The following is a 57,671-nucleotide window of genomic DNA, read 5'->3' on the forward strand; positions in this document are numbered from 1 at the left end:
AATCCCGAAGCGCTCCGGCGGATCCGCGGTCAGGTGGCGGTGGCGACGACACCGGGACAGGTGCACCGGATCAGTCTGCACCCGACCGGTCAGGCCGACCGGCCGCCGCGGGGGTGCCCCGAGGCGATCGAAGCCGTGCTCGACGCGGACGTCGTGTTCCTCGGTCCGGGGTCGTGGTTCACCAGCGTGCTGCCGCATCTGCTGGTGCCGGATCTGCACGACGCGCTGCTCCGGACGGACGCCACGAAGGTCGTCATCCTCAATCTGATCCCCCAACCGGGGGAGACGGCGGGATTCTCTCCGGAGAAGCATTTGGACGTACTCTTCGAACACGCCCCGGAACTGCGGGTGGACGCGGTCATCGCGGACCGGGACTCAGTGCCCTCACCAGCCCGGTTGCGGGAGGCGGCCGGGAGACTCGGCGCGCAGGCGTTGCTGGGGGCGGTGGCTGACCCGGTCGTGACGGGGCGGCATGATCCTGATGCGCTCGCGGGCTGTATGCGGGACGCTCTCGGTCTCACCGGGGGAGGAGCTGAAGGTATGGAGGGGCAGCGATGGCGATGACCGCCGCCGTGAAGGACGAGCTGAGCCGGCTGGAGATCACCAAGATCGGCCCGCGCCGCGCGGAGGTCGCGTCGATGCTGCGATTCGCGGGAGGGCTGCACATCGTGGCCGGCCGCGTCGTGGTGGAGGCCGAACTCGACACCGGTTCGGTGGCGAGGCGGCTGCGTAAGGAGATCCACGAGCTGTACGGACACCAGTCCGACGTCCACGTCATCTCGTCGAGCGGGCTGCGCAAGGGGACGCGGTACGTCGTACGGGTGGTCAAGGACGGCGAGGGCCTCGCCCGGCAGACCGGCCTGATCGACCAGCGTGGCCGTCCGGTGCGCGGGCTGCCCGCCGCCGTCGTGTCCGGTGGTGTCGCCGACGCGGAAGCCGCCTGGCGTGGCGCGTTCCTGGCACACGGTTCGCTCACCGAACCCGGCCGTTCGTCGTCGCTCGAAGTCACCTGCCCCGGACCCGAAGCCGCGCTGGCGCTCGTCGGTGCCGCCCGGCGGATGGGCATCCAGGCGAAGTCGCGTGAGGTCCGCGGCGCGGACCGCGTCGTGGTGCGTGACGGTGACGCCATCGGTGCCCTGCTGACCCGCCTTGGCGCGCACACGAGTGTGCTCGCGTGGGAAGAGCGGCGGATGCGTCGCGAGGTGCGGGCCACCGCGAACCGGCTCGCGAACTTCGACGACGCCAACCTGCGGCGTTCGGCCCGCGCGGCCGTCGCGGCGGCGGCCAGGGTCGAGCGGGCGCTGGACATCCTCGGCGAGTCCGCCCCGGATCACCTGCTCGCCGCGGGCAAACTGCGGCTGTCGAACCGGCAGGCCTCGCTCGAGGAACTGGGCCAGCTCTCCGACCCGCAGATGACCAAGGACGCCGTCGCCGGCCGGATTCGCCGTCTCCTGGCGATGGCCGACAAGAAGGCGAAGGAACAAGGCATCCCGGACACCGAATCCGCCGTGACGCCGGACATGCTGGAAGAAGACGACGAAGCCTGACCCCTCCGCAATTAGTCCCCTGGTTGCGCACGCGACTAGGGGACTAATTGCGTGGCTCGCCGAAGACCGCGCACGTGGCCGCGTCGCCTTGCACCGCGGCGGTGGCCAGAAGGACGGCACCCGCGGTCCAGGTGGTGCGTTCGTCCGGCCAGAACTCCTCGTCCGTGAACTGGTAGCCGGTCCAGTACGAGCCGTCGTCGTGCCGGAGCCGTGCGATGCCGCCCAGGAGTTCGGCTGCCCGGGCGCGCTCGCCTCGGCTGGCGAGGGTGAGTGCCAGTTCGGCCGTCTCGCCGCCGGTCGCCCACGGCTCGTGATGGACGCAGCGCACTCCGAAGCCCGGTTCGACGAACCGGCTCCACCCGGCGTCGATCCGCGCCAGCGCGTCGGATCCGGTCATCACAGAGCCCAGAACCGGGTAGTACCAATCCATCGCGTGCGGTTTCTCCGTGAAGAGCCGCGGCTGCTCGACGAGGGCCGCGCGCAACCGTCGTGCCGCGTCCTCCCAGTGCGGACGCCGCAGGCCCATCGCCGACGCGAGCGCGATCGCCTGTGTCAGCGCGTGGTGGATGCTGCTGCACCCGGCGACCAGGCGAACTTCGGGATCGGCCCGCCAGGCGATGGCACCCGACGGTTGCTGCCGGCTCACGACCGCGTCGAGCGCGCGTTCGACGGCGGGCCACAGACGTTCCCCGAACGAGTGGTTTTCGCGCCGGAGAAAATGATGCCGGACGCCAACGGCCACGTATGCGGTGAAATTCGTGTCCATAGTGGACAGAGTGGGTTCGCCGTCGCGATACTCGGCTGCCCAGGAGCCGTCGGGGCGCTGGTTCCGCAGGAGCCAGTCGTAGGCGGCTTCGGCCTCCGTGTACAGCCCCGCCACGTCCAAGCCCATCGCGGCTTCGATGTGGTTCCAGGGATCGAGATGGCCGCCCGCCTGCCAGGGGATCGCGCCGTCCGGGCGCTGTACGGCGGCGATCGTGGCCGCGGTGGCCTTCACGATTTACGGGCGTAGACGACGAGACTTTTGCCGAGCACAGGGTTCAGCGCACGTTCGGCGAACCTGACCGGACGTGGGCTGCGCATGATGTCCCACACCAGAAAACGGTGGTACAGGGCGCAAAGCCGGTGATCGGTATCGGGACCGACCGCGCATTTCAGCCACCAGTAGGGCGAATGCAAGGCATGCGCGTGGTGGGTGCCGATCGGTCGCAGGCCCGCTTCCCGCAGCCGTCCGAGCAGCTCGCCGCGCCGGTAGACGCGGATGTGCCCACCTTCGACCTCGTGGTACTCGTCGGAAAGCAGCCAGCAGATCCGCTCCGGCCACCAGCGCGGCACGGTCGCCACCACCAGGCCGCCGGGTGCCAGAACCCGGCTCACTTCCGCGAGCACGGCACGGTCGGCATGGATGTGCTCCAGCGTCTCCGCCACGATCACCCGGGTGAAGGCACCGTCCGGGAACGGGAGCCGGTGGCCGTCCGCGCGGACCGCCACCGCCGAAGCGGTGGCGGGAGCCTCACCCGCCTCCGCGAGATTGGCGAACATGTCCCGCACCTGTTTCAGCGCGGCGTCGTCGAGATCGGCGGCGACCACGTCCGCGCCGTGTTTGTACGCTTCATAGGCGTGCCTGCCGTCCCCGCAGCCGAGGTCGAGCACCCGGTCCCCGTTGCCGACGGGGAACCGGCCGAAATCGACGGTCAGCACCCCGCACGCTCCCGGCCGAGGACACGCAGGTAGTGCGCGGCGGTCTCCTCGGCGGTGCGTCGCCAGCTCAGCGCCCCCGCCGTTTCCAGGCCGCGGTCCGCGAGGTCGGCGCGCAGGTGGTCGTCGCCGAGGACTTTGATGATCGCCTCCGCGAGCGCCGGTACATCGCCCGGCGGGACCAGGATTCCCGCGTCACCCACGACCTCGGGAAGCGCCCCACCGGTCGTCGCGACGACCGGTGTTCCGCAGGCCATCGCCTCGGCGGCCGGCAGGGAGAACCCTTCGAACAGTGAGGGCACACAAGCGATTTCGGCCGAACAGAGCAACCGTGCGAGTTCGTCATCGGTCAGCCCGGTGACGAAACGGACCTTGGCACCGGGGTCGAGCCGGGTGAGTGCCCGCGCCGCCGGGCCGTCCGGTTTCGGCTTGCCGACGATCACCAGTTCACCGTCGATCCGTTCCCACGCCGCCAGAAGGTGTTCGAGGCCCTTCAACGGTTCGTCCGCGCTGGCGACGGCCACGACCCGGCCAGGGACCCGCCGGATTTCGGGCCGCGGCCGGAAGATCCGGGTGTCCGCGGCGAGCGGGACGACGTGGATCCGGTCGTCCGGTACGCCCATTTCCCGGCTGATGGCCGCACGGGATGCCCACGACACCGTCAGCGTGGGCAGCCGCCGTGCGACGCGGTGTTGCATGTCGACGAACCCGTACCACCGCTTGACCCGCGCCGCTTCTCGCCCGGTGACGGTGGCGAGCTTCAAGGCACGGTCCACGGCGATGGGATGGTGGATCGTGGCGACCGTCGGCAGTCCACAGTGGAGCATGCCGTAGCCGAGTCCCTGGTTGTCGTGGACGATGTCGAATTCGTCCCGGCGTTTCGCGAGATGGCGGGCGGCACGCAGGGAGAACGCGAGAGGTTCGGGGAAGCCGCCACGGCGCATGCCGAGGAACTCCACCCACGACGGCAGATCGCGCAGCTCCCGAGGCCGCGGTGTCCGGAAGGGATTCGGCTCCGCGAACAGGTCGAGCCCGGGGAGCTTCGTCAATCGCACGCCGTCATCGACCTCCGGATAGGGCGGCCCGGACAGCACCTCGACGCGATGCCCCAGCGCGGCGAGTTCGCGGCCCAGATGCCGGACGTACACGCCCTGACCGCCGCTGCGCGGGTTTCCGCGGTAGGTCAGGAGCGCGATCCGCAGTGCGCTCACCGCTCACTCCCGCGGGCCCCAGTACTCGAGCTGCTCGCGGATCTTCCGGATTCCCTGGTGCCGTTCGCCGCGGACCTCGATCGTGTGGTCGAGCAGCAAGGTCCAGGTCGAGAGGGCTTCGGTGACCTGGCCTGCCTTGGCGAGCGCGAGGGCGAGGTCGAACCGGAGATCGAGGACGTCGGGATGCCGGTCATTCAGCCGTCCCGTCGCTTCGGCGAGGAGCTGTCGATACTCCGAAACGACGGGGGGGGGTGCTCGATTTCGGCGCTCCAGAACGCGATGTTGTGCCGGACGTGACTGACGATCTCGTCGTCGCCCAACGCCTGTTTCGCCTGCGGCAGCAGTTCTCGGGCGAGACGGAGGGCCTCCTGCCCGTTCCCGGTCTTGCCCGTCGCCACCGCGAGGAAATGCCGTGCGTGCAGTGTTTCACGATGGTCGGGCCCGAGCGCGGTGTCGGCGTCCCGGACGAGGGCTTCGAACTCGGACCGGGATTCCTCGAAACGGCCGAGTTCGGCGAGCAGGTGCCCGATGTTGTTGCGGATGCTCAAGACGTCTTCGTCGCCACCGGACAGGGCGGCGGTGGCGATCGGCAACAGTTCTTCGAACCGGGCGAGCGCTCCGGCCGCGTCGCCCGCTTTGCCGGTCCAGGTCGCGTGCCGTGCCTTGCAGCGCAACGTGATCCGGTCGGTCTCGCCGAGTTCCCGTGCCGCGCGGTTCACCAAGGCCGCCCAGCGTTCCCGATTCTCGACGGGGATGTGGGACGCCCGGCGCTCCAGCGCGGTGAGGGCGTCCTCGCGGAGTCCGGCGAGCCAGAAGTGCTCGGCTTCGTTGGCCGCGGCGTAGCTCTGTTCGAGCGTCGGCTCGTCGTCTCCGGTCACGAGTGCCACCTCCGAGGTCGCCGCCGCCAGCCGGGCGTGCAGACGGGTCGCCACATCGGGGAAGAGCGCGGGCGTGTCGGCGGTCAGCAGGACGGTTTCGTCGGCAAGGCCCGCCTGGGTCCGGCTGACCGAGTCACCGAGCCCGGCCAGGAAATCGCGGACGTGCACCCGCCGGTCCGGGCCGCCGCCCGCCGCGCTCGCCGCGGTGAGGATCGAGATCGGGATGGGCCCGCGGGTGGCGGCCAGCCCCAGCAACTCCAGCAGGACCGCGTGACCCGGCCGCGGCGAGGCCAGCGCGCCGGTGTCGAGCTGCTCTTCCTCTTCGGCGTCCTCTTGCGTGACACTGATGAAGGAGACTCTCGAATCGCCGAGCCGGAGCACGTCGCGATGCGCCAACTCGGCGTTCAGCACCCGCTTCCCGTTGACGAAGGTGCCATTGGCGGAGTCCAGGTCGGTCAGCCACGCCGCCGTGCCGTTCCAGTGGATCTCGCAGTGGAGCCGGGAAACCCGCGAGTCCCTGAGCTGGAGCGCGGCGTTTCTGCTGCGGCCGAGCGTGGTGAGCCCGAACGACAGTTCGTGGTTCGCGGAAGGCAGGCCGGGGACGTCGATGATCAGCGTGGCGGGGGTGATCTTCGGCGAAGTGGGCGAACCGGTGTCATAGCCGGGCAACTGGGGCTGCCAGCCGCCGGTGTCCTCCGGTTCCCGCACTAGGGGAGGCGACGGCAGAGGAACCGCCACTGCCGGAGGAAGACGCGCCGGGTCCCGCGCCGTCACGACCGTCTTCACCAGCGCCAGGTCCGGTTCGGTCGACAGACTCCGGAGAAGGCCGCACAGGCGTTCCTGGACGGCGGGGTCGAGGTCGTCCAGCCCGTCGATCGCGATCCGCACGTGCGCCTCGGTCCACTGTGGAGCGAGAACCCGAAGAGGACCGAGAAGTGCCAGATCGAAAGCGCTTGCGCCGCTGCGGCCGGTGTCGTCGAGCCCGGCATGGTGAACCTGCTCGGCGTCGGCGAAACCGGGCACGGTGCGCCGCAACTGGCCGGCGAGTTCCCTGGCGAGCTGCTCCGCCGTGTCGCCTCGGCTCGCGAACAGCACGGCGTGCAGGAAGTCCGGCGGCACATAGGATCCGGCCGCGGACGGCCGCGCCAGCGCGGCGAGCGTTGTCGACTTCCCCGCGCCGGGCTCGCCGGTGATCGCGACCAGCCGGGCGCCGGTGAGCAGGTGGCCGACGGTCTCGCCGAGTTTCGGGCCCGGCCGGTAGTCCGCGGTCAGCCGTTCGATCCGCGGCGCGGCCGGGTTGCCCGCCAGGGGCGAACGCCGCCAGACGGCGGAGGAGTTCAGTGCGAGCCACAGCCCCTGATCGGCCTCGGCCACCTCGCGGGTGCCGTCGAACCCCAGGTGCACCGCGGTCTGCGTGGGGCACAGGCCGGTGATGACCCGTTTGAGGTCCGCGCAGCGGACGCGCTCGCCGAGCTCCGAATGGCCCGACCGCAGCACCGAGACCAGCGACCGGCTGAAACACCCGTTCGCCGCGACACGGTCGTCCGAGGCGGTGAGCAGGTCGAACCGTTTGCCCGCCTCACCGACGATCCGCAGCCAGCGTTGGCCCGCCTGCCTCGCCCCGATGCCGGCGTGGCAGGTGTCGAGAAGGATCACCAGCCCGTCCAGCATCGAGTAGCGGCCGAGGAGTTCCTTGATCCGCTGGGCGAACAGGAACGATTTCCGGCTGTCCACCGGCAGGCCGGTGTCCTTGGTGAGGAAGTAGAAGTCGTCGTCGGCGTATTCGCCGTGCCCGACGAGCGAGAGGAAAAGCGTCGCCTCGTCTTCCGACGCGCGCTCGAAGGCCTCCACCAGCGCGTCGTCCAGCTCGACCATCGTCGGGTCGACGAGCAGACCGCGGCCGTCCTCGAGCGCGGGGACGCAGCCGCCGATCCCGGGATCGAGCAGGGCCGTCGAAACCTGGCGGCCCGCGTCGGGAAGGAACGAGAGAAGGTTCAGCGAATCGCATTGCGACGCGACTACCAACGACCTCCGCTCTCCCACGGAGATCACTTTGTCTCATCGGACGGTCACCGGCAAGGGCGGCCGCGATACTGTGCGCCATGGCTCGGATCGTTCTGGTGCACGGCATCGCCCAGGAACAGAAGTCAGCGGACGCCCTGGAGGCGGAATGGCTGCCGAGTCTCGCGGGCGGGGTCCGGCTCGCCGGCGACTCCGCGCTGGCCGACGTCCTGTGGCGCGACGCCCGGCCCGGTGACGCGCGGATGGCCTTCTACGGTGACCTTTTCCTCAAGGACGATCAGCAAGGCAGCGCCGACGAACTCACCACCGGCGAGTGGGAACTCGCCGAGGCGCTGGCGGGGGAGTGGCTCCGGAACGCGGCCGTTTCGGCGTCTCGCGAGACGGATCGCGAGCGGGCGAGTGCCGAACTGGCCCGGCTCGGCGGTCCGGCCGGGGAAACCCAGGGCGTGCGCGCCGCCGCGCGTCCGGTGCTGAACGCGCTGGTCCGGCTGCGGCCGTTCGCGAGGCTCGGGGTGGCGTTCGCCGAACGGGTGGTGGTCAAGGCGCTCAGGCAGGTGACGCTGTACCTCACCGACGACACGATCCGGAAACACGTGCAGGACCGCGTCGCCGAGCACATCGGCCCGGAGACCGAGGCGATCATCGGCCATTCGCTCGGTTCCGTCGTCGCCTACGAGGCCGCCCATCTGCACGGCCGCCCCCTGCCACTGCTGCTCACCCTTGGCTCCCCGCTCGGCCTGCGCACGGTCGTCTACGAACGGACCCGTCCCCAGCCGCCGTCCGTCCCGCCCGGCGTCGCACGCTGGGTGAACCTGGCCGACCGGGACGACCTCGTCGCCGCGCGTCCGGATCTCACGCCGCTGTTCCCCGGCGCCGACGGCGTCCTCGACAGTGGTTACACCGTCGACAACGGCGCCAAACCGCATGAGGCGGCGTTCTACCTGGCCAAGCGCCGGACCGGCGAAGTCCTGTCCGCGGCACTGGGCTGCCAGCCCGGCGGGCCGAACACATAGCCGAGCTTGTCCCGCCACGACCCGGCCGCGCGGACGTCACGCAGGATCGAGCCGTACTCGTGGAAACCGACCTTGAGCAGGTTGTAGGACTCGACGTTCTTGGTCAGCCCGTAGGTCGGCCGCTTGCCCTCGGGGACGAAGCTGCCGAACATCCGGTCCCAGATGATCAGGATGCCGCCGTAGTTCGCGTCCAGGTACTCCTGGTCGCTGCCGTGGTGCACACGATGGTGTGAAGGTGTGTTGAACACGTACTCGAACCAGCGCGGCAGCTTCCGGATCTTCTCGGTGTGCACGAAGAACTGGTAGACGAGGTCGATCGACAGGCCGGTGAGGATCATCCACGGCGGGATGCCGGCGAAGGCCAGGATCGACCAGAACGGCAGCTGGAAGTACGGGGTCCACTTCTGGCGCAGCGCGGTCGAGAAGTTGTAGTGCTCACTCGAATGGTGCACCTGGTGGCCCGCCCACATGATCCGGACGCGGTGGCTCGCCCGGTGGTAGGCGTAGAAGATGATTTCCTGGCCCAGCAGCATCAGAACCCAGGTCCACCAGTCGTGCGGGCTGAACTTCACCGGCGCCAGTTCGTAGAGCGCGGCGAACACGAACAGCATGGCGACGCGGAAGACGCCGTTGATCACGACCGCCACCGCGCCCATGGACATGCTGGTCCGGGTGTCCTTGACGCTGTAGCCGATGACGTTGTCGTCGTGACCCAGCACGTGCAGCGCGAGGATCTCGATCGCGACGAACAGCAGGAACACCGGTGTCGCCATCAGTACCGGGTCACTCAGATGGGCAAGGAAATCCGCCACCGCACCGCTCCTGTCTCCGCCTCCGTGATCTGACCTTGAGGTAACTTACCTCAGGGTCATTTACCTGAGGGTAAGATAACCGCCGTGACAGAAGCAAGGGCCGTCGGCACGAAGGGCATGCCCCGCGAAGAGCGGGAGACCCAGATCGTGCGCGCCGGTACGGAGGAGTTCGGCAAGAACGGGTACGCCGGGGCGTCGATGGTGGAGATCGCCCGCCGGGTCGGTGTCACCAAACCCTTGCTGTACCAGTACTTCGGCTCGAAGGACGGGTTGTACCTCGCCTGCCTGCACCGGGCGGGGGACAGGCTGACCGAAGGCGTCGCCGAGACGATGGCGGAGGACGGCGAGCCGCCGGAGCGGATGCCGCTGGCGGTGCTCGCGGCCATTTTCGAGACGTTCGACAACGACCGGTACGCGTGGAAGCTGCTCCGCGACCCGACGGTGCCTTCGACCGGCGAGATCGCCGGCGTCGCGGTCGACTACCGCTACCGGCTCGACGGGTTCGCGCTGATCGGCGCCGCCCAGTTGATGCGTTCGCGCGGTCTGGACGACGAGCGCGACATCGAGGCGATCGCCCAGGTGTGGACCGGGGTGGTCGATTCGCTGATCAGCTGGTGGATCGACCAGCCGGATCAGGACGCCGCGGCGATGACCGAGCGGTGCGGGCGGATCATGCGGAACCTGTTCGGCTGGTGAGCGCGGCTGCCGCGGCCTCGCAGTCGGCGAAGGCGAGTGGCGGGCGGTCGTCCAGCGGGAACCAGGCGTAGTCGGAATTCTCTTCCGACAGCACGATTTCGGCGCCCGGCGGGAGTTCGCAGGTGAAGGCGAACCCGATCGTCATCAGGCCGGTGTCGCCGTAGACCGACGAATACGAGCCGGCGAACCGGAGGTTCACGAGTTCGCAGCCGATCTCTTCGAGGCCTTCGCGAACGAGGTTGCGCTCGGCGCTCTCGGCGCCGGAGAGGAAGCCGCCGACAGTGTCCCAGCTGCCTTTGCGTGGCTCGTGCGCCCGGCGCAGCAACAGGATCCTGTCGCCGTCGAGGATGAGACCGACCGTGGTCGGCAGCGGGTTGTCGTATTTGGTGAAGCCGCAAGCGGGACACTCGACGTGGGTGTCCTCGCCGTCACCGGCGAGCCGGGTCCCGGTGGCGCATCGGGGACAGAACTTCCAGTCCTTCACCGGCCGAAGCCTAGCGGCCGGTGAAGGACCGATGTCAGAACCACCACTGGTTCTTGGCGCCCGCTCGGAAGTCCCACAGCACCACGACACCGCCGTCGCGGCCCGCCGTGTTGAGGTCGGCGTCGAGGTAGCGGCCGCTCCGCACGTTCTGCAGGCGCAGGTAGCCCTCGGGGTTCTCGGTGACCGCGAACCACTGGTTCGAGGCGCCCGGCATGAAGTCCCAGAGCTGGATCTTGGTGCCGTTGCGGTTGATCGAGCTGAGATCGGCGTCCAGGTACCGTCCGCTTTGGACACTCTGGAGCCGGAAGTGTCCCTCGGGGATCTGGGTGACGTACCAGGCCTGGTTGGCCGGAATGGTGCCGTCCGGGCGGGTGAGGCAGGTCCACAGCTGGACCTTGGTGCCGTTCCCGTTGATGGTGCTCAGATCCGCGTCCAGGCAGCGGCTCTCGTCGGAGGCCGGACCGAGCAGGTACGCCTGCTGCTGCGCACTGAAGCCGGCACCGCTCACCTTCGCCGGGCGCAGCGACAGCTGGCCGATGTCGACGCGCTCGTCCGCCTGCGCGGCGGGCGCGCTGAACAAGGCCGAAAGTCCGGCGAGGACGGTCACGGACACGAGGAATCGCTTGAAATCGCGCATTTCTTCTCCCCAGTTCGACGCAGGTGTCTCCACTGGGCCCCCGACCAGGACAGCCTGCCGACCCGATCCTGCTCCTCGGCCGACGCCGCGTCAACGAGGGTTGTTTCCCACGAAAACGCCACCTCGCCGGGGAATCCCGGACGAGGTGGCGTTCCTCCAGTGACACTGGATACGGCTGGGGTGCCCGGCGCCGCTCCGGACACCCCAACCGTGCCTAGGACGCGGCGTTGGAATTGCCGCGCAGTTTGACGTTGGCCGTCGAGGCGTTCTTGATCGCCGTCTCGATCTGCGCCATCGTCGAGGACGAGGACAAGCCAGGCACCGTCGCCGATTTCAGCGCGTAGAGCGTGAACGTGTAGGGATGGCTGGAGCCGCCGGGGCAGGGGCCGAAGTACTTCTGCGTGTTCGCCCCGCTTCCCATGGCCTTCTGCTTGGCGCCGTTCTGGTTCGGGACGGTGTAGCCCGCTCCCAGGCCTTCGGGCAGCGACGCCGCGGACGCCGGGATGTCCCAGATCGCCCAGTGCAGTTTGTTGCCGTTGTTGGCCACGTCGGCGAAGACGACGGCGTACCCCTTGGCGCCGGTGGTCCCGGGGCCCCACGCCAGCGGCGGGGAGGTGTCCTGGCCCGCGGTGCCGTCACCGGCGCAGGTGTACTTGTCCGGGATGGAGGCGTTGTCGGCGAACGCGGAACTGGCCAGCTTGAACGCTCCCGGCTGCGAGCCGCCAGGGAACTTCAACCGCACCACCACGTTGTCGATCCCGCTCGGCGTGCCGCCGTTCTTGTCCGCGTTGGTCGAGGTGACCCACAGGCCGCCGTCCGGGGTCTTGGTGACGGAGCGGAGCCTGCCCCAGCGGCCGGAGAACACCGACTGCACCGAACCGACACCGTTGCCCGCCGCGTTGATCTGCGTGGCGAACAGTTGCTGGCTGGTGACGCCCGCGACGTAGACCCAGTCGTTGACGATCTCGATCCCGCTGGGTCCACCGGAACTGGTCGGCCAGGTCTTCTTCGGCGCGACCGTGCCGCCGCAGCTGCCGTCGGTGCCTTCGCACTGCGGCCAGCCGAAGTTGCCGCCCTTCTGGATCAGGTTGAGCTCGTCCAGCTTGCCGTCGCCGAACTCGGACGCCCACAGCTGGCCGCGGGAATCCCACGCCAGGCCCTGCGGGTTGCGGTGCCCGAAGCTCCAGACGTACCGGGCGTTGCCGCCGCTGGAGAAGAAGGGGTTGTCGCCCGGTGCCGAACCGTCGGGGTTGACCCGCAGGATCTTCCCGTTGAGCGAACCCTTGTTCTGCGCGGTGTCCTTGTTCTGCCCGTCGCCGACCGTGACGTAGAGCTTGCCGTCCGGGCCGAAGCGGATCCTTCCGCCGTTGTGGTAACGGTTCTTCGCGATCCCGGTGAGCACCGGGGTCGACGTCGAGGACAGCTTTCCGTTGTCGTAGGTCATCTTCACGATCCGGTTGTCACCGGAAGCCGTGTGGTACAGGTAGATCGCGTGATCGGTGGCGTAGTTCGGCGAGATCGCGATGCCGAGCAGGCCGCCCTCGCCGTTGGTGCCGACAGCGCCGGGAACCTTGCCAACGGTGGTCTTCTGGCCCGAGGGCGTGATCCGCAGGATCTCGAACCGGTCGCGTTCGGTCGCGAGCGCCGTCCCGTCCGGCAGGAAGTCGACGGACCAGGCGAGGTCGACCTTGGTGATGTCCTTGTCGTACTCCGGGATTCCGCCACCCGCGTTGCCGCTGGTCTTGGCGGTCACCGCGGTGCTGGCGCCGGAGGTGTTGCCGTCGAGGTCCCGCGCCTTGACCGTGAAGGTGTACGAGGTGTTCGCCGTCAGCCCGGTGATCGTGGCTTCGAGCGAAGGTGTCGTCGCGACCTTCGTGGTGCCCTGATAGACGTCGTAACCCGCGATGGTGCCGCTGTCATCGGTGGAAGCGTTCCACGCCAAGGAGACACTGTTCGCGGTCACCGACGTCGAGCGTGGGTTCCCGGGGACGGTCGGCGGTGTGGTGTCCCCGCTGGCCGGCGTCGTGAACTGCACGACATTGCTTTGCTGCGAAGGGTTCCCGGCCGCGTCGAAGGCGCCGACGGAGATGTCGTAGGCCGTGTTCGGCGTCAGGGTGTCGACGGTCGCGGTGAGCGTGTTGCCGTCGACGGTCTTCAGGATGTTGCCGCCGCGCATGACCTCGTACCGGACCACGCCGACGTTGTCGGTCGCGGCTTCCCAGGTGAAGGTGGCCGAACGGGCCTTGACGTCCTTGGCGGCCAGGTTCTTCGGCGGGGTCGGCGCTTCGGCGTCGACCACTCCGCTCGCGGTGAGCTTGTCCGCGTTGGGACCGCCGTTCGCGGTCGTCGAGGTGGTGCGGATCTTGTTGGCCCCGGCGGCCAGCGCGACGTCCTTGGTGACGGTCTTCCAGGTGGTCCACGCGCCGGTGCCGGGGAAGGAGAGCGTCCCGGCGGCGGTGCCGTTGATGCTCAGCGAGACCGGCCTGTCGACCGTGGTTCCGTTGGCGTAGCGGAAAGTGAGTGTCTGGGTTCCGGCCTGCGCGGCGTTCACCGTGTACTCGACATAGCTGCCGACGACGTTGTCGAAGTTCACGAACCCGGTGCCGGAGTAGCCCGCGTGGTTCTTTTCGACGGCGCCTTGGGAGATCGTCGCGGCTTCGGATTCGTGGTCGGTCGGTGCCGCGCCGGCGGGCAGAGCCGGCAGGACGGCGAAGGTGATCGCCGTCGCGGCGGCACACGTGAGCAACGCGCGCCACGGTGGTCGGGGTGCCACTGGAGCCTCCATGCGTGAAGTGGGGTAGGGAGGTGCAACGGCGGACCGGGGCGGGCCCGGCGGGGAGTGGGAGTTTTAGTTAGGAAACTTTCCTATCTATGGTTCAGATCACACACCAGCGGGTGCTTCGTGTCAATACTTGACCAACATCAACACGGAGGGTCACGCCCCGAAAACGCGTTTAGTCCTCTAGTTGCGGTACTTGCACGCGCAAGGACCGCACCTGGTGTCGCGTGATCCCGCGGGTCTTACCCGTGACTGGACGGCGATCTCGCGTGATTGGGCGGAGGTCTCCGTGATCTCCGTCTGATCACGCGTAACCGCCGTCTGATCACGCGAGATCTCCGTCTGAGGAACGAAACCCCACGTCAAGCAAGCAGGATCACGCGACAACTAGAGGACGAAACGCGGCGAAAGTCAGCCGGCGATGTCGGCGCGTGCGATCACCTTCGTGATCCGCGCCCGCACCAAGGACTCCTCGGGCACGGCGTTGCGTTTGCCGTAGGCCTCGGCCTGGTCCTCGCCCATGTACCGGCCACCGAGCCTGGTCGCCCATTCGAGCATCTCGTCGTAGTCGTCGTGCAGCACCGCCTCGGCGGTGAACTGCACGTACGAGTACGGCGGCTTCTGGTCGTCGACGGCGAGCGAGAGCCGTCCGTCGCGGCGGATCGCCTTTCCTTTGAGCGTGTCCGTGCCGGTGGTGAAGATCAGCTCGTCGCCGTCCGCGCCCTCGTTCAGCAGGAACCACACCGGCGTCACGATCGGCGCCCCGTTGGCGCGGACCAGGCCGAGCATGCCCGTGCGGGTGCCCTCACTCGCGAACTGCCACCACTCGTCCCGGCTCATCTCACGCATGAACGAGACGCTACCTCCGCCCGGAGGCCCCGCCACCCCGGTCACCCGTGCGGGGTGCCGGGGGCGGCGACTAGCCTGGCCTGCTGTGCGAGACGACGAGCTGACCGGGATGGGGCTGGCCGACGAGGGGCTGACCCGCCGCCTCAAGGCGCTGGCCTGCACCGCGCCCTTGCACGACCTCGACGCGCGCAAGGCGAAGCTGGACTGGGCGGACGCCACGATCTACCAGATGGCCGAGATCGCGCTGCACACGATCGACCAGGTCACCGTGTCGATGGACTTCGACACCGGCGCCGACCACGAACAGGTGATTGTGCGACTGTTGCCGTTCGTCGCGCTCCAGGCCCCCGGCCGGACCCCGGACGAGCACGCCAAGGTCGCCCGCTGGGTGCTCGACAACCTGATCAACGTCGGCACCACCGACCGCGGGTTTCGCCGCGTCTACGGCTCCATCGGCCCCGGCGGCGGCTACCAGCGGCGCCAGTTCGACTTCAAGCTGCTCGTGGAGCTGGCCGCTCCCGATGGCGAGGTCTATCTGCGTGCCACCGACGAGGCGATCAACGTGCTCGTCGGCGCGCTGGACACCGACGTCGAATCGGCCCAGATCGCGGCCGAGGTCAAACTGGAGAACCTGATCAACCGCGGCCGTCTCGCCGACGCGAAGCTCGCCGCCGAACAGGCCCGCTACCGCACCGTCCAGTACGGCGAGACGCTGCGCGCCAAACTCGACGCGACCCGGCGCGACGTTCGCGCGGTCGACTGGGAGCGTGAGGTCCCGGACCTGCTGGACCAGGCGCTCTCCCATATCGAGTCCCGGTTCCGCGCCGAGAACGCGATCCTCAAGAACATCACCGCGTCCCGCGACGAGACCGAGGATCTCGACCGCAAACGCCGCGCCGCCGAACTGGTCGACATCGTCGGCGACTGCATCCGCCGTCACACGCGGTTGCAGTCGCGGCTGGCCGACGCCGGGGCGGTGTTCCGCGCCGAACAGGACCGCCAGCAGTTCTCCGGGCCGCCGCAACGCGCCACGATCGACCTGTTCGGCCAGCTCCTGATGCCGACGCTGGGCCTGCCGATCGCCGACGCCGTCGCACCCGCCGAGTCCTTCTTCCACGCCGGGGCCGGGATCTCGCCGCCGACCGTGCCGTCGTTGTCCTCGCTGGTGTCGCTACTGCTGCGGCCGGCCCCGGAACGCGACCAGCTTGTCGGTGAGATCCCCGAACCCGAACTGATGCCCGCCGACGTCACCGACAGGTTCGGCGACGAGCAGTGGCGCCTCGCCGACGACCTGCTCGATCTGCCCGAGGTGCCGCGACGGCTGTCCGGGCTGCTCGAAGAGGCCCGCCGGATCGACCCGGGGTTGCCCGCCCTGGTCGCGTTGCGCGCGGTGCACGCCTACAGTCCCGGGGTCGGCGCGGCGCTCCGGCTGGGGGAGCGCCAGGTACTGCTGGCCGTCGACGACGGCACTTTGCTCGACGATCCGGAGTTCGGCGGAGCGGATCTGCTGCTCTCGTCGGCGCGGGTCGATCGCCACGACGAAGAGGAGGAGGTCGCGTGACCACAACAGGGGACGTCGAATCCGCGGCCCGGCTCGTCTCGTTCGGCATGCGCCCGAAGCAGTTGCCGTCGCGGGACGTCGTCTACGGCGACCTCGTCCGGCGCTACGGCGAGGACAGGGCGTTCAAACAGCTCACGCACGCCGTCGCGGCCGGGCTCGGGCTGATGGTGCTGGAGGTCAATCTCCAGGCCGGTGCCGTGCTGGCGGCGACCGACGAGTCCGTCTTCGAGATCAAGATGGACAGCTACGCGCGGCAGAGCAAGATCCGCGAGCGCCGTGAGACCGAGAAGGTCCTGCACGGGCTCGTCCACCTGGCCACCGCCGCGCTCGGCTACCCGCGCCCGGACGACCTCGCCAACGACACCTACATCGGCCGCGTCAGCGTCGAGCAGGTGGACGCGATGGTGCGCGAGGCCTGCCGGATCCTCGACGAGCGCGCGGCGGAGGCCGAGTCGAACAACGATCCGCTGGCCGACGCGCCCGAACTCGAACAGGCCTGGCGTGCCTACGCCCGTCGTCCGGCGGCGGCGGCCACCAAGGACGGCAGGCTGGCGTCGGACACCACCCGCGGCATGGTCGCGCGGGCGCTGCGCTTCCTCGCGGATCAGGGTTTCCTCGTGCAGGTCAGCGGGGAACAGGGCGGGACCTACCGCACGACACCGCGTTATCAGGTGCAGGTGCGCGAACTCGCCGCCGACGCCGCCTTCGACGATCTGCTCGCGCTGAACGTGGTCTCGGTCGCCAACGGCGGCGGGACCCTGCGCGCGGCCGCTTCGGACACGCTCTAAAAGGGGACTTGAGAGATGTACGAGCTTTCGCGGGTTCGCCTGCACTCGGTGGGCCCGGCGGGCGCGCGGTACCAGGACGTCGTGCTGGACTTCAGCGGCGTCGGCGCGGCCATCACCGCGCCCAAACAGGACGCGCTGTTCAGCGCCGGGATCCACCTGGCCGGGGAGGGGCCGCCGCGGCGGCCGTCACCGGCGAGCGTGCTGTTCCTGGAGAACGGTGGCGGCAAGTCCGTCCTGATCAAGCTGATCTTCTCGGTCATGCTGCCCGGCCGCCGTCAGGTCGTCGGCACGACGAACACCAAGGTGCTGGAGAAGTTCGTCGCCGCCAAGGACGTTTCGCACGTCGCGCTGGAGTGGCTGCAGGTCGAGACCGGCCATCGGGTGATCACCGGCAAGGTGTCGGAATGGCGCGGGCACGTGGTGTCGGCGGATTCGGAGAACCTCGTCGATTCCTGGTACTGCTTCCGTCCCACGCCTTCTCTCGATCTGGACTCGCTGCCGCTGACGTCGGACGGCAGGCTCCTGACGATGTCCGGTTTCCACGACCTGCTCGACAAGGTGCACGGCGGTGAACCGGAGCTGGAGCTGTTCTGGACCCGGCGTCACCACGAGTGGACGTCCCGGTTGGACGGACTCGGCCTCGACACCGAACTCTTCCGGTACCAGCGCGCGATGAACGCCGGTGAGGGCGAGGCGGCGGACGCGTTCGCGTTCAGCACCGACGAGGCGTTCGTCGAGTTCCTGCTGCGCGCGGTGCTTTCGGAGGAGGAACCGAAGGACCTCGCCGAGGTCGTCGCGACCTACGCGCACAACCTCGCCCAGCGTGGGGATCTGTTGTCGGAGCGGGACTTCGTCGCGGGGGCGCTCGATCTGCTCACGCCGCTGGCGGAAGAGGAAAGTGTCGCCGCGGCGTCGCGGAAGCTCGCCGACGCGGCCCGCGCCGAGATGCGGACGCTGGCCGCTCAGGTCGCCGCTCGTGACAAACTCGAGAACGAACGGCTGAGCGGGCTCGATCAGCACGTCGACGAGGTCAAGTCCGCGGAGAAGCTGGCCGAGGGCGACCACCGCCGTCTCACCGCCGGGGTCACCGAGCTTCGGCGCCTGGTCGGGAAACTGCGGCTCGACGAGGCGCAGGAGAGCAAGAAACGGATCGACGGCGAACTGGCCGAGGCCAAGACCGCCGCCGAGGCGTGGCGTGAATGCGCCACCGTGCTCAACCATCTCAACGCCGCCCGCAAAGCCCGTGATTTCCGGGAACTGGTGGGGAATCGCGAGCAGAAGGCGCAACCCGCGTTGCAGGCGCGCAACACCGCCGCGACCGCGCTCGCGCGGGGTCTGCTGGCGCTGGCCAAGAACGCCACCGATCAGGCCGCGAAGGCCGAGGCCCATGTCGGCGCTTTGCGTTCCGAAGCGGAGAAAGCCCAGTCCGAACGTGACGAGTCGGCGAACCTCGCGGCCTCGCGCCGGGCCGAGGCCCGCGGGCTGGGCGCCCGGATCGCCGAAATCCGTGAGGAGATCGCGGAAACCGTCCGGTCCGGCGCGCTCAAGGCCGGGACCGACGTCGCCGAAGCCGCGCGTCTGACCAGGACGGAGGCCGAGACGACCGCCGCGGAACTCGTCCGCCGCGAACAGGAACTCGAACGGGTCGCCGAAGATCTGCGGGCCGCGCAAGCGACCGTCAACGACGCGCACCGGCTCGCGGGGTCCACAAAGGACCGGCTGGAACGCGCGGCCGACGAACTCGACCGGGCCAACCGGCGCACCGACGCCCTCGCCGTCGAACCCCGGCTGGTCGAACTCCTCGGCGCCGACGACGTCGCGCTGGAGACGGATCTGCCGGTGCTGCTGGAACGGCTGCGCGAGGCGGGTTCGACCGCCGAAAAGGAGCAGACGGCGCTGCGGATGGAGGAATCCGTCGACGAGCGCGCACTGAACGCGCTCGGCTCCGGTGGTCTCCTGCCCGCCACCGAAGAGGTACAGGCCGCGCTGGACGCGCTGGAAGCCGCCGGGATGAACGCGTGGTCCGGCTGGCGTTATCTGTCTACTTTGGACAAGAAGCGACGGGCGGCCGTGCTGGCCCGCGCGCCGCAGCTGGTCTCGGGGATCCTGCTCAACGAACCGGAACAGGTCCGGCTCGCCGAGAAGGTGCTGGCGGAACGGCGGTTGCTGCCCACCACGATCATCCCGGTCGCCACGACCGAGGCCACCACGACCGGCCGACTGCCGGGCGAGGCGGGCATCGAATTCCTCGTCCCACCCAACCCGGCGATGTACGACGAGGAAGCGGCCGACGCCGAGCGCGAGGCCATCGCCCTCCGGCACGCGGAACGGCAGCGCCGGCTGGAAGCGTTGGCGACGTCGCTGGCCGACGACAGCGCGCTGTCATGGAAACTCAAGACCTGGCGCGAGGACTACCCGCCCGGCAGCATCGCGACGCTGGCCGAACAGTTGCAGAACGCGCGCACCGCGCACGAGACCGCGCAGACCGCTTTGGGGCAGGCGGAAAAGGAGTTCCAGCGGCTCGGGGAGAAGGCGACCGGGCTGCGCGAGCGGATCCCCGAACTGCGGACGGCGTCGGCCGAGGCGGGGGAGCGGGCCCGCGGGCTCGAAGCGCTGGCCACACGGGCCGCGAAGATTCCCGAGTGGACGGACGACGTCGAACGCGCGACGGAGACCGCCGAGCGGGCCGAGTCGACGGCGTCCGAAGCCGCGGTGAAGGCTTCCCGGCTGCGCGAGCAGGCGGGTGAGGAACAACGCACGGCCGACGGGCACCGGCGCACGGCGACGACCGCGAAGTCGGAACTGGCCGAGGTTCCGGGATCGAGTGACGTCACCGAGGACGACGCCGTCCCGGCCGAACCGGTCGACGCGTTGCGGCGCACCTTCGCGTCCGCGTCCGAGGCGTACTCGAAGGTCGAGGTCGGCAGCGATCTGCGGGCCGAACTCGACCAGGCGGAAAGCGTCGAGGCGTCCACGCGGGCGGCCGTCGAGGCGCTGGACGACGCCGTCCGTGAGCGGGCCTCGGCGTTGCTGGAGACGCCGGACGGTTCCGACGCGTCCGCGCGGGCCGCCGCGCAGGCGCGGGCGAACCGGGCGGTCGCGGTGCTGGAGGAGGAGCGCACCGAGATCGTCGGGCTCGTCGCGACCCGCAAGGCGGAACTGAGCCAGCTCCCGGAACAGCCGTCAGCGCTCGCCGCGATCTCTTCCGACGCGCGGCCGAAGGACATCGAGCACGGCCTGGCGCTGATCGACGACGCCAGCCTCGAAGTGTCCGCCGCCGCGCGGAAATGGGAAGAACTGCAGGAGCGGCGTGCCGCGGCCGAAGCGACATTGGAGTCCGCGAAGACGTCCGCGTCCGGCTTCGGCCTGCTGGCCGAGTCCATGGCGCATCTCTTGTCCAAAGAGGACGATGAGGCGGCGTTCGACGGCGACGTCGAATCGGCTCGGACCAAGCACTCCCGGCTCAACACCGCGCTCACCGAGGCGCAGGATTCCGCCGACGCGGGCGACCGCCGGGTGCGGGCCGCGGCGGACCAGCTCGCGCAGTACGCCACGGACAAGCGGTTCGAAAAGCTCAGCACGCCGGTGCGGCAGCAGGTGATCTCGGTCCGCCGCGATCAGCTGCCCGCGCACGCCGCGGAATGGGCCGAGGCGTTGCGGCCTCGATTGCGCACGCTCACCGACGACCTCGCGCAGATCGACCGGCACCGCGGCGGCATCATCACCCGGCTGCAGGGCATGGTCGACGGTGCTCTGCGTACTCTTCGCGCGGCACAACGGGTTTCGCGGCTGCCGGACGGCCTCGGCGACTGGTCGGGCCAGGAGTTCCTGCGGATCCGCTTCACCGAACTCGAGGAGAACGTGCTCGCCGAGAAACTGGGCGAGGTCGTCGACGAGGCCGCGGTGGGCAAGACCTCCGACGGCCGGGACGTCAAACGGGACGGGCTCTCGCTCGTGCTGCGCGGCGTGCAGGCCGCCGCTCCCAAGGGTTTCCGGGTCGACATGCTGAAGCCGGACTCCGTACTGCGGACCGAACGGCAGCGCGTCTCCGAGATCCGCGACGTGTTCTCCGGCGGGCAGCAGCTGACCGCGGCGATCATCCTGTACTGCACGCTCGCCGCGCTGCGGGCGAACAACCGCGGCAAGGCACGCAACCGGCACTCCGGCGTGCTGTTCCTCGACAACCCGATCGGCCGCGCGTCGGCGGGTTACCTGCTGGAATTACAGCGTGCGGTCGCGGAGGCGCTGGGTGTCCAGCTGATCTACACCACCGGCCTGTTCGACGCCGGCGCGCTGAGCGAGTTTCCGCTGATCGTGCGGCTGCGCAACGACGCGGATCTGCGGGCGGGCCGCAAATACCTGTCCGTCGACGCCACGATCCGGAACGCGACCGACGAACTCGGGGAGCCGGACGGCGTCGCGCGACTCTCCGCCACGCGGCTGTTCACGCGGCCGTCGGAGGAACCGGAACAGGAGGAGGAGACGGCTTGACAACCAGGTGCCACCTGGTGCCACCCGGTGCTATCATCTGACCATGAGCGTTCAGCATGAGATTTCTCAACGTGATCTCCGGAACCGCTCCGGCGAGATCATGGACGCGGTCGAGCACGGTGAAACCTTCACCGTGACCCGCAGCGGCTCGCCCATCGCCCAGCTGGTTCCGCTGTGTCGACGGCACGCCGTGTCCCGGGACCAGTTCGCCGCCGTCTCGGCGAACGCCCCGCTCATCGACTCGGACAGGTTCCGCGCGGACCTCGACGACGCTTTCGCAGGGGAGGCTGACGATCCCTATGGCCGCTGAGGTCCACGGCCTGCTCGACACGAACATCCTCATCCTCCGGCGGGCGATCGATCACGCCCAGCTGCCGGATCTGATGTCGATCAGCACGATCACACTCGCCGAGCTTTCGGCGGGTCCGCATTACGCCACCGACCCGGCCGAACGGGCACGGCGCACCGACCTGCTGCAACGGGTGGAGTCCGAGTTCGACCCGTTGCCGTTCGGCACGGAGGCGGCGCGGATCTTCGGCCGGGTGTCGGCGTCCGTGCTCACGATGGGCAGGACACCCCGGCGGCGGGTGGCCGATCTGATGATCGCCAGTGTGGCCATCGCACACCGGATGCCGCTGTACACCACCAACCCGCAGGATTTCGAAGGCCTGAAAGAACTTCTCGACGTCGTACCGGTCACTCGGCCGGGACAGGCCATGACCGAGCCGAGGTCCGGTACTGCCCAGGCGCCTGGTGGCGTGCGCGCCGGAAAGCCCGGCTGAACGCGTACACCGACGTGTAGCCGACCGAGTGGGCGATGGCGTCCACCGTGTCGGCGGTGTCGCGGAGCCGGACCGCGGCCAGGTCCATCCGCCACTGGGTGAGGTAGTCGCCAGGGGTCCGGCCGGTGGTTTCACGGAAGCGGCGGGTCAGCGTGCTGCGTGAGGTCGACAGTTCCGCCGCGAGCAGGTCGGTGGTCCACGGTTTCGCCGGGTCCTCGTGGATCTTGACCAAGGCCACGCTGATCAACGGGTCGCCGAGGACGCCGAGCCAGGTTCCCCGCGTCTCGGCCGGTTTCTCCGTCCGCCACACACGGAGCAGCTGGACCAGGAGGATGTCGACGAGCCGGTTGAGGACGAACTCGGTCGCGATCTGCGGACGGGCCAGTTCCCGCGACAGCAGCCGGACGGTGTCGTCCAGTCCGCCGCCGTCGTGGTTCGCGTGGATGTGCACCAGTTCCGGCAGCGTGGCGAGCACCTGGATGGACACCGCCGGGTCGTAGTCGTAGGACGCGCCGAGGATGTGGGTCTGCACCTCCCCGGAGCCCAGCCGTAGCACTCCGCCGCACTTCCGCGCTCGCTCCGCCGCCGTGCACAGCTGGGGAATGATCGGGGCACCCGGGGCGCTGCGCAAGGTGTGCTCCGGTCCGTTCGGCAGCAGGACGACGTCGCCGGGCATGAGCTGCCGCGGTGGGTGACCCGCCACGTCCAGCCAGGCCGTCCCGCAGGTGACGGCGTAGAAGGCCGCGCCCGCGATGCCGTGCCAGAGGATCCCCCACGGTCCGGACGCCTCGATCCGGGCCCCGGCGGCGCCCCGGACGCCGCCGACGGCGAGAGTTTCGGCCAACAGGTCCATGTCACCGAGGATAGTGCGACAGATGGATATGTTCATAGCGATTTCAGGCATCGATAGGACCACGGCGTGCTACATACGATCGAGGTCATGGCAGACACGATCGACTTCGACAAGATCAACCGCGGCGTGATCGCCGAGTTCCGGGAGACCGGTGGCAAGGCCGGCGGCATGTTCGAGGGCTTTCCGCTGGTGCTCGTGCACCACACCGGCGCCAAATCCGGCACCGAACGGATCGCGCCGCTGGTCCCGCTCCTGGAGGGCGACCGGATCTACATCTTCGCCAGCAAGGGCGGCACCGACGAGAACCCGGCCTGGTACCACAACCTGGTGGCCAATCCGGACACCAAGGTCGAACTCGGCACCGAGACCTTCCCGGTCCGCGCGCGGGTGCTCACCGGCTCCGAACGCGATGACGTCTACGCCAGGCAGTCCGCCATCCAGCCGCAGTTCGCCGAGTACCAGCGCAAGACCAGCCGGGTCATCCCGGTGATCGAGCTGGCGCGGGTCTAGGGTCCTGCCACCGGGGACCGGCCACTGTCGGACCCCGGTGGTAGAACCAGTCCGTGGCCCCCAAGATCGACGTCCGCCAGCGCCGCGCCCGGCTCGCCGTGCGCCATCACCTCGCCACGCCCGCCCCGTCGGTGCACGCCGTGGCGGACGCGGTCGTCGCGCTGCACGCCACCGACCCGTCGACGGTCCACCTCTCGGCGTGGGCGCGGATCAAGGGTGACGGCGTCACGGAACTGGAGAACGCGCTCTACGAGGAGCGCACGCTGATCCGGATGCTCGGCATGCGCCGCACGGTCTTCGTGGTCGGGCGCGAGAACGCGGCCCTCGTCCAGGCGGCGTGCTCGGCGGACATCGCCAAGAAGCAGCGACGCCTGCTCGAACAGCACCTCGGCCAGCAGGGGCACCCGGAGAACGTGCCCGACCCGGAACGCTGGCTGGCCGAGGTCGAGGACGCGACCGAGCGTGCGCTGAAGGCCCGTGGTTCCGCGACGGCGCAACAGCTTGCGGAGGACGAGCCCCGGCTGAAGCAGCAACTCATCATGTCGGCGGGCAAGCCGTACGAAGCCATCGCCAACGTCAACAGCCGGGTCCTGTTCCAGCTCGCGGTCGACGGGCGCATCGTGCGCGGCCGCCCGCGCGGGAGCTGGATCAGCAGCCAGCACTACTGGGCCCCGATGGCCGACTGGCTGCCACAGGGCCTCGCCGAGTGGGACGCCGACGAGGCGCGGGTCGAACTCGCCCGAAGGTGGCTCTACGCCTTCGGTCCGGCGCCGATCGCGGACCTGCGGTGGTGGATGGGCTGGACCGTCGGGCAAACGAAGAAGGCCCTCGCGGCCGTTCAGCCGGTCGAAGTCGACCTCGACGGCGTTCCCGGCGTCGTCCTCGCCGACGATCTGGAGCCGGTCGCGGGGCCCGAGCCCTGGGTCGCGCTCCTCCCGTCGCTCGATCCGACCTCGATGGGGTGGATCGAGCGCGACTGGTATCTCGGTCCGCACCGGGCGCCGCTGTTCGACGGCACCGGCAACATCGGGCCCACCGTCTGGGCCGACGGCCGGATCGTCGGCGGCTGGGCTCAGCGTGCGGACGGCGAGGTCGTCCACCACTTCCTGGAGGACGTCGGCGCGGACGTCGAACGAGCCGTCGAAGCGGAGGCGAACCACCTGGCCGGGTGGTTCGGAGAGGTGCGAGTCACGCCACGAATGCGGACGCCGCTGGAGCGACGGCTAGCACAGCGAAGCTGAGAGTTTTCAGCAGACGTCCTGGTGGCGAACCACTTGATCGATTCTTGACCTGACCCACCGAGTGGTGGAAGTCTCGTCAGGGCAAAGAGGGCCGCCCGAGCGCGCACGCTAGGGTTGCGCCCGAGTAAAGGACGTCTTACCGGGGCGATCCCGGACGAGTCTCAAGGGAGTGGCAGCAGTGACGGTTCGCGTAGGTGTCAACGGCTTCGGCCGCATCGGCCGCAACTTCTTCCGGGCCGTGCAGGCCGCCGGTCACGACATCGAGGTTGTCGCGTTCAACGACCTCGGCGACGTCGCCACGATGGCCCACCTGCTGAAGTACGACTCCATCCTCGGCCGTTTCCCCGGCGAGGTCAGCGTCAGCGACGAGGGCATCGTCGTCGACGGCAAGACGATCAAGGCCCTCGCCGAGCGCGACCCGGCCAACCTGCCCTGGGGCGACCTCGGCGTGGACGTCGTCGTCGAGTCGACCGGCTTCTTCACCAACGCCGACGCCGCGAAGGCGCACCTCGCCGGCGGCGCGAAGAAGGTCATCATCTCCGCGCCCGCCAAGGGCGAGGACCTGACCGTGGTGCTGGGCGTCAACGACGACAAGTACGACGGCTCGCAGAACATCATCTCGAACGCCTCCTGCACCACGAACTGCCTCGGCCCGCTGGCCAAGGTCCTCCAGGACTCGTTCGGCATCGAGCAGGGCCTGATGACCACCATCCACGCGTACACGCAGGACCAGAACCTTCAGGACGCGCCGCACAAGGACCTGCGCCGTGCCCGCGCCGCCGCGCTGAACATCGTCCCGACCTCGACCGGTGCGGCCAAGGCCATCGGCCTTGTCCTGCCGGAGCTGCAGGGCAAGCTGGACGGCTACGCGCTGCGCGTCCCGATCCCGACAGGCTCGGCCACCGACCTCACCGTCACGCTGACCAAGAGCGCGACCCTCGAGGAGATCAACGCCGCGTACAAGGCCGCCGCCGAGGGCCCCCTGGCCGGCGTCCTGCGCTACAACGAGGACCCGATCGTGTCGGCCGACATCGTCACCGACCCGGCGTCCTGCATCTACGACGCGCCGCTGACCAAGGTCATCGGCAACCAGGTCAAGGTCATCGGCTGGTACGACAACGAGTGGGGCTACTCCAACCGCCTCGCCGACCTCGTCAAGCTCGTCGGCAACAAGCTTTCCTGACCGATGGCGCTGAAGAATCTCGAAGACCTGCTGGGCGAGGACGTCTCAGGCCGGTTCGTACTCGTACGGTCCGACCTGAACGTCCCGCTCGACGGGGACAAGATCACCGACGACGGCCGCGTCCGCGCGGCCCTGCCGACCCTCAAGCGGCTCGCCGAGGCGGGCGCGAAGGTGGTCGTCACGGCGCACCTCGGCCGCCCCAAGGGCGAGCCGGACCCGAAGTTCTCGCTGGCGCCCGTCGCCGCGAAGCTCACCGAGCTGCTCGGCGTCGACGTCCCACTGGCGGGTGACCTGGTCGGCGAGTCCGCCAAGGCCACCGTCGAGGGCCTGACCGACGGTCAGGTGGCCCTGCTGGAGAACGTGCGCTTCGACGCGCGCGAGACCAGCAAGGTCGAGGCGGAGCGCCAGGAACTGGCCGCCGAGCTGGCCGCGCTCGTCCCGGGCGGCGCGTTCGTCTCCGACGGGTTCGGTGTCGTGCACCGCAAGCAGGCCTCGGTCTACGAGATCGCTCGAGCGCTTCCGGCGTATGCGGGCGGTCTGGTGCTGGCCGAGGTCGATGTCCTCAAGAAGCTCACCGAGGACCTCGCGCGGCCGTACGTCGTCGTGCTCGGCGGCGCGAAGGTGTCGGACAAGCTGGGCGTGATCGCCAACCTGCTGACCAAGGTCGACAGGCTGCTCATCGGCGGCGGCATGGCGTACACCTTCCTCAAGGCCCAGGGCCACGAGGTCGGCGACTCCCTGCTGCAAGAAGACCAGCTGGAGCAGGTCCGCGGCTTCCTCGCCGAGGCGGAGAAGCGCGGCGTCGAACTGATCCTGCCGGTGGACGTCCTCGCCGCGACCGGCTTCGCCGCCGACGCCGAGTTCGACGTCGTCGACGCGACGGCCATCCCGGCGGACCGCATGGGTCTCGACATCGGCCCGAAGTCCCGCGAGCTGTTCGCGGGCAAGCTGGCCGACGCGGCGACCGTGTTCTGGAACGGCCCGATGGGCGTGTTCGAGTTCGAGTCCTTCTCCGGCGGCACCCGTGCCGTGGCCGAAGCACTCGTCGAGAGCGACGCCTTCACCGTGGTCGGCGGTGGCGACTCCGCCGCGGCCGTGCGGCAGCTGGGCCTGCCCGAGGACGGCTTCTCGCATATCTCGACCGGCGGCGGCGCGTCGCTGGAGTACCTGGAGGGCAAGGAACTGCCCGGAGTCGCTGTGCTGGGAGAGAACGACTAGTGGCGCGCAAACCGCTCATCGCCGGCAACTGGAAGATGAACCAGAACCACCTCGAAGCCATCGCGCTGGTTCAGAAGATCGCCTTCGCCCTGCCGGAGAAGTACTACGCGAAGGTCGACGTCGCGGTCCTGCCGCCGTTCACCGACATCCGCAGCGTCCAGACGCTGACCGACGGCGACAAGCTGTCGCTCACCTACGGCGCCCAGGACCTGTCGCCGCACGACTCCGGTGCCTACACCGGTGACGTGTCGGGCCTGATGCTGAAGAAGCTGGGGTGCAGCTTCGTCACCGTCGGGCACTCGGAGCGGCGCGAGTACCACGGCGAGTCCGACGAACTCGTCAACAAGAAGGTCAAGGCCGCGCTCAAGCACGGCATCACACCGATCCTGTGCGTGGGGGAGAAGCTCGAGGTCCGCGAGGCCGGCGAGCACATCGCCCACACCACGACCCAGCTGATCGAGGGCCTCAAGGGGCTTAAGAACGAGCAGGTCAAGGACGTCGTCGTCGCCTACGAGCCGGTCTGGGCCATCGGGACCGGCAAGGTCGCGACCCCGCAGGACGCCGAGGAGGTGTGCGGAGCCATCCGCGCCACCCTCGCCGAGAAGTATGGTGCCGAGGTCGCGTCCTCGGTCCGCGTGCTCTACGGCGGCTCGGCGAAGGCCAACAACATCAGTGACCTCGTCGCCTGCGAGAACATCGATGGTGCCCTCGTTGGTGGTGCCAGCCTGGATGGTGACGAGTTCACCAAACTCTGCGCACTCGCCGCGGGCGGGCCCCTGCCCTGATCGGGGCACCAACCGGGTAACCTGGGTATCCGGTCCGTCACACAGCAGTGGACGAGTCCAGGAGTACGGTGTGTTCTGGTGGTCAAGAGCCACTCACGGCACACCGTTTTCCTGCATTCTCCAAGAGCGCAGAGGATGACATGAAGCTGTTCCTGCAAATCCTGTTGATCGCCTCCAGCTTTTTCCTGGTGGTCGCCGTGTTGCTGCACCGCGGCCGTGGTGGCGGTCTGTCGTCGCTGTTCGGCGGCGGTATGCAGTCGAGCCTCTCGGGCTCGAGCGTGGCCGAGAAGAACCTCGACCGGATCACGCTGCTGCTGGGCGCTGTGTGGCTGATCAGCATCATCGGCCTCGGGCTCCTGCTCAAGGTCTGATCGATCCAGGTGTTTCGGCGTGCCTATGGGGGGCGCGCCGCCGATCCCTATAGGTGTGAGGATTCATGGTTGGCGGTAACGCGATTCGGGGCACCCGTGTGGGTGCCGGACCTTCGGGCGAATCGGAACGGGGTGAGTCGGCGCCGCGGCGCCGCATTTCCTACTGGTGTGCCAACAGGCACGAGGCGCAGCCCTCGTTCTCGATGGACGCCGAGATTCCCGACGAGTGGGATTGCCCGCGCTGCGGACTCCCCGGTGGACAGGACGAGCAGAACCCGCCTGCCGCGCCGCGGACCGAGCCTTACAAGACCCATCTCGCCTACGTGAAGGAACGGCGTTCCGACGCCGACGGCGAGGCCATCCTCGCCGAGGCGCTGGAGCGGTTGCGCCAGCGCCGGGAGATCTAGCCTCCGCTCACCGGTCGAGCGGGTACCGGGCACGCACCCGGAACCCGCCGTCCTCGGTGTCGGCGGTCTCGAAGCTCCCACCCAGCAGTCGAGCGCGTTCGGCCAGTCCGGTCAGCCCGTGCCCTCCCGAGGGCAGGGCCGCACCGGACGTCCGGGCGCGCTCATTGCGTATTTCGACCTTGAGGGAACCGTGTTCGCCCTGGATCCGGATGGTCGCGGTGGCGCCCGGTGCGTGCTTGTGCACGTTGGTCAGGCATTCCTGCACGGTCCGGTAGGCCGCCGCCGAAACCTGGCTGGGCAGCAGGTCGGGGATCCGCTCGACGGTGAGGTGCACCGGGACGTCCGAGCCGCGGATCAGCCGGTCGAGTTCGTTGATTCCCGGCCGCGGCCCGTCGTCTTCGGAGCCCGAGCGCAGCACACTCACGAGTGAACGCAGCTCCTCGAGTGTCTTGGTGCTGAGTTTCCGGATGACCTGCGCGGTTTCGAGCGAGCGGGCGTCGGTGGTCTGTGCCTGAAGCGCGCCGGCCTGCATCGCGATGAGCGTGATCTGGTGCGAAACGACGTCGTGCATCTCGCGCGCGAGCCGGGCACGCTCCTCCGCGCGGACGGCGTCGGCGTGGAAGCGGCGCTCACGGTCGCGGCTGGCGGCGAGTTCGGAGAGCTTCTGCGAGATCTCGGTCCGCGCCCCGATCAGCAGGCCGATGGCCACCGGCATACCGGCGACGATGACGCCGTAGATCCCGTCCAAGACGTGTTCACGCCAGCTGAGTTCGACGAAGTCGGCCAGCGGCCACTGGACGAACCGGCAGGTGAAGACGAGCGCGAACCCGGTCCAGGTCTGCCAGTGCATCTGCTTGCGGGTGGCGAGGAAGCCGAGCGCGATCATCGCGGCCAGCTGGGACCAGCCCGCCAGGAAGCCGGGAACGGTGACGATCACCGCGAGGAACGGCAGCTTGCGGCGGAAGGCGAGGCCGAGGCACGCGGCGCCGGACAGGTAGATGGAGTACGGCTGGGCCTTCTCGGGGATCACCAGCCAGACGTCGAGTGCGGCCAGGAAGATCGCGAGCGTGTCGACGCCCAGCGCGACCAGCGCCGGACGTTTGATCTTGGCGAACGACATGACCCCGGCGGCACGGCGCATCCGGTCGGCGGCGTCCGCTCCGGAGCCGCCCACCGAGATACCTGGCATCGAGAGACCCTCTGTGCTCATCGCTGGCGACCTCACTCGTCTTGTGGACTTGAATGAAGAGACGTGTTCTTCGCCCGATCGGGACGCGCAGGAACGAACAAATGTGCGGATGCTAACGGGTGGATGTATTAGGGCGGTAAGTTTCCCCCGGTCGGGCTAGCGACTGTCCGGTCACTGTCCGTTCTGCGGACAAGTGCATGAACGTTCGGTCGGTCAAGGCGCGGACCGGACCACCCGGGCTCGGTGGTCCGTTGATCGTTCCGACGGGTGCCGGCGCCGGTTCTGACGCCAGTGAGGCCGGTTTTTGATCTTCGTCACGTTTCGTGGTCGCGCGGTGACCCTTCCGCGCGTCCTTCCTGACCTTCAGGGTAGAGAAGAGAGACCCTGTCAGACTTCCGCCATCAACTCTTGAACGATGCAGAATTTCTCGACTCCCGCCGCGGGAGCTGCCGCGTCGGTCGCGGGCTGGGACGTCGGTATGCGGAGCCCTCTGTCCGGGGGGAGGGGGCAGGCGGGCGGGCTCGGTCAGCCGCTTCGCCCTCTCGTCGCGCTGACGAAAGTCGGCGCTCGATCGCCGACTATTCACCAAGTCCATTATTTGTCCATTATTTGTCCCTTTTTCGTTGATTCGTGCCAGAAATGGTGTTGCGAAACGCTGTGCCTCCTTTCGGAATCGCCTGGCCGGATGGCGTAACGTCGGAACGGGATGGGCGATTCCAACGACAAGTCACGAGAACGCGGAGGTGAGTGCCGTGCAACGGAAATGCCGGCAATGCGGTGAGTCGGCGCAGCCGGGTGCCGAATCCTGTTCCGGCTGCGGTCGCCCGATCGCCTTCGGCGATGACGACGGATCTTCTTCTGTCCCGTCGTCATCGCCGCGGATCTTTCTGACTCCGCCCGCCGTTCCGCGGCGGGAACCGGAGGTCGATTCCCCGCCTCCGCGCAAGGCGAAGGCAAAGGTGCCGATCCTGATCGGGCTGGCTGTTGTCGCGCTCGTCGCGGTGATCGGCGTAGTGGCATTCGTTGTCGCGCCGTCCGGGCAGGTCGCCGGGAACGTCTCTTCCGGTTCCTCGCCCGCCACCGCGAGATCCGAGCGGAGTGAAAGTCCGACGAACGGCTTCCCCGCGGGCGGATCGTCAGCGTCGCCCACGCCCACGACCGTGGCCGATCGGACTGACGGTGAGGAGGAGGCACGCGCTTCGCTGCGAAATCGGGCGGAGAGTGACCTGTCCAAAGCGGAATCGTTTGTCGGCTCCTGGCTGCCCCAGGTGTCCTCTAAGCGTCCGGGTCTTACCGCGAACGGGGTGACCTTCGATCATCAGAGGATCTGGACGGACTTTCTCCGCAGTCTGGAACGGTATCCGGACGCTCTCCTGGTTCGCTCGGGGGACTTCTCGAGCTTCCGGCAGGGAGACTTCTGGATCACCTTGGTGCCGGTGCCGCACTTCAGCGGTCCGGCCGCGAACGGCTGGTGCGAGTCGGCGGGAATAGGCAGGGACGGCTGCTACGCGAAACGCCTGGCGCACAGTGGCGGTTACGCGGAGAACACGCTGTTGCGCAAATGAGGGCCACCGAAACACTCCGGTGGGACCGGGCCATGGAAGCGGACGTTCCGACCGTCCGCTTCCATGGTCTCGGCTCAGCCGGCGAAAACGGTCAGCCAGGTGAGGATCAGCTCGATAACTGCGTGGGTCTGCATGGGAAGAACACCTCCTTTCCCATTTCTTCGCGGACCACCTTGCTGTGATCCACCGTCGAGACCAGGGAGGGTGATTCCGGAGAGCCGGAGTGGTCGCGGCTGATCGCGGAACCCGCCACCGCGGCGATCACCACCAGGAAAAACGCGAATTTGAGCATGGTAGAGACAGGGATGAGAAGCTTCATGGACGTTCGCCTTCCGGGAATGGTGTACGATGCTCGCGCGGTTCGAATTCCGGCGCGTTTCCCTCTTTTTCTTCGTTGAATCTATTTTCGCCTCGCCGCGATGAATTGGGCAGTGGTTTCCCGTTCTGCCGGTGTAACGGAAACACCCGGCCGGTCGACGGTGTGACCGTGCTTTACCGGTGAGAATCGTTCGGCCGGAGCGGGCCGATGTGGGAGAGGGGCGAGATGGAGAGCGAGCTGGCCGAGGAGCTGAAAGCGCTACGGAAAGGGCGGGGCGTCCTCGCCGACCGGATAGACCAGCGCGCGGGTTCCGCCGTTCGTGTGCTGTGCGGGATCACCGAAGGGGTCTCTGCCGCCGAGATCCGGGAAAAGATCGTCGTCACCCTGCGAGAGCTGATCGAAGCGTTGCCGCCGGACCTGCGAGATCCGATGCTGGCCGCATTCGCTCTCGACGAGGCCGTGCAGTACCCGCTCTACCAGGAACGGATCGCGTTCGCGGCCGAGCGGCTCGGACGTGAACAGCGCACCGTCCGGCGGCGGATCGACGAAGGCATCACCAGACTCGTCGAACTCGCCGAGCGGCGGCGGGATTCCGTGCTCGAAGCGGCCACCGGCCCCGGGTGGCACACCACGGACCTGCGGACCTTGGTCAACTTGGCGCTGCCGTTGCCGGAGGCGTTCGAGTTCCGGCAGGTGGTCGCGGAACGGGACGGCCTGACCGCCCTGGAGCTGGCGCTGACCGTGACCGCGACGCCCGGGAGCGAACCGGGCCACGAGCAGCCGGAGGCCGACATCGATGTCTTCGCCGGCGGGACCCTCGTCGCTACCGGCCGGGAGGCGACCGATCGAGTCGGGTTCCAGCTTGCCTTGCCGAGGACCTTGGCCAAGGGGGAAGTTCACGAATTCGTCTTGCGGTTCCGCGCCCCCGAGGGCAAGCCGATGTCACCGCATTACGTGTGCGTGCCCAAGGGGCGTTGTGACGTCTACCGGCTGCAGGTGCGGTTCGGCTACGGCCGCCCTGCTGGGGTCTGGCGCCTCGACGGGGTCTTCCAGCGTGATCTCGATGATCCGATGGCGACCGGTGAGCCGATCTCGCTGGACGAGGCGGGCGAGGCGAACACGGAGTTCAGGCGTCTTCAAGCCGGGCTCGCCTACGGGATCCGCTGGCAGGGACCGCAGGCGAACCCGGATGACTCTCACGAGGAATAGAGCGCCGCGGTCAGGCTGGGCTCGATCGCGCGGACGGAGGAGTGCGAGTTCCAGCGGCGCAGGGTGACGGCGAGCCGCTGGACGTCCGACCGGATGGTCGCCGAACCGACCATGGCGGTGTTGCCCAGTAGTTCCCGGGCGAGTTCGCAGGAACGATCGAGCTCACCCGAGGCGGCGTGCGCCAAAGCGAGCCGGACGCCGAACCGGGTGCGTGCGCGGATCGCGTCGGCCGGGATGTCGCGAATCGCGCGATCGAGGACTTGGGCCGCCTCGGCGGGCCTGCCGAGATCGTAAAGGCACCAGCCCGTCACGACGGCGACCGGATCGGATATGTGCGACGTGCCGATGGTCGGCCCGTCCTGACCCGACGAACGTGCGGCAGCGAACTGCTTCGTGGCCGAATCGAGGGCTCGCATGCAGGCGTCGTAGTCGCCGACGAGAGCGTGTCCTTGCGCTTCGCGTTGGGCGGCGAGAGCGAGGACGCGGGGTGAAAGAGCGCGATGCGCCTGTGCCCGGCGGGCGAGTTCGATCGTCGCGGGCCCCTTGTCCTGATAGAGCGTGACCAGTGCCCGGCGGACCATGGCGTAGCCCGCCGTCTGGGTGTCGCCCACCGCGGTGGCGACGTCGACGGCCTTGTCCGTCCACCACGCCGCGGCCGCCTCGTCACCCGCCTCCTGTGCCATCCAGCCGGCGAACTCGGCCGTGCGCGCCGTCATCAGCGCGACGTCCTTCGCCGTCGAGCCATGGGCGCTCTTCGCCAATGAACGCAGGGCCTGCGCCTGGCCGATCAGCATCGGCAGGACCGTTGTCGGCGCCGCGACCTGACCCAGGCCTCTCGCTGCGTCGTGGAGCCGCCGGTGGTGTTGCAACTGTGCGTCCACGTTGGCGGCGCCGGGCCGGGCCACGGAGGGCAGACCGAGTCCGGCGAGGATCACCGCCCCGCCCACGAGGACTTCGCGCCGTCCGAGCGGTGTGAAGGAGGAACCACCGCCGGGTGTCATCGTCATCAGCCAGACTTCCTCGTCCTCGCGGCCATGGCGGACGATCTCGGTGCCCGATGAGGCCTCAGGGGTCATCATCGTGATCAACGCTCCCTTCGCGTCGAGTTCCGCGTCGCAACGGCGCACGAACTCCATCGAAGGGGACTGGGCACCGGTTTCGATCCGGCTCACATGACCCTTGCTGTAGTAGAGGCGGCGCGCCAGTTCGGTCAGGGACCAGCCTTGTGCCGTGCGCAGCGTCCGCAGTCGGACGCCGAACGGTTCCGGGAGCAAGTTCATGGACGCTCCACCCCTCCTCGGGTCGGGACGATCGTCGGTCGTCCTGCTGTCGATTCTGCGGCCACCGCGCCTCGCCGATGCGCGATTTCTCGTTCGTCACCGAATAAGACACAGGAAACGGTGTTGTCGACACCGGCGCTCATCATATTCGTTTCTCCGCTGTCCGGCGAGTGTCGTAAATATTCGACTTGACTTGTCGCGGTGCCCGCTGGACAGAAAGTTGACAAATAATGGACAGTGACCAAAAGGAAACAGGAAACGTCCGGTTTACCCCCAAGTAGGGCTTGTCAAGAGGCCGTTCGTCTGCGAAAAATCTCTTTCAGCTCAGCGGAACGTATCCGTATGGGTGCACTGGCGGGGAGACGTTCACCCCGAGGGTCGGGCGAGAGGTATTCGAAAGTGACGCAGATCTTCCTGAATTACCGGTCGGAGGACGACGAGGCCTTTGGCGTCGCCATGCTCGATCAGGCCCTTTCGGACAGGTTCGGTGACGACGCGGTGTTCCTGGCGTCCAAGTCCGTCGAGCTCGGTTCGGCCTGGGAAACCGACATGTTCGAGGCGGTGAAAGAGTCTTCGGCGCTTCTGGTGATCATGGGCCGTCGGTGGCTCGACGCCAAGGACGAAAACGGCGGCCGCCGGATCGACGACCCGAAGGACTTCGTCCGCCGTGAAATCCTCACCGCGCTCGAACTCGGCAAGAAGGTGATTCCCGTACGGCTGGCCAGTAAGCGTTTGAAGGTGGACGACCTGCCCGAAGAACTGCGCCCCTTGATCAGCCGTCAGGATATCGAGGTCCGGTTTCGCAACTACCGCGTCGATGTCGAACTGCTCGCGCAACGGCTTCGTCAGGAAATACCGGAATTGCGGAAGGCGGTACCGTCGCGGGCCGCCGACGGCCACGGACGGAAGCCCGTCGATTCCGTCACCCGGATCGGCAATCAGTTCAACGGGCCCTTCCACTTCCGCGACTTCAACAACTACGGACCCGCCGACTGACTTTCGGTGAACAGTTCCCGCCGAACCTGGAGCCGCATCAGTGAGTGACGAGAAGCCCGGCGACACCCCGCCCAAGCCCGCCTCCAAACCCGAAACCCCTACCCCGCGGCCGTCCGAAGAAGCGTCCGCGAGCAAGGCCTCGCCGTCCCCGCCGGACGCCGAGAGCTACCAGTCACCGTCGCGCGAGGAGGCGATGCAGCGCCTGCGCGGCGAAGCGTCGGAGCTGTCCGCCGCGAAGTTCGGCCGAATCATTGCCGAGGGAACCAATCGGCTCGACGGCGCTGTCACGGTCAACGTTTTCGAGGGCGAGTTCTCCGTCGAAGGTGACTTCTTCGCGGGCGACGGCGCCGGTCGCGGCGGCCGCCGCTCGTCGGGGAGGCGTTCGGGCAGCGTCCGGCTCGATCCGGCGAAGGTGGCCGAAGAGAACGAATACTTCGTCGCGCCGATCGGGTTTGAAGAAGGTGTCGACATCCTCAGCGCGCGCAGCCTGCTTCTGCTGTCCGGCCCGGCTCGTACGGGGCGCCGTACTCGGGCCTTCGCGACGTTGATCGAGGTGATGAAGCGGGTAGAGCGGGAACCGGAACTGATCAGGCTCGACGGTTCGGTGCTCGGCAACACGAACTGGCGGGTTCCGAAGCGTGGCCACGGGTTCGTCATCATTGACAGGGAAAGCAGGGGTGGCAAGTTCGCCGCCGAATCGGTGACGGATACCTGGCTTCAGTACGCGGCCGAGCAACTGGCGGAACACGAGAGCTACCTCGTGGTGGTCACCGGACCGGTCCGCGGGCAGCTGGCCACTGCGCCCAAGCGAGCGGAATTCGTCCTCGAGGATCTGGAGCTGCCGGATTCCCTCGAGATCGTGCGACGCCGCGTCATTGGCGAGCTCCTGTGGGATCCCGGGGATCTCGATCGGCGTCTCGCGGAGACCGAGCTCGAGGAACTCCTCCACGAGCGTGACAACGATCCCCGGTTCGCGACCCGTGCGGCAGCAGTGATCAGCGAGGCGCTTAGGAGCGAGGCCGATCTCGCGGAAGAGGTGGAGAAGCTCAGCAATCTCGAAGAACAGGTCCGGGAGTGGCTGGAGCGCGATCCGGAGCATATGGAGGTCGCGTTCGTACTGGCGACCGCCGTCCTCGAAGGAGCGAGCTACCTGAGTGTCGCCGATGCCGCGGTCTCCCTGTTCCGTGAACTGAGTGGCGTCTCGAGTTCGGCGACACCGCGCTATCTCAGGCAACTGCTCGCCGAACGGGATTGGATCGAATGCGTCGGCAGGCCGGGAGACGGTGAGGGAGCGCCGATGCTGCGTTTCAAACGCCCTCGGCTTCGTCCGGTCGTGCTGGCACTGGCTTGGTTCGAGTTCGACGGAGCCAGGGCGAAGATCCTCGAGTGGCTCAAGAAGCTCGCCGAGCACACGGACGTCGAGGTCCGGGCGAGGGCCGCCCAGGCGGCGGGGATCCTTGCCAGCAACGACTTCGAACACGGGGTGCACCAGTACTTCCTGCCATGGGCGGCGGCCAAATCCGCGCCTCTGCGACAGAGCGCCGCCAACGGGCTCAACGTCGCGGGCACGCTCGGACAACATGCCGAGTCCGCATGGACCTACGTGGAGCAGTGGGCAGATCTCGTCGGCTCGGGCGAGGTCCGCAACAACCTGCTCGCGACCGTGGGGCTGGCGGTCGGTGGTCAGCTCGGCGTCGATGAGCCACGCCGGGCCCTGCGTGTGCTGAGAACCCTGGTACGAGACGGTGACTGGGCGCTGCTTCAGCCGGTCGCCATGAGCACGCAGACCTTGCTCGACGCGGGACGGGACGAAGAAGTCCTCGAAGCGTTCCTCGAATGGACGGACGATTCGCATGACGAGGAAGCGGTGGTGAAGGTCCTCACGATGTTCGCCTTCGCCGTCGCGCCGGAAGACGGTGAGGACGAGCAACCGCTCCTCATGCGGGAGGCGGACCGGCACCGTGAGGCCTTGCCCGAGCTGTGGGGGCGTGCGCTCGCCGCCAAACCGGTCCGCGGGCTTGCGATGGAATCGCTGAGGTCGTGGGTGCGCACGGCCGACACCGACAAGACCGCGCGGGACACGGTGCTCGACGTGATCGCCGGCATCGCGGACCGCAGCGCGACCGACTACGGCAGATTGCTCCACGCCCTCCACGAGTGGGCGCTGGACGCGGACGATCCTTCGGACGCGGCCGCCGATTTTCATGACGAATTGCTCGAAGCCGGAGAGGAAACCCCATGAGCCAGACCTACGATCCGATCCTGGCGGTCGTTCAGCCACTCCGGCTTCGTGTCGGTTCACCTCTTCGCGGTCCGTCGATCGGCACTGCCCTGGTCCTCGAACGCGTCGCGGGTGAGCCGATCGTGGTGTGGCCGAGCCAGCGAGTGCCTGGCGCCAGAATCCGGCATTTCCGGCGCATCCATCAGGTCGACGTCGCCAACCGGGGGCTGGAGCTCGAAGTCAGGGTGCCCAGCTCCGATCCGGCGTTCCCGTTCTCGGTCACGCTGCGGTTCTCCTGCCGGATCACCGATCCGGTGAGCATCGTGGAGAACAACATCCGGGACATGACGGCCGCGCTGACCCCATCGCTGGCCGCGATCGTGCGGGAAACGGCCGCCAGATTCGATGTGATGCATCCTCGGGCGGCGGAGGCCGAGATCGCACGGCGGCTCACCACGGCCCATCCGGCTCCGGCGGTCGAGCTGACCCAGTTCTCGGCAGGCGTCGAAATGGTCGACACGGAAGAGATCGTGACCGACCGGCGGAGGAACCGGGTCGGGGAACAGAGCCGCACCGCCATGCGGCCGATCGCCAACGGCAGCAGGGAAGAGCTGGCCGCCCACATGATGAGTCTGCACGATGGTGACCCGATGCCGATGTTGAAGTTCGAAGCGAATCAGGCGGACGCAGCGACCAATGCGAAGCTCGCGGCGCTGAACATCCTGATGGGTAAGGGCGACGACATCGAGGAATTCAACTCCTCGGAGATCAGCAAACGTGTCTTGAAGGAGTTCTACGGCGACGACGACATGGTGCCGAAACGTCGTGGCGGGGTGCGAGAACGTATCGGGCGCTCTCGCGAGTCGCTGGAAGGTGGCTCCGTCGTCGAAGGAAACGTTCCGGACGGCGAAGGCAAGGCCGATCCGCCGCCGAAGTCGAACGGTTCGGGTCCGAGCCGTGAGAAGGACAAGGACTCCGGCAAGAGCAAGCCGCGGCAGTCCGATGACGACCGGTGACGGCGGCGCGCTGATGGACGTCCTCCCGGGCGCGAGAGGGACGGACAGGGTCTGGAATCACGTCGAAGCGGGCTTCGCCGCGCTGGCCTTAAGGTCGGGTGGTGTTCGGGGGCACGGCGAGGGCGCCGATCCGCTCGTGCTGTTCCATCGCCCCCGGGGCCGTGGGGCGGCGGCGGTGTTCGACGCCGGCGACGGGCGGGTGCCGGACGCGCCCGCCCGGCTGCGGGCCCTGCTCGAAGAAGGGTTCACCACCGGTGGTCGCATCGAACCGGCCCTGGAGTCTTTGACGACCTTCGCGGGGATCACCTTCGATCTCACCGGTACCGAGGTGTCCTGGACCGTGCACCAGGCGGGTGATGCCCGGTGCTACGCGGCCGAACCGCGGAGTGGTCTGCGACCAGTGAGCGGGGGCGGGGGCGGGCCGAACGGTTCGGTCCAGGTCTCCACGTGGACAGGGCACGAGACTTCGCCGTGTGTCCTCGTCTGCGTCAGCAAGGGATTCTTCGTCGCGGGCGGAACACCGCCCGCGTTCGAACGGCTTCTGTGGGAGACGCTGCTTTCGGCGCAGGACATCCTTCACTGGAGTGGCTTGCTCGCCGACCGGACGCGCTCCTTCGCCGGGAGCGGCGCTTCGGTCGTCGTGGTGGCGCTCGGCTTCGAGGACTTCGCCGCGCTACGGGCGAGTTTCCGGGAGCGCGCCGACTTCCTGAACCCCGTTCCGGAGCAGGGGAGAGCGTGATGAGGGGCCGGAAGCCGTACTGGCGACCGGAACAGGGCCCGGGTTACGACCTGCGCCAGTACCAGGGCAGCCGTCCGACGGGGCTGGTCGCGGTGACGGCCTGGGATCACCCGATACCGGGCCGTCCCTCCGACGCGACCGGCCCGGACATCCGGCTGGTCCGGCAGGGGAGCCGGTTGCTCGTGGAGGAGCTGGGGGCGTCGCCGTCCACTTCGCTGCGGTTGCAGATACCGCTCGGATCGTGTGTGGCGGCGAGGCTCGCGGGTGAACCCGGTCTCCCCGGTGAAGCCCTGATCCGCCTCACCCTGGTCGTGCGGCTCGGGCGGGCACCGGCCTTCAGCCTGCCCCTGTGGTTCGCGTCGCGGTCGCAGGCTTTCTTGCGTGGTCTCGTCGACGAGATCACCGCACAGGCGGGGCGGCCTCCACGGGGAGTGCGGGCCTCGCGCCGATCGGAGCCCGCACGGGCGCCGTCTCATCAGGACTGGGTGGTTTTCCGGGCGGCGGCGCCACCTGTGACGCCCCCGGCGAGCAGGTAGGGAGGACGAATGAGCCAGGCGACAGGTACTTGTGTTTCGTGCGGTGCCCAGGATGCCGTCGACGGTCATCGATGCCAGGAATGCCGTCCGGGTGCTCTCCCGGAGCTGCGGCGGCGGACCGCGTTCGAACGAGCGACGATCACGTTGACCCCTGCGCCTTCACCGAGGGCCGATCCAGTGGCGGAGGAGCCGAAACGGCTTCCCCTGATCAGGCCGCCGTCGGGACGCATCGTCCGGCTTGCTCTCATCGGGCTGTTTCTGGGTACCGGAGGCTTCCTGCTTCTGACCTACTGGGACGACCTGACCGAGGTGACGAAGACTCCCGTCCCGGCGTCCGCTCCGGAGAACGTGGCGGGGTCGGCCGGGGTGGCGGACGTACCGGGCAAGGAATCCTGTCCGGCGGCGGTGGCCAAATGGCTGCCCGGCGGAGGTGGCGGTGCCGTGCTGGTCGCGCGGCATAACGCGGACAGATTCGTGGTCACGGTGTGCCAGGGCACGGACGGCCAGTACCGCTACGACGGTCTGGTCAGAGGGGCCGAAGCCACCTCCAAAACGCACATCAGTCTTCCTGCGACGTCCACCGGAACCGGATTCGTCGCGCGGAACCAGGGCTTCCGCTACGAGCTCACCGCCTCCGAGCTCGTCCTGAGCAACAACGGCAAGGAGGTCTCGCGATGGCCGTTGAAACCGGCGCAACCCTGAGCGGTCATCGTGGGCGGTGCGCGTGAAGACCCCCTTCTCGAGGGGGGGGAAGGGGGCCTTCACACGCAAAGGGAAGGTCAGCCCGCGGGCGTTTGGTAGACCTTCGTGAGCTTCGAGGCGGAGCCCCGGTCCAGCAGCCAGAGCGTGCGACGGCTGCCGCGTGCCCCCGCCACCGGGATCTGGACCTCGCCCGCACCGGCCAGCGCCTGCGCGACGGCGTCCGCCTTGGCGTCGCCGCCGGTGACCAGCCAGATGTCCTGCGCGCGACGGATCGCGGGCAGGGTCAGCGAGATCCGGGTCGGCGGCGGCTTCGGGCAGTCGCGCACCGCGACGACCGAACGCTCCTTCTCGTACACCGCCGGGCTCTCGGGGAAGATCGAGGCGGTGTGCCCCTCCCCGCCGAGGCCCAGCAGCATGATGTCGAACGCCGGCACGTCGGCCGTCAGGATCTCCGCGTACGCGGCGGCAGCGGCGTCGACGTCATCGCCGAACTCGCCGTCCGAGGGTGCCATGGCGTGCACCCGCTTCGGGTCGAGCGGGACGTGGTCGAGCAGGGCCTCGCGGGCCTGCTTCTCGTTGCGCTCGTCGGAGTCCGCCGGGACGAACCGCTCGTCGCCCCAGTAGACGTCGAGACGCGACCAGTCGATGGCGTCACGGGCACTGGAGTCGCGCAGTTCCTTCAGGATCGCGATCCCGGTGCCGCCGCCGGTGAGCACCACCGAGGCCGAGCCCTTGGCGGCCTGGACGTCGACGATCCGGGTGACCAGCCTGGCCGCCGTGGCGGCGGCCAGGAGGTCCGGGTTCTCGTAGACGACGACCTCGGTCTTGCTCATGAGGCGCTCTTCTTCGTAGCAGCGACGGCGGTCTTCTTCTTGGCAGCGGCCGGAGCCGCCTTCTTTGCCGGAGCGGCCTTGGCCGCGGTGCCCGACGAGATCTTGGAGAGCCCGTTCAGCGAGGCCTCGTAGACCTCGTCCGGGTCGAGCCGCCGCAGCTCCTCGATCAGGCAGTCCTTGTTGTCCCGCCGTTGCAGGGCGATCCGCCGCGTCGGCTGGCCCGGCTGGGTCAGCGTGCCGACCCGCCCGTCCGGCCGGTGCAGTTCCACCGCGCCGGAACGCCGCTCCAGCGTCACCGAGATGATGCCCGCGGCGCCGGTGCTCTTGACTCGCTTCACCGGCACCTTGAGGTACTCGGCCAGCCAGCCCGCGAGCAGTTCGGTCGACGGCGAGTCGGCCTCACCGGTCACGGTCGCGCCGGTGACCTTCTCATGCGGCGGAAGGTCCAAAGCGGACACCAGCTGGGCGCGCCAGCTGGTCAGCCTGGTCCACGCCAGGTCGGTGTCACCCTCCACATAGGACTTCGCCCGGGTGGTGAGTGCTCTTATCGGCGACTTTTCCGCCGCGGAGTCGGTGATCCGGCGCTGGGCCAGCTCACCGAGCGGGTCCTTGGCCGGGGCCTTCGGACCGGTGCCCGGCCACCAGGTGACGATCGGCGCGTCCGGCAGCAGCAGCGGCACGACCGCGCTCTGCCCCTGCGAGGCCAGCGGACCGTAGAGCCGCAGGACGATGACCTCGCTCGCGCCGGCGTCGCCGCCGACCCGGATCTGGCCGTCGATCCGCGGTGCCGCGGTCCGTGCGCCCTTGGCCACCACGATCACCCGCGAGGGGTGCTCCCGGCTGGCCTCGTTGGCGGCTTCGATCGCCTCTTCGAGCCGGTCGTCGTCGTCGGCCACTATGACCAGCGTCAGCACGCGGCCGAGTGCCACCTGCCCGCCCTGTTCGCGGATTTCGACGAGTTTCTTGTTCAGCTGCGACGTCGTGGTCGACGGCAGGTCGATGATCACGGACGCCTCCAGTTCCGGCCGGTACGCTCCAGCATTTCGTCCGCGGACGGCGGTCCCCACGAGCCGGGCGGGTACGCCTCGGGCGCGCCCTTCTTGGCCCAGTGGTCGAGGATCGGGTCCAGGATCTCCCAGGACAGCTCGACCTCTTCGTTCACCGGGAACAGTGACGGTTCGCCGAGCAGCACGTCCAGGATGAGCCGCTCGTAGGCCTCCGGCGAGGACTCGGTGAACGCGTGCCCGTAGCCGAAGTCCATGGTGACGTCGCGGACCTCCATCGTGGTCCCCGGCACTTTCGAACCGAACCGCAGCGTGATGCCCTCGTCGGGCTGCACCCGGATCACCAGCGCGTTCTGGCCCAGTTCCTCGGTCGAGGTCGAGTCGAACGGCAGATGCGGCGCCCGCTTGAACACCACGGCGATCTCGGTGACCCGGCGGCCCAGCCGCTTGCCGGTGCGCAGGTAGAACGGCACGCCCGCCCAGCGGCGGTTCTGCACCTCCAGCGTCACCGCGGCGTAGGTCTCGGTGGTCGAGTCCTTCGCGAAACCGTCTTCCTGCAACAGGCCCGGCACCTTCATACCGCCCTGCCAGCCGCCCGCGTACTGCCCGCGCGCGGTGGTCTCGTCGAGTGGTCCCAGTGGCTTCGTCGCCGAAAGCACCTTGATCTTCTCGGACCGCAGCGCCCGCGGCGCGAACGAGACCGGCTCCTCCATCGCGGTCAGCGCGAGGAGTTGCAGCAGGTGGTTCTGGATGACGTCGCGGGCGGCGCCGATGCCGTCGTAGTACCCCGCGCGGCCGCCGAGGCCGATGTCCTCGGCCATGGTGATCTGCACGTGGTCGACGTAGTTGGCGTTCCAGATCGGCTCGAACAGCTGGTTCGCGAAGCGCAGCGCCAGCAGGTTCTGCACCGTCTCCTTGCCGAGGTAGTGGTCGATGCGGAACACCGACTCCTCGGGGAAGACGTCGTTCACGATCTCGTTGAGCTCCTTGGCGCTCTTGAGATCGCGGCCGAACGGCTTCTCGATGACCACGCGGCGCCAGGTCTCCTCGCTCGCGTCGGCGAGGCCGGAGCGGGCGAGTTGCTTGGTCACCACCGGGAACGCGCTCGGCGGGATCGACAGGTAGAACGCGGTGTTGCCACCGGTGCCCCGCTCGGCGTCGAGGTCCTTGACCGTCTGCGCGAGCCTGTCGAAGGCGTCATCGTCGTCGAAGGTGCCCTGGACGAAACGGATCCCTTCGGCGAGCCGGTTCCACACCGACTCCTTGAACGGCGTCCGCGCGTGCTCCTTGACCGAGTCGTGCACCAGCTCGCCGAAGTCCTGGTGCTCCCAGTCCCGGCGGGCGAAGCCGACCAGTGAGAACCCGGCGGGCAGCAGCCCGCGGTGGGCGAGGTCGTAGATCGCCGGCATCAGCTTCTTGCGAGCGAGGTCACCGGTCACGCCGAAGATCACCAGGCTGGACGGCCCGGCGATCCGCGGCAGCCGCTTGTCGCGCGGGTCGCGCAGCGGGTTGCTCCAGGCTCGGGTCACTCGCCTGCCTCCTGTACCGCGCGGACCAGTTCGGCCAGGCCGGCGGCCCGGTCGGTGAGGTGCAGGCGCAGCACCGGACGACCGTGCTCCGCGAGCACCTGGCCGTCACCGAGCGCCTGCGCGTGCTGAAGCACACCGAGCGTGTACGGCTGCGCTGGAACTGCCACATCGTCAACTACGGCGCCGGTGATCTGGAGGAAGGCGCCGTTCTGGTGCCCGCCCTTGTGGTACTGGCCGGTGGAGTGCAGGAACCGCGGCCCCCACCCGAAGGTGGTCTGGCGGCCGGTCCGCTTGGCGATCTCGCCACGAAGGAGCGACGTCGACGCGTCGTCGAGACGGTCGAGGTACGCCTGCACCGCGATGTAGCCGGTTTCCGGGGCGGAGTCGAAGAAAGCCCGCAGAATGTCCGCGAGCTTTCCGTCGGTGGCCACGCCTGCCGAGCCGAACACCTGGACCGCGCCGTCCACAGTGGACGGCTCTTCGCCGCCCTTGAGCGCGTCGGGGTTGTCCAAAAGAGACCGGGCGGCCTTCTTGGCGGCCTCGACGTCGGGCTGGTCGAACGGGTTGATCCCGAGCAGCCGTCCGGCGAGCGCGGTCGCGAACTCCCACAGCAGGAACTGGGCGCCGAGCGGCCCGGTCACGGAGATCTTCGCGGTGCCCTGGGCCGGGCCGACCGCCACCGGGGTGGCGTCGTCCTTGGCATCGGCGAAACCGGGGGAGTCCGGACCCTCGACGGCGACCGGGAGGAGCCCGGTGCCTTGCTTGCCGGTGGACTCGGCGATCAGCTGCTCCGCCCAGTCGGCGAAGCCCTTGATGCCCGAACCGGTGTCACCGATGATGACCTTCTCGGCGCCCTTTTCGTGCGCCGCGACCCACGCCGCCGCGAGCTTGACCGCGGGGTTGTCCACGGAGTCGTCGGCGAGTGTGTCGGCCACCGAAGCGGCCTGGTCGAGCAGGCGGGCGACGTCCGCGCCGGCGAGCCCGGCCGGGACGAGCCCGAACGCGGTCAGTGCCGAGTAGCGGCCGCCGACGTTCGGGTCGGCGAGGAAGACCTTGCGGTAACCCTCCTTTTCGGACAGTTCCGCGAACGGCGAGCCCGGGTCGGTGACGACCACGATCCGCCGCGCCGCGTCGATGCCCGCGTCGGCGAAGGCCTTCGCGAAGATCCGCCGGTGGCTGTCGGTCTCGACGGTGCCGCCGGACTTCGACGACACCACGATGACCGTCCGCTCCAGGTCACCGGCTAGCGCGTCGGCGACCTGGCCCGGGTCAGTGGTATCGAGGACGGTCAGCGCGACGCCATCCGTCGCGGTGATCACCTCGGGCGCCAGCGACGAACCGCCCATGCCCGCGAGGACGACGCGGTCGACGCCCTCCGAGCGCAGGTCGGTCCGCAATGCCTCGATCTCGCCGATCAACGGCCGCGAGGACTTGTGCAGCGTCGTCCACGAGAGACGGATCGACGCTTCGGACTCGGCTTCGGGACCCCACAGTGTGGCGTCCTGGGACGCCAATTTCGATGCGACCTGATCGGCGACGAGCCGCTCCGCGAACGGAGCGGCTTCGCCGGCCAGGGCGGCGTCGACAATTGCGACGCCGGTCGTTTCCCCTGCCATGGTCCAGTTCAGTCCTTTGCCTTTTCGAGCTGCCCGGTGACGGTCTCGAGAAGTTCCACCCAGGACTTCTCGAACTTCTCGACACCCTCGTTCTCGAGGGTGAGGAACACGTCCGTGATGTCGATGCCGACGGCGCTCAGCTTGTCGAAGACGGCCTGCGCGTCGGCGCCCTTGCCGGTCACCGTGTCGCCGGTGACGTCGGCGTGGTCCGCGGCCGAGTCGAGGGTCTTCTCCGGCATCGTGTTGACCGTGTCCTTGACGACGAGCTGGTCCACGTAGCGGGTGTCGGAGTACTGCGGGTCCTTCACGCCGGTGGAGGCCCACAGCGGACGCTGCGCGTTCGCGCCCGCCTCGGCGAGCTTCTTCCAGCGGTCCGTGGCGGAAAGCTCTTCGAACGCCGCGTACGCGAGGCGCGCGTTGGCGATGGCGGCTTCACCGCGCAGCGCCTTGGCCTCGTCGGTGCCGATGGCGTCGAGCCGCTTGTCGATCTCGGTGTCCACACGGGACACGAAGAACGACGCGACCGAGTGAATGCCCTTGAGGTCGTGGCCGTTGGCCTTGGCCTGCTCGAGCCCGGCGAAGTAGGCCTCGATGACCTTCTTGTAGCGCTCGACCGAGAAGATCAGCGTGACGTTGACGCTGATGCCCTCGGCCAGGGTCTTGGTGATCGCCGGGAGCCCCTCTTCGGTGGCCGGGATCTTGATCAGCACGTTCGGCCGGTCCACGGTCTTCCACAGGTCCTGCGCCTCGGCGACCGTCTTGTCGGTCTCCTTGGCCAGCCGCGGGTCCACCTCGATGGACACCCGGCCGTCGACCCCGTTCGTGGCGGTGTAGACGTCGCGGAACAGATCCGCGGCGTTGCGCACGTCGGTGGTGGTCAGCTCGCGGATGGTGGCCTCGACGTCGGCGCCGCGCGCGGCGAGCTCCTTGGTCTGCTCGTCGTAGGCCTCGCCCTTCGACATCGCGTTGGCGAAGATCGTCGGGTTGGTCGTCACGCCCACGACGTGCTTGTCGCGGATCAGGCCGGCGAGGTTGCCGGTGTTCAGTCGCTCACGGGACAGGTCGTCGAGCCAGATCGAGACACCGGCCTCGGACAGCTGAGCGAGCTTGTCGTTGCTCATGCTTTCCCCTTCAGTTCTTGGTGTTGGCGATCGAGCGACGGGCGGCGTCGACGACGGCTTCCGCGGTGAAACCGAACTCGCGGAACAGAGTGCCGGCGTCGGCCGAGGCACCGAAGTGCTCGATCGAGACGTTTTCCCCGGCGTCACCGGTGAAGCGGTGCCACGAAAGGGCGATACCGGCTTCGACGGAGACGCGTGCCTTGACCGACGGCGGGAGCACCGAGTCCTTGTAGGACTGGTCCTGCGCGTCGAACCACTCGACACACGGCATCGAGACGACGCTCGCCGGGATGCCGTCGGCTTCGAGGGTCTTGCGGGCCTCGACGGCCAGCTGGACCTCGGAGCCGGTCGCGATCAGCACGACCTGGGGCTTACCGTCGGACGCTTCGGCGAGGACGTAGCCGCCCCGCTTGACGCCTTCGGCGCTGGTGCCCTCCAGGACCGGCACGTTCTGCCTGGTCAGCGCGAGGCCCGACGGGTGGTGGACGTCCTCCAGGACGGCCTTCCACGCGTACGCGGTCTCGTTGGCGTCCGCCGGGCGGACGACGTTGAGGCCGGGGATGGCGCGCAGTGAGGAGAGCTGCTCGATCGGCTGGTGGGTCGGGCCGTCCTCGCCGAGGCCGATCGAGTCGTGCGTCCACACGTAGGTGACCGGCGCCTTCATCAGCGCGGCCAGCCGCACGGGCGGGCGCATGTAGTCGGAGAAGATCAGGAACGTCGCGCCGTAGGGACGGGTGCCGCCGTGCAGCGCGATGCCGTTGAGGATCGAGCCCATCGCGTGCTCGCGGATGCCGAAGTGCAGCGTCCGGCCGTACGGGCTGGTCTTCCACATGTCGGTGGAAGCCTTCTCCGGGCCGAACGAGTCGGCCCCCTTCATGGTGGTGTTGTTGCTCTCCGCGAGGTCCGCGGAACCGCCCCACAGCTCGGGAAGCGGGTCGGCGAGGGCGTTCAGCACCTCACCGGAGGCCTTGCGGGTCGCGATGCCCTTGGCGTCCGGCTCCCACTTCGGCAGGTTGTCCGCGAAGCCCTCGGGCAGCGTGCGGGTGGCCATCCGGTCCGCGATCTTCTTGCGCTCCGGGTTGGCGGTGCCCCACGCCTCGAACTTCTCCTGCCATTCGGCGCGCGCGGTCTTGCCGCGGTCGACGGCCTGGCGGGTGTGCGTGATGACCTCGTCGTCGACCTGGAAGTTCTGCGCCGGGTCGAAGCCGAGGATCTCCTTCACCGCGGCGACCTCTTCGGCACCGAGCGCGGCGCCGTGGGCCTTGCCGGTGCCCATCTTCTTCGGCGCCGGGTATCCGATGACGGTCTTCAGCGCGATGAACGACGGACGCTCGGTCTCGGCCTTCGCGGCCTTGATGGCCTCTTCGATCGCGACGACGTCCTCGCCACCCTCGACGACCTGGGTGTGCCACCCGTAGGCCTCGTAGCGCTTCACGACGTCCTCGGACAGCGCGATCTTGGTGTCGTCCTCGATCGAGATCTCATTGTCGTCCCAGAAGACGATGAGGTTGCCCAGCTCCTGGCGGCCGGCGATCGACGAGGCCTCGGCGGTGACGCCCTCTTCGATGTCACCGTCGGAGGCGATCACGTAGACGTAGTGGTCAAAGATGCTCTCGCCGACGGCGGGCTCCGGGTCCAGCAGTCCGCGCTCGCGGCGGGCCGCCATCGCCATGCCGACACCGTTGGCCAGGCCCTGGCCGAGCGGGCCGGTGGTGGTCTCGACGCCCTTGGTGTGGCGGTACTCCGGGTGACCCGGGGTCTTCGAGTCCCACTTGCGGAGCTGCTTCAGGTCTTCCAGCTCCAGGCCGAATCCGGCGAGGTACAGCTGGATGTAGAGGGTGAGGCTCGAGTGCCCCGCGGAGAGGATGAAGCGGTCACGGGCGGGCCATTCCGGGTCCGCCGGGTCATGACGCAGCGTCCGCTGGAAGAGCGTGTAGGCGAGCGGCGCCAGGCTCATCGCGGTGCCGGGGTGACCGCTGCCGCAGTTCTCGACCGCGTCCGCGGCGAGCACCCGAACGGTGTCGACGGCCCGCGTGTCGAGGTCGGTCCAGTCGGCGGGCACGTTGCGCCGGAGGAGTGGGTTCTTCTCGCTGGTAGAGGCGGTTTCGGACACTGAACTCGAACTCCCCGTCATCAGGTTGTGGCTTCTCTTCCCTCGTGGGTAACCCACGTGTACCGCTACTAATCTCAATCGATCCGGAAGGGACGATATTCCTGCTCCGGGCCGTTCGCAGAGGCACGCCGCGACCTACCGCGGCCAGCCTAATGGTTCGGCCGGTCGAGGACCCGCGATCACCCTCTGGAAACAGCACGTCTAACATCGAGGAAGGGTTCAGCACGCAGGGATCCGGGGCCCGCCACATCACCCGGAAGCCTGGTGGGCCCGGCCCGAAAACTGACGCAGGGAGTGAAATGTCGTTGGTGAACGCTGCGCACGGACGCAGTGACAGCACCAGCGCCGTACATCCGACCGGTGAACGACCGCACGGTGGCCGGCGAACAATCCGCCAGGTCGTCGGCGCGTACGCCGCCCTCGCGAAGCCCAGGGTGATCGAGCTCCTCCTCGTCACCACGATTCCCGCGATGTTCCTGGCAGGCAGGGAAATCCCGTCGCCGTGGCTGGTGCTCGCGACGCTCGTGGGCGGCACCATGGCCGCCGGTAGCGCCAACGCCTTGAACTGCGTCATCGACGCGGACATCGACAAGGTGATGAACCGCACCAAGCGCCGCCCGCTGGTGAAGGAATCGGTTCCCCGGCGTGGCGCGCTGGTCTTCGGTCTCGTGCTCGGTGTCCTGTCGGCCGTCGTGCTCTATTTCACGGTGAATCTGCTCTCGGCGATTCTCGCGATCGCGACGATCCTGTTCTACATCTTCGTCTACACGCTGCTGCTGAAGCGGCGTACGTCACAGAACGTGGTCTGGGGCGGCGCGGCGGGCTGTATGCCGGTGATCATCGGCTGGTCCGCCGTCACCGGCACCGTCGAGTGGCCCGCGTTCGTGATGTTCGGCGTCATCTTCTTCTGGACCCCGCCGCACACCTGGGCGCTGGGCATGAAGTACCGCGACGACTACGAGCGCGCCGGCGTGCCGATGCTGCCGGTGGTCGCCACCCCGCAGCACGTGGCGCGGCAGATCGTCATCTACTCGTGGGTGATGGTCGCCTGGACGCTGCTGCTGGTCCCGGTGACGAGCTGGATCTACACGACGTTCGCGCTGCTGGCGGGCGGCTGGTTCCTCTTCTACGCGCACAGCCTGAACGCGGCGGTGCGGCGCGGCGAGGAGACCAAGCCGATGTCGCTGTTCCACCGGTCGAACACGTACCTGATGATCGTGTTCGTCGCCCTGGCCGTGGACTCGGCCATCGGTCTGCCGGTCATCGGGCTGCCGTTCTGATCTTGTAGCGCGTGAAGGCTGGTCGGGAACCAGGGTTCCCAATGTCGCATTTGAGACGCTGAGTGTCTCAAATGCGACATTGGGAACGCCCGTATCCGCTCGGTCGCGCTGGTTCGGGGTGCGACACGGCCCCGGGCGCTTCGCGTCGTGCAGGTCGGCAGAGCTCAGCCGGATCCACCACGGTTCCGGAGCTTCCCAAGGGGTGGCACACCGCGACGCGCTGAGCTACCCGTCGGTACGGTCCGGCGGAGTGACGAGCACAACCGAAGTCGCGGTCCGGGGCGGGCGCCGGACCATGGCGGTCGCCTGCCTGGTCGTCTTCACCGCGCAGATGGCGACGACGATCTACCTCCCCTCTCTCCCCGCGGTCGAGCACGACTTCGCGGTGTCGCGCAGCTTCGCGGCGCTGTCGGTGTCGCTGTTCGTCATCGGCGCGGCGGCGCCCGTGGTGCTGTGGGGCTGGGTCGCCGACCGTCTCGGGCGGCGGGCCGCGATGCTGACGGCACTGAGCTTGTTCGCCGTCGCCGGTGCGGCGCTGATCGTGAACACCTCGCCGGTCTGGCTGCTGATCCTCCGTTCCCTGCAAGGGATCGGCGCGGGAGGCGCGGCCATCATCGCCCGTATCGTCGTGCGGGACCTCGGCGGCGGCGACGCGCTCGCCAAACGGCTTTCGGTGTTGTCCATCGCGTTCGTCACCGCGCTCGGCGGCGGGCAGTTCCTCGGCGGGCTGATCGGCAGCTGGCAGGGCGGCTTCATCGTGCTCACGGCGGCCGGGGTGGCCTGCGTCATCGGCACGCTGACGCTTTCACTCGAACCCGGCCGCGACGAGAAGTCCGGCGTGATCCGGATCTACCTCAGGATCCTCACCATGCGGGCGTTCCTGCTGCCGACCATCGCGGCGGGGCTCGGCTTCGCGACGATCGTGCTCTTGCAGGAGGTCGCGCCGTTCGTCTTCCAGCGGTACTTCGGGCTCAGCGTCGAGCAGTACGGCAACGTCGGGCTGCTGATCGGCCTGGCCTACCTCGGCGGCGCGCTGCTGGTGAACCGGCTGGCGAGCGGCAAAGGCTCGCCATGGCTGATGCGCGCGGGCGCCTTGGTCATGTCCGGCTCTGGCCTGCTGACGGTCGCCTTGTGGCTGCTGCCGGGCATCCCGCTGACGGCCGCGCTCGTGACGTTCATCGCGCTGTACTGCGGGATCACGTTCGGCCAGGCCGCGCTCTTCCCCAGCAGTATGGCCGTCGCGGTGAGCAAGGTGCCCGAGCATGGCGCCTACGCCGTCGCACTGTGTGGTTTCGTCGCCCAGTCCATCGCCGGTGTCGCGGCGACCTTCGCCGTCCTGCTGCACGAGAACCTCGTCTGGGCGAGTGCCGCCACCGGCCTGTCGCTGGTCGCCTTCCTCCTGGTCCGGGTGACCGGGAGGGAATGAGATGATGGCGGGCGCCGTTGTAACCCTTTCGGCCCCTGTCCCACCTCTCGAAAGCAGGCTGCTTTTGTCCGTGTCCCCGGACCGGGAACTCGACGCGCTCGAGCAGGACGTCGCGCTCGAGCAGGAGTACGTCACCACCCTTTACCGCAAACTCGACGCCGAACGCGTCGACGCGCAGCGCAGGCTCGACCAGACGCTGCGCCAGACCGGCGGCACCCCGCAGGCGCGCACCGAACGCGACGTCGCCACGACGCTGTACACCGACAGGCTGTCCCAGCTGAGCTCCGTCGAGCAGGGCCTGTGCTTCGGCCGTCTCGACTTCCTTCCCGAGCACGCCGAGGAGACCACCTACATCGGGCGGCTCGGGCTGTTCGACGAGGACGACGAGTACCGGCCGCTGCTGGTCGACTGGCGCGCGCCGGTCGCGCGGCCCTTCTACCTGGCCACCGCCGCGTCGCCCGAAGGTGTGCGCCGCCGTCGCCACATCCGGTCGCTGAGCCGCAAGGTCGTCGGTGTGGACGACGAGATCCTCGATCTCTCCGCCGCCGACCAGGGCCAGGACCTCGGTCTCGCGGGGGAGGCGGCGCTGCTGGCCGCGCTCGAACGCCGCCGCACCGGTGAGATGAGCGACATCGTCGCGACCATCCAGGCCGAGCAGGACCGCATCATCCGCGCGTCGCCGAACGGCGTCCTGGTGGTGCAGGGCGGGCCGGGCACCGGTAAGACCGCGGTCGCGCTGCACCGCGCGGCGTACCTGCTCTACACGCACCGGCAGCAGCTCACCACACGTGGCGTGCTGGTGGTCGGGCCGAACAGCACGTTCCTCCGCTACATCGGGCAGGTTCTGCCGTCGCTGGGCGAGACCGGGGTGCTGCTGGCCACGATCGGGCAGCTGTACCCGGGGCTGGACGCCATCGGTCCGGTCACTCGCGAGGCCGCTGAGATCAAGGGCCGCCGGGTGATGGCCGATGTGCTCGCCAACGCCGTCCGCGATCGCCAGCGCGTGCCGGAACCGGTGCTGGAGATCGAGTTCGAACGCGAGATCCTCATGCTCGACCGCAAGACCTGCACCGAAGCCCGGACACGGGCCCGCCGGTCACGCCGTCCGCACAACCTCGCCCGGCGCCTGTTCGTCTCCGACCTCCTCGACGCGCTGACCCGCCAGGCCGCCCGCAAACTGGGGGAGGACCTGCTCGACGCGCGCGACGTCCAGGACATCCGCGCCGAGGTCGCCGCCGACAAGAACGTGGCCGCCGCGATCAACGGGCTGTGGCCGACGCTCATCCCCGAAGTCGTGCTCGACGAGCTGTTCGCCGACCGCGAACGGTTGCGCAGCGCGGCCGGGAAAGCCTTGTCGGACACCGATCGTGAGCACCTCTACAGCCCGACGGACGCCAAGTGGAGCCCGGCCGACGTCCCGCTGCTCGACGAACTCGCCGAGCTGCTCGGCGAGGACGACACCGACGCCAGGGCCGAACGCGCCCGCCGCGAGCGGGAAGACCGCGCCTACGCGGAAGGCGTGCTCGACATCCTCGAACAGGACGAGGAGATCATCGACGAGGAACTGCTGCGGGTGGGTGACGTCCTCGACGCCGAACTGTTCGCCGAACGCCAGCAGCGCCGCAGCGAGATGACCGCGGCGCAGCGGGCCGCACAGGACCGGACCTGGACCTTCGGGCACGTGATCGTCGACGAGGCGCAGGAACTGACCGCGATGGACTGGCGGCTGCTGATGCGCCGGTCGCCGAACCGGTCGATGACGCTGGTCGGCGACGTCGCCCAGACCGGCGCGTCCGGCGGTGCGCGGTCGTGGGGAGAGGTGCTCTCGCCGTATGTCGCCGATCGCTGGCGGCTCGAAGAGCTGACCGTGAACTACAGGACCCCGGCGGAGATCATGGCCGTCGCGTCCCGGGTGCTCGCTGAGGTCAATCCCGAACTGGAAGCGCCGGTTTCGGTGCGGGAGACGGGTTTCGAGCCTTGGCTGCGCTCTGTGGAACCGGCGGAACTCGCCACCGAGCTGCCCGGTCTCGTCGAGGCCGAACTGTCCGCTGTGGACGGTGGGACGGTCGTCGTGCTGTGCCCGGTCCCGCTGATCGAGACGGTGTCGGAGGCGCTCGGTGAGGCAGGGGATCGCGTATCGGTGATGGCGGTGGAGCGGGCGAAGGGCCTGGAGTTCGATTCGGTGGTGCTGGTCGCCCCGGACCAGGTCGTCGCCGAGTCCCCGCGCGGGCTCAACGATCTGTATGTGGCCCTGACCAGGGCGACCCGTCGGATGGGTGTAGTGCAGACCGGTGACCTTGTTCCGGCGCTGGAGGGTCTTGGCTAAGGTCGGCCGCATGCGCACATTCGGCAAGATCGTGGTCATCGGCGCGGGCGTGCTCGCCCTGGCGGCCTGTGGCGAGATATCGAACACCGCAGGTTCCGCCCAGCCGTCCTCCGGCGCGGCCCCCGCGTCGGCGTCGTCGCAGGCCCCGCCCGCTTCGACGGGCAAGGAGTGCACGGCCGACGACGTCAAGACCACCGGGAAGTTCGGGGAGGCGCCGACCATCACCATCCCGGACGACTGCGACCCGCCGAAGAAGCTCATCACCAAGGACCTCGAGCCCGGCACCGGTGAGGGGGCCAAGGCAGGCGCGAACCTGAAGATGAACTACTCGCTGGTCACCTGGTCCAACAAGCAGAAGCTGGACAGCTCCTTCGACCGTGGCGAGCCGTTCGACCTGACCCTCGGCGCCGGCATGGTCATCAAGGGCTGGGACCAGGGGCTGGACGGGATCAAGCAGGGCGCGCGGCGGCTGCTGATCATCCCGCCGGACCTCGGCTACGGCCAGGGCGGCAACGGCATCGAGCCGAACGAGACGCTCGTGTTCGTCACCGACGCCGTGAGTGTTCCGACCGAAAAGGGCTGAGCTGAAGGGGCCCTTCACCGCATCTCACGCGGTGAAGGGCCCTTTCGCTGCATGCGATGCGGGGAAAGTCCCCTTCAGCCCCCGGCGTACTCCCAGGTGTGCAGGGTAATCTCCAGGCCCTTCTCGACCTTCAGTTCAGGTTCCCTGTCGGTGACGGCGTAGCCGACGCGGCGCGCGACGGCCTCGCTGGCCGCGTTCTCGGCGTCGATCTTCAGCTGGAGCGGCTTGGGCCCGAGTTCCAGTGCGTACGCGGTGAGCACCCGGAGAGACCGCGCCGCCAGGTCCCGCCCGCGGTGCGCGGGACCGACGGCATACCCGAGCTCGGCATGGCCCCCTTCCGGCAGGAACAGCACCACCTCGCCGAGCGGCTCGCCGCCGTCGATCGTGATGGCGAGCCGCCGCCCCGTCCCCTCGGCGCGGCGGGCGAGACTCTTCTCGTAGTGCCCCTTCGCCGCCACCTCGTCGAAGGGGGACGGCAACGGCGTGAAGCGCGCGACGGCGGGGTTGTCGAACAGGCCGGGCATGAACGCGACGTCGTCCTCGATCCAGTCGCGCAGCACGAGACCTTCCCCGGTGAGCCGGACCTCCTCCGGCCAGATCACGGTCACGGGATCAGCAGGAGCTTGCCGGTGGTGCGCCGCCCCTGGAGGTCCTCGTGCGCCTGGCGGGCGTCGGCCAGGGGATAGCGGCCGCCGATCCGGATGTTCAGGGAGCCGTCTCCGACGGCGGCGAACAGTTCGTTCACCCGCCACTCCAGTTCCTCACGGGTGAGGACGTAGTGCGCGGAGGTCGGGCGGGTGAGATATACCGAGCCGCTGCGGTTGAGCAGTTGCGGGTCGATCGGCGGCACCGGGCCGCTGGCCGCGCCGTAGAGGGCGAGCAGGCCGCGGATCTTCAGGCTCGCCAAACTGCCGTCCACAGTGGACTTGCCGACGCCGTCGTATACCACCGCGACGCCCTTGCCGCCGGTGAGTTCTCGGGCCGCCTCGGCGAAGTCGACCTGGTCGTAGCGGATGACGTCGTCCGCGCCCGCCGCCTTGGCGAGTTCGGCCTTCTCAGCGGTGGAGACGGTGCCGATCACCCGCGCGCCGCGGGCCTTGGCCAGCTGGACCAGCAGCAGGCCCATCCCGCCCGCGGCGGCGTGGACGAGGACGTCGTCACCGGCCTTGACCTCGTAGGTCGAGGCGACCAGCGCGTGCGCGGTGACCCCCTGGAGCATCGTCGCGGCGGCGGTCTCCTCGGTCACGCCGTCCGGGATCTTCACCGCGACCGTGGCGGGGAGCAGGCGGCGCTGCGCGTAGCTGCCCAGCGAACCCTGCCAGGCGACCCGGTCGCCGACGGCGAAACCGGTCACGCCGTCGCCGATCGCGGCGACCGTGCCGGCGCCCTCCATGCCCAGGATGAACGGCGTGTCGACCGGGTAGATGCCCTCGCGGTGATAGGTGTCGATGTAGTTGACGCCCGCCGCGGCGACGTCCACCAGCAGTTCCCCGGCACCGGGGTCGCCGACCTCGACTTGCGCCAGCTCAAGGACTTCGGGACCGCCGGTTCGCCGGATCTGCACCGCCGTTGGCATACATCCTCCTCGTTCAAGGTCGTTCCGACCGGCACAACTATGGCCGACGCCACGGTTATTCCGCGTCCCGGGCTTTTCGCGGTTAAGCTCTGGCCGTGGCTGAGACCGAAGAGAAGACCGAGACCGCCGCCCCCACGTCGCGTCAGATCGCGGCCGCCCGCGACTTCGTCAAGCGGCACGGGAAGCCGTCGCGCGCGGTGGTGGAGAACATCGGCCGAGTCGGCGCCAGGGTCGTGCTCGTGGGCGCCGACGGCGCGCTCGGCGACGTCCTTGTCGCCTCCACCGAGGCGGGTGAGGCGCTGGTCGAGGCCGTCGAAGACCTCGAGCCCGCCGAGTGGGACAGCGAGACCGTGAAGGCCACCAAGATCGGTGCCGAGCACCGCCGCCGGATGGCGGGCAAGTGAGCGGTTCCGCGATCCTCGTCTCCTGCTCCACGCTGCCGGAAGGCGACGGTGACGAGCACGCCGTTCCCGAGGCGATGGCCGACCTCGGTTTCAAGACCCGCTGGGCTGCCTGGGACGACACGACCGTCGACTTCGGCGCCGCGGACATCGTCGTGCTGCGCGCCACCTGGGACTACGCTGAGCGCCGCGACGAGTTCCTGTCCTGGGCCGAAACCGTGCCCGCGCTGGCCAATTCGGCCGAAGTCGCGCGCTGGAACACCGACAAGTCCTACCTGGCCGAACTCGGTGACGCCGGGGTCGCGGTCGTGCCGACGACGCTGATCGCGCCGGAGGACGAGACCCCGCGCTGGCCCAAGGGCGACTTCGTGCTGAAGCCCGCGGTCGGTGCCGGATCCCGGGGTGTCGGGAAGTTCACCGCCGCCAGCGCCGAAGACGCCGCGTCGCATCTGAAGAGTCTCCACAGCGAAGGCCACACCGCGGTGATGCAGCCGTATCAGTCCAGTGTGGACACTGAGGGCGAGCTCGCGTTGGTGTACTTCGGCGGCGTGTACTCGCACGCGTTCTCGAAGGCCGCGATGCTGGGCAGAGGCAGAGAAGTCGACGAGTCCGGTTTGTACGTGACGGAAAAGCTCGGGCCCGTGCAACCGGCCGCGAAGTTCCGGGCCTTGGCCGAAGACGTTTTGGACGCGACTGCGGCGCTGCTCGGCATCCTGCGCGCGGAACTGCTTTACGCCCGCGTCGACCTCGTCGCCGGTCCCGACGGCAGGCCGCTGCTGCTGGAACTGGAGCTCGTCGAGCCGTCGCTCGGCTTCCGGCAGACCGACGCCGCGGCCGCTTGGCGCTTCGCTTCGGCCGTACGGCAGCAACTCGCCTGACGCGTTCTGACCCCGCCGCGTTTCGTCCTCTAGTTGCGGTAGATGCACGTGCAAGTACCGCAACTAGAGGACGAATTGCGCTGAGGCAGACGAGCCTTAGGCGGGTTTCACGCGCTTGGCGGCCAGACGTTCCGGCTTCGGCCACCGTACGTCCCGCGCCCAGCCGAACTTCTCGAACAGCCAGATCAGGCGTGCCGAGACGTCGACCTGTCCGCGCAGGACGCCGTGCCGCGCGCAGGTCGGGTCGGCGTGGTGGGAGTTGTGCCACGACTCGCCCATGGACAGGATCGCCAGCGGCCAGAAGTTCGCGGCCTTGTCACGGCTGGCGAACGGGCGCTCGCCGATCAGGTGGCAGATCGAGTTCACCGACCAGCTGACGTGGTGCAGGAACGCGATC

General features: G+C 68.7%; 53 protein-coding genes (2 of these 53 only partly in view). 30 read left to right on the plus strand and 23 right to left on the minus strand.

The genetic code is table 11. The annotated features are described in order from the left end of the window. Together yvcK and whiA are read left to right on the plus strand one after the other, a co-directional pair. Positions 1–564, plus strand: the 3' portion of a protein-coding gene (gene yvcK / locus ACLARN_RS17435; protein WP_409492612.1) for a uridine diphosphate-N-acetylglucosamine-binding protein YvcK. The gene continues 423 nt to the left of window position 1, outside the view; 564 of the gene's 987 nt are visible here — the last part of the coding sequence; its start codon lies beyond the left edge, outside the window; it ends in the stop codon at positions 562–564. After that, complete coding sequence (gene whiA / locus ACLARN_RS17440) at positions 555–1,547, plus strand: DNA-binding protein WhiA (RefSeq protein WP_409492460.1); 993 nt, start codon at positions 555–557, stop codon at positions 1,545–1,547. Before yvcK ends, whiA begins: the two co-directional genes overlap by 10 nt. Positions 1,548–1,590: 43 nt before the next feature. Here the strand turns inward: whiA and ACLARN_RS17445 are convergent, their stop codons facing one another. From ACLARN_RS17445 to ACLARN_RS17460, 4 genes are all read right to left on the minus strand, one after another. After that, a complete protein-coding gene (locus ACLARN_RS17445; RefSeq protein WP_409492461.1) occupies positions 1,591–2,544 on the minus strand; it encodes a prenyltransferase in 954 nt (317 codons plus the stop codon). Further along, positions 2,541–3,248 (minus strand): class I SAM-dependent methyltransferase, encoded by a 708-nt coding sequence (locus ACLARN_RS17450; RefSeq protein WP_409492462.1) that lies wholly within the window; start codon positions 3,246–3,248, stop codon positions 2,541–2,543. The genes ACLARN_RS17445 and ACLARN_RS17450 overlap by 4 nt, the downstream gene beginning before the upstream one ends. Then, complete coding sequence (locus tag ACLARN_RS17455; protein WP_409492463.1) at positions 3,242–4,456, minus strand: glycosyltransferase family 4 protein; 1,215 nt, start codon at positions 4,454–4,456, stop codon at positions 3,242–3,244. The genes ACLARN_RS17450 and ACLARN_RS17455 overlap by 7 nt, the downstream gene beginning before the upstream one ends. Before the next feature lie 194 nt (positions 4,457–4,650). Next, positions 4,651–7,377: an FHA domain-containing protein gene (locus ACLARN_RS17460; RefSeq protein ID WP_409492464.1), complete on the minus strand. Its 2,727-nt coding sequence runs from the start codon at positions 7,375–7,377 to the stop codon at positions 4,651–4,653. Between the two features lie 59 nt (positions 7,378–7,436). On the opposite strand from ACLARN_RS17460, the gene ACLARN_RS17465 reads away from it, so the two are divergent. Next, complete coding sequence (locus tag ACLARN_RS17465; protein ID WP_409492465.1) at positions 7,437–8,369, plus strand: hypothetical protein; 933 nt, start codon at positions 7,437–7,439, stop codon at positions 8,367–8,369. Here ACLARN_RS17465 and ACLARN_RS17470 read toward each other — a convergent pair. Further along, positions 8,294–9,181, minus strand: coding sequence for a sterol desaturase family protein (locus tag ACLARN_RS17470; RefSeq protein WP_409492466.1), 888 nt, complete (start codon positions 9,179–9,181; stop codon positions 8,294–8,296). The two genes, ACLARN_RS17465 and ACLARN_RS17470, sit on opposite strands and share 76 nt — an antisense overlap. Positions 9,182–9,265: 84 nt before the next feature. Between ACLARN_RS17470 and ACLARN_RS17475 the strand changes: the two genes are divergently transcribed. Then, a complete protein-coding gene (locus ACLARN_RS17475) occupies positions 9,266–9,877 on the plus strand; it encodes a TetR/AcrR family transcriptional regulator (protein ID WP_409492467.1) in 612 nt (203 codons plus the stop codon). Here the strand turns inward: ACLARN_RS17475 and ACLARN_RS17480 are convergent. The 4 genes from ACLARN_RS17480 to ACLARN_RS17495 form a co-directional block, all read right to left on the minus strand. After that, complete coding sequence (locus ACLARN_RS17480) at positions 9,852–10,361, minus strand: NUDIX domain-containing protein (RefSeq protein ID WP_409492468.1); 510 nt, start codon at positions 10,359–10,361, stop codon at positions 9,852–9,854. The genes ACLARN_RS17475 and ACLARN_RS17480 overlap by 26 nt on opposite strands. A gap of 34 nt (positions 10,362–10,395) precedes the next feature. Further along, entirely contained in the window at positions 10,396–10,998 is a 603-nt protein-coding gene (locus ACLARN_RS17485; protein ID WP_409492469.1) for an RICIN domain-containing protein, read from the minus strand. 214 nt (positions 10,999–11,212) lie between these two features. Then, the gene (locus tag ACLARN_RS17490; protein WP_409492470.1) at positions 11,213–13,771 is read right to left on the minus strand and encodes a PQQ-dependent sugar dehydrogenase; all 2,559 of its coding nucleotides are present in this window, start codon (positions 13,769–13,771) and stop codon (positions 11,213–11,215) included. A gap of 417 nt (positions 13,772–14,188) precedes the next feature. Further along, entirely contained in the window at positions 14,189–14,626 is a 438-nt protein-coding gene (locus tag ACLARN_RS17495) for a PPOX class F420-dependent oxidoreductase (protein WP_409492471.1), read from the minus strand. A gap of 109 nt (positions 14,627–14,735) precedes the next feature. Between ACLARN_RS17495 and ACLARN_RS17500 the strand changes: the two genes are divergently transcribed. From ACLARN_RS17500 to ACLARN_RS17520, 5 genes are read left to right on the plus strand one after another with little or no spacing between them, the layout of a single operon-like run. Then, positions 14,736–16,187 carry a hypothetical protein gene (locus ACLARN_RS17500; RefSeq protein ID WP_409492613.1) on the plus strand — a complete coding sequence of 484 codons (1,452 nt, stop codon included), beginning with the start codon at positions 14,736–14,738 and terminating at the stop codon, positions 16,185–16,187. Positions 16,188–16,234: 47 nt separating this feature from the next. Continuing rightward, a complete protein-coding gene (locus ACLARN_RS17505; protein ID WP_409492614.1) occupies positions 16,235–16,975 on the plus strand; it encodes a hypothetical protein in 741 nt (246 codons plus the stop codon). A 15-nt stretch (positions 16,976–16,990) separates the two neighbouring features. Then, the gene (locus tag ACLARN_RS17510) at positions 16,991–21,466 is read left to right on the plus strand and encodes a hypothetical protein (RefSeq protein WP_409492472.1); all 4,476 of its coding nucleotides are present in this window, start codon (positions 16,991–16,993) and stop codon (positions 21,464–21,466) included. Between the two features lie 43 nt (positions 21,467–21,509). Continuing rightward, entirely contained in the window at positions 21,510–21,776 is a 267-nt protein-coding gene (locus ACLARN_RS17515) for a type II toxin-antitoxin system Phd/YefM family antitoxin (RefSeq protein ID WP_409492473.1), read from the plus strand. Further along, positions 21,766–22,248, plus strand: coding sequence for a type II toxin-antitoxin system VapC family toxin (locus tag ACLARN_RS17520; protein ID WP_409492474.1), 483 nt, complete (start codon positions 21,766–21,768; stop codon positions 22,246–22,248). The genes ACLARN_RS17515 and ACLARN_RS17520 overlap by 11 nt, the downstream gene beginning before the upstream one ends. On the opposite strand, the gene ACLARN_RS17525 is transcribed toward ACLARN_RS17520, so the two are convergent. Beyond that, positions 22,163–23,101: an AraC family transcriptional regulator gene (locus ACLARN_RS17525; protein ID WP_409492475.1), complete on the minus strand. Its 939-nt coding sequence runs from the start codon at positions 23,099–23,101 to the stop codon at positions 22,163–22,165. The two genes, ACLARN_RS17520 and ACLARN_RS17525, sit on opposite strands and share 86 nt — an antisense overlap. Positions 23,102–23,188: 87 nt before the next feature. On the opposite strand from ACLARN_RS17525, the gene ACLARN_RS17530 reads away from it, so the two are divergent. The 7 genes from ACLARN_RS17530 (at position 23,189) to ACLARN_RS17560 (ending at position 28,816) form a co-directional block, all read left to right on the plus strand. Further along, positions 23,189–23,611: a nitroreductase/quinone reductase family protein gene (locus ACLARN_RS17530; protein WP_409492476.1), complete on the plus strand. Its 423-nt coding sequence runs from the start codon at positions 23,189–23,191 to the stop codon at positions 23,609–23,611. A 53-nt stretch (positions 23,612–23,664) separates the two neighbouring features. Beyond that, entirely contained in the window at positions 23,665–24,852 is a 1,188-nt protein-coding gene (locus tag ACLARN_RS17535; protein WP_409492477.1) for a winged helix DNA-binding domain-containing protein, read from the plus strand. Positions 24,853–25,030: 178 nt separating this feature from the next. Beyond that, the gene (gene gap, locus ACLARN_RS17540) at positions 25,031–26,035 is read left to right on the plus strand and encodes a type I glyceraldehyde-3-phosphate dehydrogenase (protein ID WP_409492478.1); all 1,005 of its coding nucleotides are present in this window, start codon (positions 25,031–25,033) and stop codon (positions 26,033–26,035) included. Positions 26,036–26,044: 9 nt separating this feature from the next. Beyond that, positions 26,045–27,253, plus strand: coding sequence for a phosphoglycerate kinase (locus ACLARN_RS17545; protein WP_409492615.1), 1,209 nt, complete (start codon positions 26,045–26,047; stop codon positions 27,251–27,253). After that, complete coding sequence (gene tpiA, locus ACLARN_RS17550) at positions 27,253–28,038, plus strand: triose-phosphate isomerase (RefSeq protein WP_409492479.1); 786 nt, start codon at positions 27,253–27,255, stop codon at positions 28,036–28,038. Before ACLARN_RS17545 ends, tpiA begins: the two co-directional genes overlap by 1 nt. Before the next feature lie 140 nt (positions 28,039–28,178). Continuing rightward, entirely contained in the window at positions 28,179–28,409 is a 231-nt protein-coding gene (gene secG, locus ACLARN_RS17555; protein WP_005152283.1) for a preprotein translocase subunit SecG, read from the plus strand. A 65-nt stretch (positions 28,410–28,474) separates the two neighbouring features. Further along, complete coding sequence (locus ACLARN_RS17560) at positions 28,475–28,816, plus strand: RNA polymerase-binding protein RbpA (protein WP_409492480.1); 342 nt, start codon at positions 28,475–28,477, stop codon at positions 28,814–28,816. 7 nt (positions 28,817–28,823) lie between these two features. On the opposite strand, the gene ACLARN_RS17565 is transcribed toward ACLARN_RS17560, so the two are convergent. Continuing rightward, entirely contained in the window at positions 28,824–30,026 is a 1,203-nt protein-coding gene (locus ACLARN_RS17565) for a sensor histidine kinase (protein WP_409492481.1), read from the minus strand. Between the two features lie 706 nt (positions 30,027–30,732). Then, the gene (locus ACLARN_RS17570) at positions 30,733–31,155 is read right to left on the minus strand and encodes a hypothetical protein (protein ID WP_409492482.1); all 423 of its coding nucleotides are present in this window, start codon (positions 31,153–31,155) and stop codon (positions 30,733–30,735) included. Between the two features lie 154 nt (positions 31,156–31,309). On the opposite strand from ACLARN_RS17570, the gene ACLARN_RS17575 reads away from it, so the two are divergent. Beyond that, positions 31,310–31,570: a hypothetical protein gene (locus ACLARN_RS17575; protein WP_409492483.1), complete on the plus strand. Its 261-nt coding sequence runs from the start codon at positions 31,310–31,312 to the stop codon at positions 31,568–31,570. A gap of 106 nt (positions 31,571–31,676) precedes the next feature. Here the strand turns inward: ACLARN_RS17575 and ACLARN_RS17580 are convergent, their stop codons facing one another. Continuing rightward, positions 31,677–31,889 carry a hypothetical protein gene (locus tag ACLARN_RS17580; protein ID WP_409492484.1) on the minus strand — a complete coding sequence of 71 codons (213 nt, stop codon included), beginning with the start codon at positions 31,887–31,889 and terminating at the stop codon, positions 31,677–31,679. A 225-nt stretch (positions 31,890–32,114) separates the two neighbouring features. On the opposite strand from ACLARN_RS17580, the gene ACLARN_RS17585 reads away from it, so the two are divergent. Further along, entirely contained in the window at positions 32,115–33,098 is a 984-nt protein-coding gene (locus tag ACLARN_RS17585) for a hypothetical protein (RefSeq protein ID WP_409492485.1), read from the plus strand. Here ACLARN_RS17585 and ACLARN_RS17590 read toward each other — a convergent pair. Then, positions 33,086–34,378 (minus strand): helix-turn-helix domain-containing protein, encoded by a 1,293-nt coding sequence (locus ACLARN_RS17590; protein ID WP_409492486.1) that lies wholly within the window; start codon positions 34,376–34,378, stop codon positions 33,086–33,088. The two genes, ACLARN_RS17585 and ACLARN_RS17590, sit on opposite strands and share 13 nt — an antisense overlap. A gap of 399 nt (positions 34,379–34,777) precedes the next feature. Between ACLARN_RS17590 and ACLARN_RS17595 the strand changes: the two genes are divergently transcribed. Genes ACLARN_RS17595 through ACLARN_RS17620 form a run of 6 tightly spaced genes read left to right on the plus strand, consistent with a single transcriptional unit; the run spans position 34,778 to position 40,588 of the window. Further along, positions 34,778–35,374, plus strand: coding sequence for a toll/interleukin-1 receptor domain-containing protein (locus tag ACLARN_RS17595; protein WP_409492487.1), 597 nt, complete (start codon positions 34,778–34,780; stop codon positions 35,372–35,374). A gap of 40 nt (positions 35,375–35,414) precedes the next feature. Continuing rightward, positions 35,415–37,616 carry a hypothetical protein gene (locus ACLARN_RS17600; protein WP_409492488.1) on the plus strand — a complete coding sequence of 734 codons (2,202 nt, stop codon included), beginning with the start codon at positions 35,415–35,417 and terminating at the stop codon, positions 37,614–37,616. Next, positions 37,613–38,611, plus strand: coding sequence for a hypothetical protein (locus ACLARN_RS17605; protein WP_409492489.1), 999 nt, complete (start codon positions 37,613–37,615; stop codon positions 38,609–38,611). The genes ACLARN_RS17600 and ACLARN_RS17605 overlap by 4 nt, the downstream gene beginning before the upstream one ends. Next, a complete protein-coding gene (locus ACLARN_RS17610; RefSeq protein WP_409492490.1) occupies positions 38,598–39,350 on the plus strand; it encodes a hypothetical protein in 753 nt (250 codons plus the stop codon). The genes ACLARN_RS17605 and ACLARN_RS17610 overlap by 14 nt, the downstream gene beginning before the upstream one ends. Continuing rightward, complete coding sequence (locus ACLARN_RS17615; protein WP_409492491.1) at positions 39,350–39,886, plus strand: hypothetical protein; 537 nt, start codon at positions 39,350–39,352, stop codon at positions 39,884–39,886. Before ACLARN_RS17610 ends, ACLARN_RS17615 begins: the two co-directional genes overlap by 1 nt. A 9-nt stretch (positions 39,887–39,895) precedes the next feature. Further along, complete coding sequence (locus ACLARN_RS17620) at positions 39,896–40,588, plus strand: hypothetical protein (RefSeq protein ID WP_409492492.1); 693 nt, start codon at positions 39,896–39,898, stop codon at positions 40,586–40,588. 77 nt (positions 40,589–40,665) lie between these two features. Here ACLARN_RS17620 and pgl read toward each other — a convergent pair whose 3' ends face one another. Genes pgl through tkt form a run of 6 tightly spaced genes read right to left on the minus strand, consistent with a single transcriptional unit; the run spans position 40,666 to position 48,804 of the window. Continuing rightward, positions 40,666–41,421 (minus strand): 6-phosphogluconolactonase, encoded by a 756-nt coding sequence (gene pgl / locus ACLARN_RS17625; protein ID WP_409492493.1) that lies wholly within the window; start codon positions 41,419–41,421, stop codon positions 40,666–40,668. Continuing rightward, on the minus strand, positions 41,418–42,428 hold the full coding sequence (gene opcA / locus ACLARN_RS17630) for a glucose-6-phosphate dehydrogenase assembly protein OpcA (protein ID WP_409492494.1): 1,011 nt from the start codon (positions 42,426–42,428) through the stop codon (positions 41,418–41,420). The genes pgl and opcA overlap by 4 nt, the downstream gene beginning before the upstream one ends. Beyond that, positions 42,425–43,954, minus strand: a complete 1,530-nt coding sequence (gene zwf, locus ACLARN_RS17635; RefSeq protein WP_409492495.1) for a glucose-6-phosphate dehydrogenase — start codon at positions 43,952–43,954, stop codon at positions 42,425–42,427. The genes opcA and zwf overlap by 4 nt, the downstream gene beginning before the upstream one ends. Then, a complete protein-coding gene (locus ACLARN_RS17640; RefSeq protein WP_409492496.1) occupies positions 43,951–45,570 on the minus strand; it encodes a glucose-6-phosphate isomerase in 1,620 nt (539 codons plus the stop codon). Before ACLARN_RS17640 ends, zwf begins: the two co-directional genes overlap by 4 nt. Positions 45,571–45,578: 8 nt before the next feature. Beyond that, positions 45,579–46,691 carry a transaldolase gene (gene tal, locus ACLARN_RS17645; protein ID WP_409492497.1) on the minus strand — a complete coding sequence of 371 codons (1,113 nt, stop codon included), beginning with the start codon at positions 46,689–46,691 and terminating at the stop codon, positions 45,579–45,581. A gap of 10 nt (positions 46,692–46,701) precedes the next feature. Then, positions 46,702–48,804: a transketolase gene (gene tkt / locus ACLARN_RS17650; RefSeq protein ID WP_409492498.1), complete on the minus strand. Its 2,103-nt coding sequence runs from the start codon at positions 48,802–48,804 to the stop codon at positions 46,702–46,704. 299 nt (positions 48,805–49,103) lie between these two features. Between tkt and ACLARN_RS17655 the strand changes: the two genes are divergently transcribed. The 4 genes from ACLARN_RS17655 to ACLARN_RS17670 all read left to right on the plus strand — a co-directional run bounded on the left by ACLARN_RS17655 (position 49,104) and on the right by ACLARN_RS17670 (position 54,419). Beyond that, the gene (locus ACLARN_RS17655) at positions 49,104–50,084 is read left to right on the plus strand and encodes a heme o synthase (protein WP_409492499.1); all 981 of its coding nucleotides are present in this window, start codon (positions 49,104–49,106) and stop codon (positions 50,082–50,084) included. Positions 50,085–50,334: 250 nt separating this feature from the next. Next, on the plus strand, positions 50,335–51,510 hold the full coding sequence (locus tag ACLARN_RS17660; protein ID WP_409492500.1) for an MFS transporter: 1,176 nt from the start codon (positions 50,335–50,337) through the stop codon (positions 51,508–51,510). Positions 51,511–51,580: 70 nt separating this feature from the next. Continuing rightward, a complete protein-coding gene (locus ACLARN_RS17665; RefSeq protein WP_409492616.1) occupies positions 51,581–53,836 on the plus strand; it encodes a HelD family protein in 2,256 nt (751 codons plus the stop codon). A gap of 10 nt (positions 53,837–53,846) precedes the next feature. Further along, positions 53,847–54,419, plus strand: a complete 573-nt coding sequence (locus ACLARN_RS17670) for an FKBP-type peptidyl-prolyl cis-trans isomerase (protein WP_409492501.1) — start codon at positions 53,847–53,849, stop codon at positions 54,417–54,419. A gap of 74 nt (positions 54,420–54,493) precedes the next feature. Here the strand turns inward: ACLARN_RS17670 and ACLARN_RS17675 are convergent, their stop codons facing one another. Together ACLARN_RS17675 and ACLARN_RS17680 are read right to left on the minus strand one after the other, a co-directional pair. Then, entirely contained in the window at positions 54,494–55,027 is a 534-nt protein-coding gene (locus tag ACLARN_RS17675) for a GNAT family N-acetyltransferase (protein WP_409492502.1), read from the minus strand. Beyond that, positions 55,024–55,995, minus strand: a complete 972-nt coding sequence (locus tag ACLARN_RS17680; protein ID WP_409492503.1) for a quinone oxidoreductase family protein — start codon at positions 55,993–55,995, stop codon at positions 55,024–55,026. The genes ACLARN_RS17675 and ACLARN_RS17680 overlap by 4 nt, the downstream gene beginning before the upstream one ends. 95 nt (positions 55,996–56,090) lie before the next feature. Here ACLARN_RS17680 and ACLARN_RS17685 point away from each other — a divergent pair, with 95 nt between their 5' ends. Beyond that, positions 56,091–56,399 carry a hypothetical protein gene (locus tag ACLARN_RS17685; protein ID WP_409492504.1) on the plus strand — a complete coding sequence of 103 codons (309 nt, stop codon included), beginning with the start codon at positions 56,091–56,093 and terminating at the stop codon, positions 56,397–56,399. Then, the gene (locus ACLARN_RS17690) at positions 56,396–57,274 is read left to right on the plus strand and encodes a RimK family alpha-L-glutamate ligase (RefSeq protein ID WP_409492505.1); all 879 of its coding nucleotides are present in this window, start codon (positions 56,396–56,398) and stop codon (positions 57,272–57,274) included. The genes ACLARN_RS17685 and ACLARN_RS17690 overlap by 4 nt, the downstream gene beginning before the upstream one ends. Positions 57,275–57,370: 96 nt before the next feature. On the opposite strand, the gene ACLARN_RS17695 is transcribed toward ACLARN_RS17690, so the two are convergent. Further along, positions 57,371–57,671, minus strand: the final stretch of a protein-coding gene (locus ACLARN_RS17695) for an acyl-CoA desaturase (RefSeq protein ID WP_409492506.1). Its footprint extends 647 nt past the window's final position; the window shows 301 of its 948 coding nt (coding positions 648–948); its start codon lies off the right edge, out of view — the gene reads right to left on this strand; its stop codon occupies positions 57,371–57,373.

This window comes from Amycolatopsis sp. cmx-11-12 (assembly GCF_046269425.1).
In the GTDB taxonomy this organism is placed as follows: Bacteria; Actinomycetota; Actinomycetes; order Mycobacteriales; family Pseudonocardiaceae; genus Amycolatopsis.

Coding starts and splice junctions, on each gene's coding strand:
- whiA (WP_409492460.1), top strand. CDS start 555: ATGGCGATGACCGCCGCCGTGAAGGACGAGCTGAGCCGGCTGGAGATC.
- ACLARN_RS17465 (WP_409492465.1), top strand. CDS start 7,437: ATGGCTCGGATCGTTCTGGTGCACGGCATCGCCCAGGAACAGAAGTCA.
- ACLARN_RS17485 (WP_409492469.1), bottom strand. CDS start 10,998: ATGCGCGATTTCAAGCGATTCCTCGTGTCCGTGACCGTCCTCGCCGGA.
- ACLARN_RS17495 (WP_409492471.1), bottom strand. CDS start 14,626: ATGCGTGAGATGAGCCGGGACGAGTGGTGGCAGTTCGCGAGTGAGGGC.
- ACLARN_RS17500 (WP_409492613.1), top strand. CDS start 14,736: ATGGGGCTGGCCGACGAGGGGCTGACCCGCCGCCTCAAGGCGCTGGCC.
- ACLARN_RS17505 (WP_409492614.1), top strand. CDS start 16,235: ATGCGCCCGAAGCAGTTGCCGTCGCGGGACGTCGTCTACGGCGACCTC.
- ACLARN_RS17510 (WP_409492472.1), top strand. CDS start 16,991: ATGTACGAGCTTTCGCGGGTTCGCCTGCACTCGGTGGGCCCGGCGGGC.
- ACLARN_RS17515 (WP_409492473.1), top strand. CDS start 21,510: ATGAGCGTTCAGCATGAGATTTCTCAACGTGATCTCCGGAACCGCTCC.
- ACLARN_RS17520 (WP_409492474.1), top strand. CDS start 21,766: ATGGCCGCTGAGGTCCACGGCCTGCTCGACACGAACATCCTCATCCTC.
- ACLARN_RS17525 (WP_409492475.1), bottom strand. CDS start 23,101: ATGGACCTGTTGGCCGAAACTCTCGCCGTCGGCGGCGTCCGGGGCGCC.
- ACLARN_RS17530 (WP_409492476.1), top strand. CDS start 23,189: ATGGCAGACACGATCGACTTCGACAAGATCAACCGCGGCGTGATCGCC.
- secG (WP_005152283.1), top strand. CDS start 28,179: ATGAAGCTGTTCCTGCAAATCCTGTTGATCGCCTCCAGCTTTTTCCTG.
- ACLARN_RS17560 (WP_409492480.1), top strand. CDS start 28,475: ATGGTTGGCGGTAACGCGATTCGGGGCACCCGTGTGGGTGCCGGACCT.
- ACLARN_RS17565 (WP_409492481.1), bottom strand. CDS start 30,026: ATGAGCACAGAGGGTCTCTCGATGCCAGGTATCTCGGTGGGCGGCTCC.
- ACLARN_RS17580 (WP_409492484.1), bottom strand. CDS start 31,889: ATGAAGCTTCTCATCCCTGTCTCTACCATGCTCAAATTCGCGTTTTTC.
- ACLARN_RS17585 (WP_409492485.1), top strand. CDS start 32,115: ATGGAGAGCGAGCTGGCCGAGGAGCTGAAAGCGCTACGGAAAGGGCGG.
- ACLARN_RS17590 (WP_409492486.1), bottom strand. CDS start 34,378: ATGAACTTGCTCCCGGAACCGTTCGGCGTCCGACTGCGGACGCTGCGC.
- ACLARN_RS17605 (WP_409492489.1), top strand. CDS start 37,613: ATGAGCCAGACCTACGATCCGATCCTGGCGGTCGTTCAGCCACTCCGG.
- ACLARN_RS17610 (WP_409492490.1), top strand. CDS start 38,598: ATGACGACCGGTGACGGCGGCGCGCTGATGGACGTCCTCCCGGGCGCG.
- ACLARN_RS17615 (WP_409492491.1), top strand. CDS start 39,350: ATGAGGGGCCGGAAGCCGTACTGGCGACCGGAACAGGGCCCGGGTTAC.
- ACLARN_RS17620 (WP_409492492.1), top strand. CDS start 39,896: ATGAGCCAGGCGACAGGTACTTGTGTTTCGTGCGGTGCCCAGGATGCC.
- pgl (WP_409492493.1), bottom strand. CDS start 41,421: ATGAGCAAGACCGAGGTCGTCGTCTACGAGAACCCGGACCTCCTGGCC.
- ACLARN_RS17640 (WP_409492496.1), bottom strand. CDS start 45,570: ATGGCAGGGGAAACGACCGGCGTCGCAATTGTCGACGCCGCCCTGGCC.
- tal (WP_409492497.1), bottom strand. CDS start 46,691: ATGAGCAACGACAAGCTCGCTCAGCTGTCCGAGGCCGGTGTCTCGATC.
- ACLARN_RS17655 (WP_409492499.1), top strand. CDS start 49,104: ATGTCGTTGGTGAACGCTGCGCACGGACGCAGTGACAGCACCAGCGCC.
- ACLARN_RS17670 (WP_409492501.1), top strand. CDS start 53,847: ATGCGCACATTCGGCAAGATCGTGGTCATCGGCGCGGGCGTGCTCGCC.
- ACLARN_RS17680 (WP_409492503.1), bottom strand. CDS start 55,995: ATGCCAACGGCGGTGCAGATCCGGCGAACCGGCGGTCCCGAAGTCCTT.